This window comes from Streptomyces sp. NPDC031379, from assembly GCF_055569615.1.
On record NZ_JBVIIT010000003.1, the window covers coordinates 1 to 56,668 of the forward strand.

Below are 56,668 nucleotides of genomic sequence, written 5' to 3' on the forward strand. Positions count from 1 at the left end.
ACGAGATCGGCATGGGCGACAACATCTGGCTCGGCGACCGCGACGCCGTACGCACCCCGATGCAGTGGACCCCCGACCGCAACGCGGGCTTCTCGACGTGCGATCCGGGACGCCTGTCCCTGCCCACGATCATGGACCCGGTCTACGGCTACCAGGTCACCAACGTGGAGGCCTCCATGTCCTCCCCGTCCAGCCTGCTGCACTGGACACGCCGCATGATCGAGATCCGCAAGCAGAATCCCGCCTTCGGGCTCGGCTCGTACACGGAACTGCAGTCCTCCAACCCGGCGGTCCTGGCGTTCCTGCGCGAGTACGGCGACGACCTGGTGCTGTGCGTGAACAACTTCTCCCGCTTCGCGCAGCCCACCGAACTCGACCTGCGGGCCTATGACGGACGGCATCCGGTCGAGCTGATCGGCGGTGTCCGCTTCCCCGCCATCGGTGAACTTCCCTACCTGCTCACCCTGCAAGGCCACGGCTTCTACTGGTTCCGGCTCGCCCGAGTCGCATCCCGCATCGGCCGCCGCCGCTGACCTCCCGGCGCCGAGGAAAGGACGCGTCACCATGCCGAAGACCATCACTCCCCGACCGAGAGCCGCCGTCGGCGTCGACGGCCCCCTGGCCTCGCTCGGCGCGCTGTTGCGTGAGTGGTTGCCGCGGCAACGCTGGTTCGCCGGCAAGGACCGGCCCGTCACCGATCTGTCGGTGCTGTCCGTGACCGAGCTGTTCCCGGGATGTATGCACCTGCTGGTGCACGCCTCGCACGCGCCCGTGCCCACGCCCGGCGGCACTCCCCCGCCCGGGGACTGCTACCAGCTGCTGCTGGGGCTGCGCGAGCACCTGGCGCCGCGGCTCGAGCGGGCGTTCATCGGGCGGGCGAGCGAGGGCCCGCTGGCCGGGCTCGCGGTCTACGACGCGCTGCACGACCCGCGCTCGGCCCATCTGCTGCTGGAGCGGCTGCGGCAGCCCGGCGCGGCGGGGCCGCTGCGCTTCGAGGCGGATCCGGCCGCACACCTGCCAGGGGGGCTGCCGCCGCGCCTGCTGGACGCCGAGCAGTCCAACTCGTCGATCGTGTACGGGGACGCGTACATCCTGAAGGTCTTCCGCCGCATCCAGCCGGGCGTCAACCCGGACCTGGAGGTGTCGGCCGCGCTGGCGGCGCAGGGCTGCACCCGGGTGCCCGCGCCGGTGGCCTGGTTCGGGACGACCGCGCCGCAGCCCGCCACGCTCGGCGTGCTCCAGCCGTTCCTGCCGGACGCCACCGACGGCTGGACGCTGGCGCTCGGGGCGCTCGCCGCCGGTGACGACTTCACCGTCGAGGCCCACGAGCTGGGACGGGCCATGGCCGAGGTGCACCTCTCCCTGGCCGAGGCGTTCGCGCCGGCCGGGCCGGGCGAGAACGGCCGCACGGCCGAGGCGATGTGCGCGCGGCTGGACGCCGCCGCGCACGCCGTACCCGGGCTGCGGCCCTTCGTGCCCGGGCTGCGGGCCGCGTTCGGAGCGCTCGCCACGTGCGACACCGGGCCGCCCGCCCAGCGCATCCACGGCGATCTGCACCTCGGGCAGGTGCTGCGGGCCGGCCGTGACTGGTTCGTCATCGACTTCGAGGGGGAACCGTCCCGGCCGCTCGCCGAGCGGCGGGCCCCGCAGTCCCCGGTGCGCGACGTGGCCGGGATGCTGCGCTCCTTCGACTACGCGGCCCGGCAGCGCCGCCCCTGGCGACCCGAGTGGGCGCGCCGCTGCCGGGAGGCGTTCTGCGCGGGCTACGCGGCCCGCGCCGGTTGGGATCCACGCAAGAAGCACGCGCTGCTGCGCGCGCACGAGACGGACAGGGCGGTCTACGAGGTGCTGTACGAGGCGAGACACCGACCGGACTGGCTGCCGGTACCGATGGCGGCGATCAAGCGACTCGCCGTGTGGGGAGGCTGAGTCATGGCACTGCGCGACACCACGCGCCCCGAGGCCGCGGGGCCCAAGGCACCCGCCGCCCCTCCCCCGGACTCCGTCCCGGGGAATCCCCCTCTCGCCGTGCTCGACCCAGCCGACCGCGGCCGGCTGCTGGGCGGCGCGCACCACGATCCGCACGCCCTGCTGGGCGCCCACCCGGTCGAGGGCGGCACCCTGTTCCGGGCGCTGCGCCCGAACGCCCGCGCGGTGAGCGTCGTGACCGACGGCACGCGGCACCGGCTCGAGTCGGAGGGCGACGGTCTCTTCGCGGCCGTCCTCCCCTGCTCGCAGATCCCGTCGTACACGCTGCTGGTGGCGTACGACGACGGCGAGCAGGAGGTGCACGATCCGTACCGGTTCCTGCCCTCCCTCGGCGAGCTGGACCTGCATCTGATCCGGGAGGGCCGGCACGAGCAGCTGTGGCAGGCGCTCGGCGCGGAGCCGATGACCCATCAGGGTGTGACCGGCACCCGCTTCACCGTGTGGGCGCCCAACGCCCAGGGGGTCCGGGTCGCCGGGGAGTTCACGTACTGGGACGGCACCCAGTACCCGATGCGCTCGCTCGGCGCATCCGGGGTGTGGGAGCTGTTCCTGCCCGGGATCGGCGAGGGCGCCCGGTACAAGTTCGAGATCACCTCCCGCTACGGCCATCGTTTCCTCAAGGCCGACCCGATGGCGCGGAGCACCGAGGTGCCGCCGGACACGGCGTCGATCGTGACGGCCTCGCGGTACGAGTGGGGTGACGCGGAGTGGATGGCGCACCGCGGTGACACGCCCGTGCACGAGGCGCCGTTCTCGGTGTACGAGGTGCATCTGCCGTCCTGGCGGCCCGGCTCGACGTACCGTCGGCTGGCCGACGAACTGCCCGCGTACGTCAAGGAGATGGGCTTCACGCACGTCGAGCTGATGCCGGTCGCCGGGCATCCGTTCAGCGGCTCCTGGGGCTACCAGGTCACGTCCTACTACGCGCCGACGCCCCGGCTCGGCTCGCCGGACGACTTCCGGTACCTGGTGGACGCGCTGCACCGGGCCGGCATCGGCGTGATCATGGACTGGGTGCCGGCGCACTTCCCGAAGGACGACTGGGCGCTGGCCCGGTTCGACGGGGATCCGCTGTACGAGCCCGGGGACTGGCGGCGGGCCGAGCATCCGGACTGGGGGACGTACGAGTTCGACTACGGGCGGACCGAGGTGCGCAACTTCCTCGTCGCCAACGCGGTGTACTGGTGCCAGGAGTTCCACATCGACGGGCTGCGCGTGGACGCCGTCGCCTCCATGCTCTACCTCGACTACTCGCGGGACTCCGGCCAGTGGGAGCCGAACGTCTTCGGGGGGCGGGAGGACCTGGACGCGGTGGCCTTCCTGCAGGAGATGAACGCCACCGTCTACCGGCGCTGCCCCGGCGTGGTCACCATCGCCGAGGAGTCCACCGCGTGGGACGGGGTGACCCGGCCGACGGACAGCGGCGGGCTCGGCTTCGGGCTGAAGTGGAACATGGGCTGGATGCACGACTCGCTGGAGTACGTCCAGAAGGAGCCGGTGCACCGCAAGTACCACCACAACGAGATGACCTTCGCGATGGTGTACGCCTACAGCGAGAACTACGTGCTGCCCATCTCGCACGACGAGGTAGTGCACGGCAAGCAGGCACTGGTGTCGAAGATGCCGGGCGACTGGTGGCAGCGGCGCGCCAACCACCGTGCCTACCTCGGCTTCATGTGGGCCCACCCGGGCAAGCAGCTCCTCTTCATGGGGCAGGAGTTCGCCCAGGGCGCCGAGTGGTCCGAGGCGCACGGTCCGGAGTGGTGGCTGCTCGGCGACGACTACCACTCCGCCGGCGATCACCGGGGGGTCCAGCGGCTGGTGCGGGACCTGAACGAGCGGTACCGGGCGACGCCCGCGCTGTGGCAGCGGGACACCGACCCGGGCGGCTTCCGGTGGGTGCTGTGCGACGCGGCGGACGACAACGTCTTCGCGTTCCTGCGCTTCGGCGCGCAGGGGTCCCCGCTGCTGGCGGTGTCGAACTTCTCCCCCGTCGTCCGGCACGACTACCGGCTGTGGGTGCCGGGCGAGGTGCCGGCCTGGCAGCAGGAGCTGAACACGGACGACGTCCGCTACGGCGGCAGCGGGGTCGGCACGGAGGGGCCGCTGAAACCGTCGGACGGTTTCCTGAACCTCACGCTCCCGCCGCTCGCCACGGTCTGGCTGACGCCGGAGCGCTGAAAGCCGCAGGTGTCGGCGGCGGTCCCAGGGGCAGTCGGGGGCTACGGACCCGCGACTGCCTCTCGGGGCACGTACAGAAGGGCGGCACCACGTGCGCACCGTCGGAGTGGAGGAGGAACTCCTTCTGGTCGATCCCTACAGCGGCGACCCGAAAGCGCTGGCGGCGGCCGTGCTCGCCCGTGCCGCACACGACGATCCCGGCCACGACGTGTTCGAGAAGGAGCTGTTCGGGCAGATGCTGGAGTTCGCCACGCATCCGCAGTCGGACATGGCGGCCCTGGGGGCGGAGATCGTGCGCTGCCGCAAGGAGGCGGCCCGGCACGCCGGGGAGATCGGCTGCGCGGTCGCCGCGCTCGCCACCTCTCCGCTGCCGGTCAGTCCCTCCCTCACTGTCAACGAGCGCTACGAGTGGCTGGCCGAGCGCTACGGGGTCGGCACCCGGGACCAACTGGTCTGTGGCTGTCATGTACATGTTTCTGTGGACTCGGACGAGGAGGGGGTCGCGGTCCTCGACCGGATCCGTCCGTGGCTGCCGGTGCTGATCGCGATCAGCGCCAACTCCCCGTTCTGGCAGGGCGGGGACACCGGTTACGCCAGTTACCGCAGCCGGGTGTGGGGGCGCTGGCCGTCGGCCGGGCCGACCGAGCTGTTCGGCTCACCCGAGCGGTACCACCGGCGCGTGGCGGACATGGTGGCCACCGGCGTCATCCTGGACGAGGCGATGGTCTACTTCGACGCCCGTCTGTCCGCCCAGTACCCGACGGTGGAGATCCGGGTGGCGGACGTGTGCCTGTGCGCGGAGACCGCCGTGCTCGTCGCCACGCTGGCCCGTGCGCTGGTGGAGACGGCCGCGCGGGACTGGCGGGCCGGCCGGCCGCCGCTCGACCACAGCGTGAGCCTGCTCAGGATGGCCGCCTGGCAGGCCGCCCGCGAAGGCTTGGAGGGTGAACTGCTCGACCCGGTGACCCTGCGGCCCCGCCCGGCCCCGGAGGTGTTGCACTCCGTGCTGGAGCACACGGGGGCCGCGCTCGACGCCAGCGGCGACGCCGCCCGCGCCGAGCAGGCCGTCGAGAAGCTGCTGCGGACGGGCAACGGCGCACGCCGACAGCGCGGGCTGCTGGAACGCCACGACAGCCTGCGGGACGTGGTCACCGCGTGCGTACGGCACACCCAGGACTGAGTGACCCGGTCAGAGGATCAGCACCAGGGCGTACACCAGGAAGAAGGCCGCGATCAGGGCGACGAGGACGAGGATCAGCGTCAGCGGCGCCTTGGCCCAGCCTTTGGGCGGATTGTGCGTCTCCTGGGGCCCTGCCCCGGGCAGGCTGCTCTCGGCGGGCGGGGTCTCGCCGGGCGGGACGCCGCCTCCGGGCTCCAGCCCGGTGGTGCGCTCGGGCTCCGGATCGGGGTTCACATGGCTCATGTCCTCCGAGTCCCCAGGACACGCCCACATCATCAGCTGATCACGACTTCCCCGTTCCCGGCACCGAACGCGCTCACCTGGGCTACATTCGAGCACCGCCGACACCGAGCCGATCGGCGGAGTGACCCTCCGTACACCACGGGAGCAGCGCATGCGGGACGTCGCCCTCGCTCCAGCCGTTACCCCGCCGCTCACCGGCGGCCTGGCCGACAGCCTCTTCGACACGGCGGACCGGAATCCGACCCTGCCCCTCCTCGCGCGCCGCGCGGACCCCGCTGCCTCCGTGTGGGAGGAGGTGACGGCCCTCGAGGTACGGGACGAGGTGATCGACCTGGCCAAGGGGCTGATCGCCACCGGCATCTCGCCCGGTCACCGGGTGGCGCTGATGACCCGTACCCGCTACGAGTGGACGGTGTTCAGCCACGCGCTGTGGGCCGTCGGCGCCGAGGTCGTGCCGATCCATCCGGCCTCCTCGCGCGACCAGGTCGAGTGGATCCTGCGGGACGCCGGCTGCGTGGCCGTGGTCGTCGAGGACGAGCAGGGCGTGATGACCGTCGGCACCGTGTGCACCAGGCTGCCGCGGCTGCGGCACGTCTGGCAGCTCGACGCGGACGCGCTGCACGAACTCGTCGAACGGGGCGCGGTGGTGCCGTACACCACCGTGGAGTCGCTGCGCCGGATCGTGCTGCCGGACTCCACGGCGGCCATCGTCTACACCTCCGGCACCTCGGGGCGTCCCCTGGGGTGCGCGCTCAGCCACCGCGGCCTCGCCTACCCCTGCGACACCCTGCTGGCCGGCTGGGCCCACACCGCGGCACCACCGGGCGTACAGCCCTCCGTCCTGGCCTTCCTGCCGTTCTCCCACGTCTACGGCATCATGATCATGCTGACGTGCGTGCGCGGCGGTGTGCTGATGGCACACGAGCCGGAGCTGTCCGAGGCGGCGCTGGCGTCGGCTCTGACCACGTTCCGGCCGACGTATCTGTACGGCGTGCCGTCGGTGTTCGAGAAGCTGTACAAGAATTTCTGGCGTGCCGCGGACCGGGCGGGCCGGGGGGCGCTGTTCGAGCGGGCCGCGCAGACCGCGCGGGACTTCGCCGCGGCCGAGGAACGCCGCCGGCTGGGCGGTGGTGCGGGCCCCGGGCTCGATCTCAGACTGCAACACGCCCTGTACGAGCGGACGGTGTACCGCAGATTGCGCGCGGCGCTCGGCGGCCGCGTCCTGCGCGGCACCTCCGGCGGTTCCTCGCTCAGCCGCGAACTGTCCCTGTTCTACGAGGGCATCGGCGTGTACGTCCATGACGGGTACGGGCTCACCGAGTCCTCCGGCGGGATCACCATGCAGCCGCTCGGCCGGGAGAAGTCCGGGACCGTGGGCCGGCCGCTGCCGGGCACCGAGGTCCAGGTGGCCGACGACGGGGAGATCCTGGTGCGCGGGCCGTCGGTGTTCCAGGGCTACGCCGGCGACGAGGCGGCGACGCGGGCCGCGCTGCGCGGCGGCTGGCTGGCCACCGGGGACATCGGGCGGCTGGACGCCGAGGGCTATCTGACGATCACCGGACGCAAGAAGGAGATCATCGTCACCAGCGGCGGCAAGAGCGTCGCCCCGGCCCCGCTGGAGCAGCGGTTGCGGATGCACCCGCTGGTCCATCAGGCGGTGGTGATCGGCGACGACCGGCCCTGCGTCGGCGCCCTGATCACCCTGGATCCGGAGTTCCTCGGACACTGGCGGGCAGCGCTGGCCCTGCAGGGCGACCTCGCGGGCCGGGAGGCCCGCGAGGAGAACGCGCTGCGGGAGGAGATCGCGCGGGCCGTGGCCTCGGCGAACAGCGCCGTCTCCCGCTCGGAGTCCATCAGGGTCTACCGGGTGCTCCAGGAGCCGTTCGCCGCGGACAACGGGCTGCTCACCCCCTCCATGAAGCTGCGCCGGGGGGCCGTCGTGCGGCACTACGCCGCCGAGATCGAGGCGATGTACGAGGCACGCTCCTCGTCCCGGCGGGGACCGCAGGAACCTGCCGACTGGGACGAACCGGACGATGTCTTCCGCTGAGGAGGCGCACCCGCGCGAAGCGACGTCCCGCGGCGGACGGATAGCCTGCCGGGCTGTGGGAACCCGCCACGCAGAGAGAGATCAGCAACTACGACCGTCCTGGTAGAAGGGGTTCGGGAATCCCTCCCCGCCGGGACCGGGGAATGCGAGATGGCGACGGAGCCGCGTTGGGACGACACACCACCCTCGGAGGAGAGGTACGAACGTACGGTCTCCTTCGCCGGTGAGCTGCGCAACGTCACGGAGGCGCGGCTCGCCGCGGAGGACTTCCTGTGCGTGCTGTCGAGGGACGCGCCGCCGGGCGCGCACGAGTACTGGGACGACATTCTGCTGGTGGTGACCGAGCTGGCCGCCAACGTGATCCAGTACGCGCCCGGGCCGTTCGACCTGCGGATGCGCCGCACCTTCGACGGCGTGCACGTGACGATGCGCGACACGAGCACGACCAAACCGGAGCCGCGGCCCTTCCATCCGCGGACGGGCGGTGGCGGGATCGGCTGGCATCTGGTGCACACGCTGTGCACCCAGGTCAGCGTGGTCGTCCACGACCGCGGCAAGGACATTCACGTGTTCCTGCCCTGGTGACGGCGCTCGGATCGGGCGGGCCCGTCACGTGTGCGACGTGTATCCGTGCGCCGACCGGTTACTCCACCGGGAGCGGGGGCATGCTGGTGCCCACGCGTTCGTCTGCCTGCCGCACCCAGCCGGCGGAACGGCTCGGGCCACGGTGGGATCGAAGTTGGCGTACAGCGATCCAGGGCATGCGAACGGCGTCGAGTCGGACCGCCTGGAGCCGCAGAAAGGGATGAACACCGTGACACGACCCAGGATCCTGGTGGTGGGCGCCGGCTTCGCCGGAGTGGATTGCGTCCGCCGCCTGGAGCGGAAACTCGCCCCCGACGAGGCCGACGTCACCCTGGTGACGCCATACGCCTACCAGCTGTATCTGCCTCTGCTGCCCCAGGTCGCCTCCGGCGTGCTCACGCCGCAGTCGATCGCCCTCTCGCTGCGCCGCAGCAAGAAGTACCGCACCCGGATCATCCCCGGCGGCGCGATCGGCGTGGACCTCAAGGCCAAGGTGTGCGTCGTGCGCACCATCACCGACAAGATCGTCAACGAGCCCTACGACTACATCGTGCTGGCACCGGGCAGCGTGACGCGCACCTTCGACATCCCGGGGCTGACCGAGCACGCCTTCGGGATGAAGACGCTCGCCGAAGCCGCCTACATCCGTGACCACGTCATCTCGCAGCTGGACCTCGCGGACGCCAGCGACGACCCGGCCGAACGGGCCGCGCGGCTGCAGTTCGTGGTCGTCGGCGGAGGGTACGCCGGCACCGAGACCGCGGCCTGTCTGCAACGGCTCACGCACGCCGCCGTACAGCGCTATCCGCGCCTGGATCCGGGCCTGATCAAGTGGCACCTGATCGACATCGCGCCCAAGCTGATGCCCGAGCTGGGCGACAAGCTCGGGCGCAGCGCGCAGGAGATCCTCAAGCGGCGGGGCATCGACGTCTCGCTGGGTGTGTCCATCGACAAGGCCGCCGCGGAGGAGGTCACCTTCACCGACGGCCGGGTGGTGCCGACGCACACCCTCATCTGGACGGCGGGCGTGGTCGCCAGCCCGCTGATCGCCACGCTCGGAGCGGAGACGGTCCGCGGCCGGCTGGCGGTCACCGCGGAGATGTGCCTGCCGGGCCACGACGGTGTGTTCGCGCTCGGGGACGCGGCCGCCGTGCCCGACGTGGCCAAGCACCAGGAGGGCGCGGTCTGCCCGCCCACCGCGCAGCACGCCATGCGCCAGGGCAGGAAGGTCGCCGACAACGTCATCGCGACCCTGCGCAACCAGCCGATGAGGCCGTACGTGCACAAGGACCTGGGTCTCGTGGTCGACCTCGGTGGCAAGGACGCCGTGTCCAAGCCGCTGGGCATCGAGCTGCGCGGGGTGCCCGCCCAGGCGGTGGCCCGCGGCTACCACTGGTCGGCGCTGCGCACCAACGTCGCCAAGACCCGGGTGATGACCAACTGGCTGCTGAACGCGGTCGCGGGCGACGACTTCGTCCGCACCGGCTTCCAGGCCCGCAAGCCCGCCCGGCTGAAGGACTTCGAGTTCACCGACTCGTACCTGACGCCGGAACAGGTGCGGGCCCGGGTCGAGGGCAAGGCCGTCGACAGCCCCTGATGTGACGCGGATCACCGAGGGACCGTCGATCATTTCCCACCCGATCGGCGGTCTCACCCGGTGATCGGAGAACGTCACACGGATGGGACACACCGGCATGACCGAGAAGACCGTGAAGGGCCCCGCGAGCTACTTCCCCTCGATCGAGCAGAAGTACGGCCGCCCGATCGGCGAGTGGCAGGAGCTGATCCGTTCCTCGCCGCTGACGAAGCACATGGAGCTGGTGCGCTGGCTGAAGTCCGAGCACGGTCTCGGGCACGGACACGCCAACGCCCTGGTGGCCGCGACGCCGGCCGAAGGGAGGTAGGGCCGGCCCTCGTGCGATGCTGGGTCGGAGATCGATTTCCGGCACGGGAGAGAGCACGGCGGCGTGAGGTCAGCGGGACGGTCGGGACGGGTACGGATGTGGGACCGGCTCGCGGCGTCCGACCCCGGGCTGCTCCGGCTCACCGCGGGGCTGCGCACGGTCACCGCCATCGCCCTCACCCTCGCAGTCCTCGGCGTAGCCCGGGTCCCGGTGCCCCACCTGGTCGCCGGCGCCATGGCGGCGATGGTCTCCACCTTCGCCGTCCGGGAGAAGCAGCGCGCCCAGCAGGCCGTCACGCTCGCCCTCGGCCTGCCGGTGGCGCTGGCCTCGGTCTCGCTGGGCGCGCTGCTGGGCCAACGCCTCCTCGTCGGGGACGTGTTCTTCGTCGTCCTCATCTTCAGCGCCGTCTACGGCCGCCGGTTCGGCGACCGCGGCACGGCGCTGGGGCTGATCGGCTTTCAGATCTACTTCCTCTCGCTGTTCGTGCACGCGACCACCTCCGCGCTGCCCGCGCTCTACGGCGTCGTCTGCGTGGCGTTCGTGTGCAGTGCCGCTGCCCGCTTCGTGCTGCTGCCGCAGACGCCGGCGGGCACCCTGGACCGGCTGCGGCGGGCCTTCCGCGCCCGGCTCGCCCAGTTGATCGCCAGCCAGGTCCAGCTGCTGGACGCCGGTCCCGACGAGGTGGAGAAGGTGCTGGCGGACCTGCGCACCGGGACCGCGCGGCTGCACGAGACGGCGCTGATGATCCAGGGGCGACTGGAGGACGGCACCTCGGACCCCTCGGTGGCCCGGCTGCTGCAGCGCCGGATCGCGGACGCCGAGATCGCCGCGGAGCGGCTCGGACTGCTGTTGCTCACCGCGCGCAGCGCCGAGCGCACCCACACCCTGACCCTGCATCTGCCGGGCGCACCCCTGCCCTCGGGGGGTGGGGCGCCGGTGCGGGACGAGGCGAAGGACACGCTGCGCCGGGACCTGCAGGCGCTGCGGCTGCTGATGCTGCGGCCGGTCGGTGAGGCCTCCGGGACGGCGCTCGCGCAGGTCCGCAACCGGCTGCTCGGCTACCGCGAGGAGGAGAACCTGCCCGCGGCCGCCCCGGCGGTACAGGACGTCTTCCGGGGCCTGGGCGAGGCGGCCCGGGCCGCGCTGGGGCTGCGGCTCGCCCTCGACGGGCCGCAGGACGAGTCGGACGACAGCCCCGCGACCGCCCGCTCGCGCGAGGAGCTGGACGCGGAGGACGCCGCGATCGAGATCAGCGAGGAGAGCGAGCCGGAGGAAGGGAAACCGGCCGGCCTGAAGCGGCCCACCACCCGGGCGGCCGTCCAGGTCGCGGTCGGTTCCCTCCTCGCCATCGCCGGGGGCGAGCTGCTGTCCAGCCAGCGCTGGTACTGGGCGGTGCTGACCTGCTGGATCGTCTTCATCAACACCGCGTCCACCGGGGAGATCCTGGTGAAGGGCTACCGGCGGCTGGTCGGCACGATGCTCGGTGTGGTGGCGGGCATCGTGCTCGCCGGGCTGGTCGGGCACCACACCTGGACGGCGTTCGCGCTGGTGCTGGTGTTCGTGTTCGCCATGTTCTACACGGCGCCCCTGTCGTACACGCTGATGTCGTTCTTCGTCACGGCCGCGCTCGGGCTGCTGTACACGCTGCTCAACACCTACAGCATGGCGGTGCTGGTGCTGCGGGTGGAGGAGACGGCGCTGGGCGCGGCCTGCGGGGTGATCGCGGCGGCCCTGGTGCTGCCGATCCACACCGACCGCCGCACCAACGAACTCCTCGTCGAGGTCCTGGACCGGCTCGCCGCCGTCACCCGGGCCGCCGTCGACCAGTTGAGCGGTGGCGCCGGTGCGGACCTGGTGGAGCAGGCGCGCGACCTGGACCAGGCGCTGGCCGATCTGCGCGGGGCCACCCAGCCGCTGACCCACCCGATCACCCCGCTGCGCTCCCGCCGGGACACCGCCCGGTACGTGGTGGCGCTGCTGGAGACCTGTGCCTACCACGCGCGGTCGCTCGCGGCGACGGCCGAGCTGCTGCCGACGCACCCGGCGATCGCGGCGGACCCCCGGCTGCGCGGGGCGTGCGGCCGGATCGTGCACAACATCGAGGCGATCGCCGCGCACGTCACCGATCCGCGCTCCCCGGCCGGAATCGAGAGCGGCCCCAGCATCGCCTCGATGCTGGAGCCGGGAACCCTGCGCACCCCGCGCTACGGCCGGGTCACCGACCGGGTGCTGCGCCATCTGCAACGGCTGGACGAGGCGGTCTCCGGACTGGCCCGGCCGCTGGACGTCCCCACCGGCGCGGCCGAGCCGAAGAAGTGACACCCCGCGAGGCCGGCCCTCACTCCGGTCCGGTGCCGCCCGGGCGGCCGCCCAGCGCCTCGTCGCGGACCCGGGCGCAACTGCGGCTGATCAGGCGGGAGACGTGCATCTGGGAGATGCCGAGCCGGTCGGCGATACGGCTCTGCGTCATGTCCTCGAAGAAGCGCATGTACAGGATCGCCCGCTCGCGTTCGGGCAGGCGGCGCAGCCCTTCCTTGGCGGCCTCGCGGTCGACGACGACGTCGTAGGAGGCGTCCGTCGCGCCGAGCGTGTCGGCGAGGCTGTAGCCGTCGTCGCCGCCGGCGGAGAGTTCGGCGTCCAGCGACAGGGTGCTGAAGCTCTCCAGCGCCTCCATGCCCGCGGACACCTCCTCCTCGCTGAGCCCGGTGTGCGCGGCGATGCCGGCGACGGTGGGCTCGGGGCTGCCGGGGTTCTGGGTGAGTTCCCGGCGGGCCACCCGGACCCGGTTGCGCAGCTCCTGCACCCTCCGCGGCACCCTCAGCGCCCACATCCGGTCGCGGAAGTGCCGCTTGACCTCTCCGGTGATGGTCGGCACGGCGTAGCTCTCGAAGGCCCCGCGCGACGGGTCGAACCGGTCGATCGCCTTCACCAGCCCGAGCGCGGCCACCTGGCGCAGGTCCTCGACGGACTCGCCGCGGTCGCGGAAGCGGCCGGCGATCCGGTGGGCCATGGGCAGCCAGGCGCTCACGAGTTCGTCGCGTACGGCGTCCCGCTCGGGACCGTCCTCCAGTTCCGCGAGCCGGGTGAACAGCTCCATGGTGTCGGGGGCGTCGTCGTGACTGCGCCGGGCGGGCGCCCCGCCCGCGGCGGTGGTGGCGGGCGCGCCGGGGCGGCCTGTCGACATGTCGGTCAGCATGCGGAATCGCTCCTGAACGTGGTTTCCGGGCAGAGCCGGAACATGGGTTCCGGGTCCTGGCCCGAACGGTGGTGTCAGGGTTCGCCGCGGGTGCACCGCCCGGCCGCCGGTAGGGGGCCCTGGCAGCGGTACTGCTCCCCGCTGGGCGCGCGCCTCCGGTCCGAAGCACGAGATTCCGTCTGCCCCCGGGCCCCGGGGGCAAACACCCGTGGGCGGAACTTCGGCAACCGCTTCAGTTCAGCGGGACGACGGCGGTGATGCGCTTGCCGCCGCATGGCAGCTCCGCCACCGTGACGTCCCGCGCCAGCCGGCAGACGATGGGCCAGCCGCGGCCGCCCGGCCGGAAGCGGCCGCGCTCGTCCACGGGCGCGACGGCCACCGGCACGTCGTCGCTGCGGTCGCTCACCGACACCTGGACGCCGCCGGAGTCGACGTCGACGTCGAAGCCGGTGATCCCGCCGCCGTGCAGGATGGCGTTGGTGGCGAGTTCCGAGGTGACCAGCAGGGCGTCCTCCATGGCCTCGGGCGCGCACGACAGGGCGCGGGCCCGGCACCGCTCGGCCACCACGCGCTGCACCGTTCTGCGGGCGTCGGCGGGCCGGCACGGCGGTCGGCGGCATGGGTCCCGCAGGGTCGCGGAGGAGCTGGTCCGGTGCTTGTCGAGCATCCTTCCTCCCTGTGCGCTGCCCGGATTGACAGGGTTTCCCTTTTCGGCTGACCCCTGGACGCGCCGTCAAACGCCCTCGGCACGGATGCCATCACGACGGGCCGGCCGGGTACCCGGCCGGTATGACCGATGTCGTGGACGCGGACGAGTTGTTGCGGCGGATCCGGCGGGGCAGGGAGCGCGCGGCCGCGGAGGAGCGGGCCTGGCGGGAGCGCGCGCAGCACCTGACGGCGACCGATCCGGAGGGCGCGCGGGAGGCGGCGGGGCGGGCACGGGCGTACGAGGCGGTGCTGCGCGTGCTGGAGGAGATCGTGAGCCCGGGCGGGTCACCGGTGACGGCGGAGGGAGTGAAACGGGTCACCTGAAGCAGCTTCCGATTACACGTACGTGCACGAGATGGTTTATCGTTCATACATACGTGATGCCGGAGTGGAGCGGAACCGTCCTTCCCCCCTCCCCGCGTCACCGCATACGGCCCTGGCTGGTCTCCCCCGTCCAGCCAGGGCTTTTTGCTGCCCGCAAGCGGCCGGAACACCGAAGTCCGGGCTCTTCGAGGTGCTCGGGGCGGCAGCAGCGGCTGAAATGGGGTTGAGCACAGCACCCGGACCGCACCGCCGCCGAGGAGCCCGCGCCATGACCAAAGCGATCAAACTTCTCACCGCTCTGCCCCAGGCACAGCGCGAGCGCCTGATGGAGCTGGCCAAGGAGATCTCCTTCCCCGAGGACAGCCGCATCTTCGAGGCGGGCGGCACGGCCGACCGGTTCTGGGTGATCCGCTCGGGCGCGGTCCATCTGGACCAGCAGGTCACCTCCCGGCAGCGGGTGACCGTGGCCACGCTCGGCGCGGGCGACCTGCTGGGCTGGTCGTGGCTGTTCCCGCCGTACGAGTGGGACTTCGGCGCCGTGGCCTTCAGCAACGTACGGGCCTACGAGTTCGACGGACCCGCGGTGCTCGCGTTGTGCGTGGAGGACCCGCTGCTCGGCCTCTCCCTGGTCCGGACGGTGGCCGAGGTCCTGGCGGGCCGGCTGGAGGCGACCCGCGGCAAGCTGATGGACCAGTACGCGATCCGGCGGCGCGGCGGCCCGTTCTAGGGGCCCCTCGTTCAGCTTCCCGTCGTCGCCCCGCGGAGGCGGCCGCGCGGAGGGCGGCCCCGCGAGGAACAGGGCATGGGCCTGCCGTCCGGTGCATGCCGACGGCGCGCGGCCCCGGCCGTCAGATCCGGTAGCGGCGCAGCGCCGGGACTGCGAAGGCCAGGGTCAGCATCACCACGACGACCAGGGCGCCGCCGCCCGCCACGGCGGCCCGGGGGCCGAAGGCCGAGCCGGCGGTGCCGTGCAGCACGTCGGCCAGGCGCGGGCCGCCCGCGACGACGACGGTGAACACGCCCTGCATCCGTCCGCGCATCTCGTCGGTCGCGGCCGACAGCAGGATCGCGCCCCGGAACACCATCGAGACCATGTCCGCGACACCGGCCGCGGCGAGGAAGGCCATCGCGATCCAGAGGCTGCCGCTCAGCCCGAACCCGGCGATGGCCACGCCCCAGCCGACGACCGCCCAGACAACCATCCATCCGTGCCGGCGGGCCCGCGAGAACACGCCGGAGAACAGGCCGCCGAGCACCGCGCCGACCGGGATGCCGGCGAACAGCACGCCGAGCGCGAGGCCTTCGCCGTAGGAGTCGTACGTCTGAGCGGCGAGCTGCGGGAACAGGGCGCGGGGCATGCCGAGCACCATGGCGACGATGTCGGCGAGGAAGGACAGCAGCAGGACCTTGTGCCGGGAGATGTAGCGGAAGCCGGCCGCGATCTCGCGTATCCCGGCCCGGCGGGTCGCCGCCCCGCCGAGCGGCGGCAGCGCGGGCAGCCGGAAGACGGCCCACACGGTCGCGCACAGCGCCACGGCGTCGACGAGGTACAGCTCGGGCAGCCCGATGACCGGGATGAGCGCCCCGGCCAGGAGCGGGCCCGCCACCAGGCCCATCTGCGTCACCGTGGAGCCGAGCGCGTTGGCGGCGGCCAGCTGGCCGGCGGGGACCAGACGGGCGATGGAGGCGTTGCGGGCCGGGGAGTTGAGGCCGAAGAACGCCTGCTGCAGAGCGAGCAGGACCATCAGGACGACGACGGAGCCGAGGCCGGTGACCGCCTGCGCCCAGAACAGCAGCGAGGTCGCCGCGATACCGCTGTTGGTGACCAGCAGCAGCTTGCGGCGGTCCACGGTGTCGGCGACCGCCCCGCCCCACAGCGCGAACGCCACCATGGGCACGAGTCCCGCCAGGCTCGCGTAGCCGACCCAGGCCGACGAGTGCGTGATGTCGAAGATCTGTTTGGGTACGGCGACGGCGGTGAGCTGGCTGCCGACGGCGGTGACGATGGTCGACGACCACAGGCGCCGGTAGGCCGGGATGCGCAGGGGGCGGGTGTCCATCGCCCAGTGGCGCCAGCCGCGCCGGGGCGGGGCCTCGGCCGCCGGCGCGCCGGTGCCGGTGTCGGTGCTGCTCTCGCTCGTGTCCACGGGTGTCCTGGTTGCTCGTTACATCTTTTCTCTTCGAGAGCCTAACCATTCCAGGACCGCCTGTGCGCACCGGACGGGTCCGCCTCAGGATCCGGCGACGAGCATGCCTCCGAGCGCCAGCATGGTGAGGGCGACCAGGCCGTCCAGGAACCGCCAGGCGGCGGGCCGGGCCAGGAACCGGCCGAGCAGCCGGGCGCCGAAGCCGAGCGCTGCGAACCAGCACAGACTGGCGAGCGCGGCGCCGAGCCCGAAGGTCCAGCGCAGCGGCCCCCGGTCGGCGGCGAGGGAGCCGAGCAGGAACACGGTGTCCAGATAGACGTGCGGGTTGAGCCAGGTCATCGCCAGGCAGGTGAGCACCGCCCGTCTGCGGGAACCGGCGGCCTCCCCCTCCGCGCGCAGCCCGGTGCCCGGCCTGAGGACACGGCGGGCGGCGAGGGCGCCGTAGCAGAGGAGGAAGGCGCCGCCGACGATCCCGACCGCCCGGAGCGCGCCCGGCCAGGCCACCACGACCGCCCCCACCCCGCCCACGCCGAGCGTGATGAGCAGCGCGTCGGACAGGGCGCAGATGCCGACCACGGCGAGCACGGAGTCCCTGCGCACCCCCTGCCGCAGGACGAAGGCGTTCTGGGCGCCGATGGCGACGATCAGGGAGAGGCCGGTGCCGAATCCGGCGACCGCGGCGGTCAGGGCGTGGTTCATGCGTTCGACGCTAGACAGCGGACCGAGTCAAGTACAGCTAAAGATATTTACGTAGCATTAGCTTTCGTGATGACGGAGCTTCCCCTGGAACAGGTGCGCACCCTGCTCGCCGTGGTCGACGAAGGCACCTTCGACGCGGCGGCCGCGGCCCTGCACGTGACGCCGTCGGCGGTCAGTCAGCGGGTCAAGGCCCTCGAGCAGCGCACCGGCCGCGTGCTGCTGCAGCGCACCAAGCCGGTGCGGCCCACGGAGTCCGGCGCGGTGCTGGTGCGGTTCGCCCGGCAACTCGCCCGGCTCGAGCGGGACGCGTGGGGCGAGCTGGGGCTGAGCGGCGCCGGTGAGCCGACGCGCGTGTCGGTCGCGGTGAACGCCGACTCGCTGGCGACCTGGTTCCTGCCGGCCCTGACCCGGGTGGCGGGGCTCTGCTTCGAGTTGCACCGGGAGGACGAGGACCACACGGCGGCCCTGTTGCGCGAGGGACTGGTGATGGCGGCCGTGACCTCCTCGGCGGACCCGGTGCCCGGCTGCACGGTCCGGCCGCTCGGCCGGATGCGCTATCTGCCGGTCGCCGCACCGGAGTTCACCCGGATCCATCTGGACGGGCGGCCCGTGGCGGAGGTGCTCTCCCGGGCGCCCGTCGTGCTCTTCGACCGCAAGGACGACTTCCAGGACGGCTTCGTCCGCCGGCTGGGCCGCGGACCCGCCGGCCCGCTGCGGCACTACGTGCCCACCTCGGAGGGTTTCGTGGACGCGGTCGCCGCGGGGCTCGGCTGGGGCATGGTCCCGGAGGCCCAGGCCCGTCCGCTGCTCGACGCGGGACGGCTGACCCTGCTCGCCCCCGGCGAGTGGGTGGACGTCACGCTGCACTGGCAGCAGTGGAAGCTCGACTCCCCCGCGCTCGCGGCACTGGCCGACGCGGTGACGGCGACGGCGGCGCAGGCGCTGCGCCGCTGACCGCCCACCACCGACCACCCACCACCGAACCGACCACCGACCACCGACCGCCCACCACGTACGGCTCCCGCGGAGCCTGCGCGCACGCGTGACCGGAACACGGCCGTCGCCCGATCCCCTGCGGTTGCGTCGTTTCACACCGTCCCGACCGGTCACCCGATGCCGGAGCACGCAATCGACAGGACACGGACGACTTCGATCCGACTCCGGGAGACTTCCATGGACAACTGGCGCGACCACGCCGCGTGCCGCCACGAGGACCCCGATCTGTTCTTCCCCATCGGCACCACCGGACCCTCGCAGGTGCAGGCCCAGCAGGCGAAGGCGGTGTGCGGGCGCTGCCCCGTCCGGGAGCAGTGCCTCGACTGGGCACTGGACACGGGCCAGAGCATCGGCATCTGGGGCGGCACGACCGAGCCGGAACGCCGCGCGCTGCGGCGCCGCGCGCGCTCCCGGCCGCGCTCGGGCTGATCCGGCGGCGGGAAGGGGGCTCAGCGGCCACCTCGGCGCAGGGTCCCCCACGCCCGCTCCTGCCGGGCCACCTCCGTCCTCGCCGCGTCGATCACGCCGTCGGCGATCCAGCACAACGGCTCCACGTCGGCCACCAGTGGCTCGTTGTCGGGGCCCCGGCCCGTCTCCCGGCCCTCGAGGACCCAGGGGCGCACGCCGGGGCCCTTGTCGTGCGGCAGATGCGCGTAGTCGTGCAGACGGCGCGCCACCCACAGTTCCAAGGACCGGTCCTCCCACCAGTCCTCGACGCCGAGCGGGTTGGCCGACAGGCCCGGCATGGGCACGCCGGTGAGTTCGTCGGTGCTGGACACGTCGTCGAGGTCGGTGCCGGGTCCCGCGGACCAGCGCACGTACAGATCCGGGTGCCGTGCCACCAGGCCGGCCAGCTCGGCGAGGGTGGACACGACCGGCAGGTCCTCCGCTGTGCTCATGGCATGGCCTCCCTCGACGGTGCCGCGCCACCGGAGTACCCCCGGCGCACACCCGGAACCGGCCCCGGTGCCGTACCGCCTCAGGACGCGTCGCGCGGCTGTCGGCCGGCCGGCAGCCGCAGGGTGAAGACGGCGCCCGCGCCGGGCTCGCTCGCCGCCTCCGCCGTACCGCCGTGGGCCGCGACCAGGTGGCGGACGATCGGCAGACCGAGGCCGCTGCCCCCGGTGCGGCGGCTGCGGGACTTCTCCGCGCGCCAGAACCGGTCGAACACGTGCGGCAGGTCCTCGGGCGCGATGCCCGCACCGGTGTCGGTGACGGTGAGGACCACGTCGTCCCCGTCCCGGCGGGCGGTGAGCGTGACGGTGCCGTCGGCCGGGGTGTGCCGCAGCGCGTTGGAGACCAGGTTCCCGAGGACCTGCCGCATCCGTACCGGATCCGCGTCCAGCCAGGCGGCGGGGTCGGTTCCGATGCCGAGGGCGACCCCGGCGGCGTCGGCGGCGACGCGGTGGGCCGCGGCCACCTGGTCCAGCAGGTCACCGGCGCGCAGCGGCTCGCGGTGCAGGCGCAGGGTGCCCGCGTCGACGGCGGCCAGATCCTGCAGGTCGTCGATGATGCGCTGGAGGACGAGCGCCTCCTCGTGCAGGGAGTCCAGCAGCGCCGGGTCGGGGTCGACGACGCCGTCCCGGACGACCTCGAGCCAGCCGCGGATGTTGGTCAGCGGGCTGCGCAGCTCGTGCGCGATGTCGCTGACCATCGCCTTGCGCTGGGCCTCCAGGCGCTCGCGGCGCTCGGTCAGGTCGTTGAAGGCCTCGGCGAGGATGCCGGTCTCGTCCCGGGTGGTCACCGGCACCCGGACATGCAGCTCGGGCGGGGCGCCCGCGGCCTCGGTCAGCGCGCGCAGGGGCCGGACCAGCCGGATGGCGAAGACGGCGGTCACGAGGACGGTGACGGCGAGGACCAGGCCGGCCGTGCCGACCACCTTGGCCTTGTTGGCCGGGGACATGTCGAAGCGGGAGGGGTTCTGGTCGCCGATGCCGAGGAACAGCTCGGCGGCCGGGGCGACGTACGGTTCGAGCTGGGTGCGGCGGGCGCCGAGGACGCACCGTTCCGTCCGTGCGATCGCGTCCTTGCCCAGCTTGGCGTACTTCAGGACCAGGTGGCCGCTGCCGAAGGGATCCTTGCCGCTGGGGTCGAAGGGGACGAGCATCGGTCGGCCGCGGTTCAGGCCCTCGCGCTCCAGGCAGGGGCGGGCCAGCTCGGAAAGGCGGTTCAGTGCCTTCTGTTCCGTCGGAGTGGGGGTGTAGAGCTGCCCGTCCGCGCACTCCTCCGCGCCGTAGGAGGGAGCCGCCCCCTCCGACCCGCTGAGCACGGGGCGTCCGCTCGGGGTGCGCACGACCGTGGTCTCGATGCCGAACCGCTGGTAGCACTGCTTGCGCTTGGCGGCCAGTGCGTCCAGCTTGGCGCGCTCCTGGGCCGGGACCCGGTACGGGCCCGCCGCGCGAGGGTCGATACCGCTGAGCTGGGCCCCGCTCTCGGTGTAGGTGTCGGTGCGCAGGGGGTCGACGGCGGCGGCGGGCCGGGGTGGCAGCGGGGTGCCGGGCGGCGCGGAGTCGGCGATCAGGCCTCGGTCGACGGTGGTGAGGGCGATGCGCCGCCCGGTCCGGGCGGCCAGGTCACGGACGGTCCGCTGGACGTCCGCCCATGCGGCATGGGTGGCGGCGTAGCCGCTGAGCTGGGCGAGGATGCTGTTGTCGGCGGCCAGGTCCTGGCCCTGCTCCTCCTTCAGCGCGCTGGTGGTGGTGGTCACGGCGAGCCAGGAGGTGGCCGCCACCGAGCACACGGCGATCAGGGCGGAGGCGAACAGCAGGCGGACGAGAAGCCGTTTGCGCAGCGGTATCCGGCGCTTCACGGCCGCGCCCCGCTCAGCTTGTAGCCGACGCCGAACACGGTCAGCAGCCGTGCCGGACGGCGCGGGTCGTCCTCGATCTTGCGGCGCAGGTTCATGATGTGCACGTCGACGGCCCGCTCGGTGGAGGCCCGGTCGATGCCGCGTGTGCAGTGGAGCAGCTGCCGCCGGGTGAACACCCGGTCCGGCTCCCCGGCCATGGCCAGCAGGATCTGGAACTCGGCCGGCGTGCACTCCACCGGCACGCCGTCGCGGCGCACCTCGTGCCGTACCGAGTCGACGCTGATCCCGGCCGCCTGTACGACGAGGTCGTCGTCCCGCGCGCCGGCGCCCCGCCCGCTGCGCCGCAGGACGGTGCGGATACGGGCCATCAGCTCGCGCGGGCTGTACGGCTTGGTCATGTAGTCGTCGGCGCCCAGTTCGAGGCCGAGCAGCACGTCGTCCTCGGCGGAGCGGGCGGTGAGCATCACCACGGGGATGTCGGGGTCCTCGCCGCGGCGCAGCACCCGGCACACGCCGAAGCCGTCGACGACCGGGAGCATCAGGTCCAGGACGACGAGGTCGGGCCGCAGCCGGCGGGCCGCGTCGAGCGCCGCCGCGCCGTCGTGCACCACCGTGGCGGTGTGCCCCTCGGCCAGCAGGGAGCGGCGGATCAGTTCGGCCTGCTTCTCGTCGTCCTCGGCGACCAGTACATGTGCGCACACGAGTTCGGATCCTAGGCCGCTCAGACGGCGAGCCAGTCGGCGAACCCCATGACGACGACCGGGTGCCGGTCCGGCTCGAGGGTGCGCAGCAGGTGCTTCATGTGGGCCTTGGCGACGCTGACGCAGCCGTGCGTGGGCCCGCCGTGGTCGACGTGCAGCCAGACTCCGCCGCCCCGGCCGAGGCCGAGCGGACGGGTCCAGTCGAGGGGCGAGGTGCCGGGCCTGCGGTTGTAGTCGATGGCGATGACGTAGTCGAAGGACCCCTCGAGCGGTTCGCCCTCGAAGCCGGTGCCCGGTGAGCGGAAACCGCGGGAGTGGTGGTACGGGAGCCTGCTGCCGGGGTCCGGGAGCAGTCCTCCGGCGTCGGAGAGGGTGTAGACGCCGAGCGGGGAGCGCAGGTCGCCGGAGAGGTGGTGGGCGCTCCAGCCGCGCAGCGCGTTGTGGGCGGGCCAGGCGGGGCCCGCCTGCCAGCCGGTGGCGGTGCGCTCGTGCAGGACCACCGTGCAGAGCGGGGAGTTCCCGCCCCGTCCGGTGACGACGACGGCCTGCTCGCAGCGCTCCGGTATCGCCGCCGACCGCTTCGGCCCGAGACCGGGTATGCCCTGCGGTGCCTGCTCCGCCACGATCTCGGGGGTGCGGACGGCGGTGGGCGCCGGCCGGCGGGCGGGCCTCTGTCGCTCGGTCGCCTCGGCTCCGCCGCCGCAGCCGGTGAGCAGCAGCGGGGAGGCGAGGAGTGCGACAGCGGTTCTGCGACGGATCATGGGTCGAACCCTGGCCGACAGTTGTTTGGAACCGGTCAGGGTTCAGGCGCGGTTCGGCTTTCCCGCCGTGTACAGCCAGGTGTGGAACAGGCCGGCCAGGCGTTTGCCCGACGTCTGCTCGGCCAGCCTCACGAACTGTGCCGTCGTCCCGTGCCCGCCGCGGTGGCCGTCCGCCCAGGCGCGCAGGACCCGGAAGAAGGTCCTGTCGCCGACGGCGGTGCGCAGCTCGTGCAGGGTCATGGCGCCGCGCGCGTAGACGGGCGCGCCGAACAGGTTCCGGCCGCTGCCCGGGTCGCCGGGCGGGTAGGCCCACAACGCGTCGCTCGCGGGGCGGGCGTAGAGGGCGTCGAAGCTCTTCTGGGCGCTGTCGCCGCCGTGCTGCTCGGCGTAGAGCCACTCGGCGTAGGTGGCGAAGCCCTCGTTGAGCCAGATGTCCTTCCAGGCGGTGAGCGAGACGGAGTCGCCGAACCACTGGTGGGCGCTCTCGTGCACGAGGGTGCTCAGGTCCGGCGCGGAGTCGTAGACCGGCCGGGTCTGGGTCTCCAGGGCGTAGCCGACGCTGGGGGCGTGGTCGACGATCGCGCCGGCGGCCCGGAACGGGTACGGCCCGAACAGTTTGCTCTCCCAGGCCAGGACGGAGGGCAGCTTCTTCAGCACCGGCGCGGCGGCGCGCGCCTCCCGCGCGTCGACGGCGTTGTAGACCTGGATGCCGTCGCGGGTGGTGTACCGCTCCACGTCGAACTCACCGATGGTGGCGGTGGCCAGATAGGCGGCCATGGGCCGGGTCTCGCGCCAGCGGAAGGTGGTGCGCCCGTGCGCGGTGCGCTGTCCGAGCAGCACGCCGTTGGCGACGGCGGTGTGCCCCTCGGGCACGGTGAGGGTGAAGTCGTACGACGACTTGTCCTTGGGGTGGCTGTTCGCCGGGAACCAGGTCATCGCGCCCTGCGGCTCGCCCGCGACGAAGGCGCCGTCGTCGGTGGGGATCCAGCCGTCCGGCGAGCCGTCGGGGTCGGTGACCGGCTTCGGGGTGCCGTGGTAGGCGACGGTGACTCGGAACTCCTGGCCTGCGCGCAGGGCGTGGCGCGGGGTGACGACGAGTTCCTGGCCGGCGCGCCGGAAGGCCGCCGCGCCGCGGTCGACGGTGACCGCGGTGACCTTCAGGCCCGAGAGGTCGAGGTCGAAGCGGGTGAGTTTCCGGGTGGCGCGTGCGGTGAGGACGGCCTTGCCGTCGAGGTGGCGGCCGGCGGTGTCGTAACGGAGGGTCAGGTCGTAGTGGCCGACGTGGTATCCGCCGTTGCCGCTGAGCGGGAAGTAGGGGTCGCCGGCGCCGGACGCGCCGGTGGTGCCCGCCGCCGCGGGTCCCGCGGCGGCGAGGAGCGCCGCCAGCGCGACGGGCACGGTGGCGAGGACCGCCTCGCGGCGGAGGACGGAGGTACGGCGTGGTGCGGGCTGTCTGCGGGGTGGCGTCACAGGCGCTCCTCAGGGGTGGCGGGTGATCGGCTGGCCGACAGACTAGGGGCGGCGAGGGCCCGGCTTCCCCCTTGTTCAGGTCAAGTCACGCCGCGTCGCCGCACGGTGGGCCGGGACGGCCGCAGTAGGCTCGTAGATCCGTCCGCGACCCGAGAGGGGCCCGACCGTGAGCGTGCGCGTGCGCCGGATCTACGAACCGCCCGAGCCCGACGACGGCCTGCGCGTCCTGGTGGACCGGCTCTGGCCGCGCGGCCTCGCCAAGGACGAGGCGCACGTGGACGAGTGGCCCAAGGGGCTCACGCCCTCGACCGAGCTGCGCCAGTGGTACCACGGCGGCGAGGGCTCCTACGAGGAGTTCCGCCGCCGCTACGAGGCGGAACTGGACGCTCCTGAGACCGTCGAGCTGCTCGACGGTCTCAGGAGCGCGGCCCGCAAGAGGAGCGTGACCCTGCTGACGGCGTCCAAGAGGCCGCAGGAGAGCCACGCTCAAGTGCTGGCGGAGCTGCTGAAGGGCTGAGGTCAGCTGGTCCCGCGGGCCGCGTGCCGGCCCGCGGCGCGTCCGGAGAACAGGCAGCCGCCGAGGAAGGTGCCCTCGAGGGCGTTGTAGCCGTGGACCCCGCCACCGCCGAAGCCGGCCACCTCGCCGGCCGCGTACAGCCCGTCGATCGGCGAGCCGTCCGCGCCGAGGGCGCGGGAGTCGAGGTCGGTCTGGATGCCGCCGAGCGTCTTGCGGGTCAGCACCCGCAGCCGCACGCCGATCAGCGGGCCCGCGGCCGGATCCAGGATGCGGTGCGGGGTGGCCACCCGGCCGAGGCGGTCGCCGATGTAACGGCGGGCGTTGCGGATGCCCTGGACCTGGGAGTCCTTGCTGTACGGGTTGGTGATCTGCAGGTCGCGGGCCTCGATCTGACGGCGTACCACGGCCTCGTCGAGCAGCGGCTTGCCGGTCAGGTCGTTCATCTTCCGGACCAGCTGCTCCAGGGTGTTCGCGGTGACGAAGTCGGCGCCGTTGTCGAGGAAGGCCTGCACGGGCGCGGGGGCGCCCTTGCCGAGCAGCCGGTCGCGCAGCACGGCCTTGCGGTCCTTGGCGGTGATGTCGGGGTTCTGCTCGGAGCCGGAGAGCGCGAACTCCTTCTCGATGATCTTCCGGGTGAGGATGAACCAGGAGTGGTCGTGGTCGGCGATGTCCTCCGTGGTGCGCAGGTACTTGAGCGTGTTCAGCGTGTCGTAGCCGGGCAGGCAGGGGTCGGGCAGGCGGCGGCCGAGCGCGTCGAGCCAGACGGAGGACGGGCCGGGCAGGATGCGGATGCCGTGGCCGGGCCAGACGGAGTTCCAGTTCTGCAGGCCCTCGGTGTAGTGCCACATGCGGTCGCGGTTGACCAGCCGTACGCCCGCCCCGGCGCTGATGTCGAGCATGCGGCCGTCGACGTAGGCGGGGACGCCGGTGACCATCTCCGCGGGGGGCGTACCGAGCCGTGCGGGCCAGTGGCGGCGGACGATGTCGTGGTCGGCACCGATGCCGCCGGTCGTGACGATCACGGCCTGGGCGGTGAGTTCGAAGGCGCCGATCGGGTCGCGCGTGGAGGCGACACCGCGTGCCGAGTCGTCGGGAGCGAGGACGGTGCCGCGCACCCCGCGTGCCGTGCCGTCCTCGATGACCAGCTCGTCCACCCGGTGGCGGTGGTGGAAGGTCAGCAGTCCGTCCCGGGCGGCCTGCCGGGCGTACCGGACGAAGGGTTCGACGACTCCGGTGCCGGTGCCCCAGGCGATGTGGAAGCGCGGTACGGAGTTGCCGTGCCCGTCCGCCCTCAGATCGCCGCGCTCGGCCCAGCCGACCGTCGGCAGCAGCTCGATGCCGTGCCCCTGGAGCCAGGACCGCTTCTCCCCGGCCGCGAACGCGACGTAGGCGCGGGCCCAGCGCACCGCCCAGGAGTCCTCGTCCTCGAGCCGGTCGAACTGTGCGCTGCCGCGCCAGTCGTTCCAGGCGAGGTCGAAGGAGTCCTTGATGCCGAGCCGGCGCTGCTCCGGGGAGTCGACGAGGAAGAGCCCGCCGAAGGACCAGAACGCCTGGCCGCCGAGGTTGGCGGCGTTCTCCTGGTCGACGAGGGCCACCCGGCGGCCCCGGCTGGTGAGTTCGTGCGCGGCGACCAGGCCGGCGAGACCGGCTCCGACGACGATGACGTCCGCGTCCATGGCGACTGTGTCCTTCCTGAGGGTGCTCGGAGCCGGTCGGCGCCGGTGCTCATGCGGGGGTGCGGCTGCCGTCCGTCAGCAGCGCGGTGAGCAGCTGCTTGAGCCAGGCCCGGGCGGCCTCGATGTCCTTGTCCAGCAGCAGTTGGGTGGTGACCCCGTCGTACGCGGCGACCACGGCGTGCGCGGCGCCGTCCACGTCGCCGAGCACGGCGGGCAGTTCGGTGTGCCCCCGGGCCCGGGTGAGCCGGTCGGCGACGGCCTCCCGCAGCCGGGCGCGGTGGTCGAGGAGGGCCCGGGCGACGTCCGGGTCGCGGGCCGCGTGCACCAGGAAGTCGGTCTTCACCAGCAGCCAGTCCACGTCGAGCAGCAGCACCTCGGTGACCCGGTCCACGGAGGCGGCCACGTCGAGGTCGGGGCCGTCCTGGGCGAGGGCGTCGGCCACCTGGGAGGCGATGAGGTCGGCGCGCTCCTGGTAGAGCGCGAAGAACAGCTCGTCCAGGGTGGCGAAGTTCGAGTAGAAGGCGCCCCGGCTGTAGCCGGCGGCCTCGCAGACCTCCTCGATGGAGACGCGGCCGAAGCCCTTCGCGGCGAACACCGCGAACGCGGCGTCGAGCAGGGTGGCCCGGGTCCGGGCCCGCCGCCTGGTGACCCGCCGGGTGGTGTCCTCCGCCGTCATCGTGGGTCCTCCCGCTCTTTCGATACATCAATGTATCCGATACACCAATGTATCGAAAGAGCCGATACGCCGGTGCATCGAGAGGCCCTCTTCCGGGCCACCCATGGGAACGTATTTTCGATTAGGGAGTACGCTGGACTCATGTCCACGCACCTCCAGGGCTCCCTGTTCGACCAGACCGACGAGCTGCGGCTCGGCCCGCTGGACGCCCTGCGCCGCACCGAGCTGGGCTCCGGCGCCTGGATCGACGTCCTGCCCGGCTGGCTGACCGGCGCCGACGCCCTGTTCGAGAAGCTCGCGGCGGAGGTCCCGTGGCGGGCGGAGCGCCGGAAGATGTACGACAACGTGGTGGCCGTCCCCCGCCTGCTCGCCTTCTACAAGGCGCACGACCCGCTGCCCGACCCGGTGCTGGACGAAGCCCGCGCGGCCCTGTCCCGGCACTACGCCGAGGAGCTGGGCGAGCCGTTCACCACCGCCGGGCTGTGCTTCTACCGCGACGGCCGGGACAGCGTGGCCTGGCACGGGGACCGGATCGGACGCGGTGCCCGCGAGGACACCATGGTCGCGATCCTCTCCGTCGGCGCCCCCCGAGATCTGCTGCTGCGCCCGGCCGGCGGGGGCGGCACGACGGTCCGGCGACCGCTCGGCCACGGCGACCTGATCGTGATGGGCGGCTCCTGCCAGCGCACCTGGGAACACTGCGTCCCCAAGACCACCCGCGCCGCGGGCCCCCGCGTCAGCATCCAGTTCCGGCCGCACGGGGTGCACTGACCCGTCCGTCCGCGCGCGCACCGACCCGCCGCGCCGCCCTCTTACGCGGGTGACCGCCGTATCTGGTTGGCTGTCCTCGACGATCAGCCGTTCAGGGGCCCGGAGAGATCATGACCGCGGACGTACGCCAAGTCGCCGACGACACCTATCTGGTGCACGGCCACAACACCAACTGGGTCATCCTCAAGGACGGTGACGCCGTCACACTGGTCGACACCGGGTACCCCGGGGACCGGCAGGGGGTGCTGGAATCGCTCGCGGCGGTCGGCAGTTCGCCCGAGGCGGTCGCCGCCGTGCTGATCACGCACGCGCACAACGACCACCTGGGCTCCGCCGAGTACCTGCGCGCCACGCACGGCACCCCCGTCTATCTGCACCCCGCGGAAGTCCCGCACGCCCGCCGGGAGTTCCTGCAGCAGGCCACCATCGCCGACGTGGTCCGCAACGCCTGGCGGCCGGGCGTGCTGCCCTGGGCGGTACACGTGATCCAGGTGGGCGGCACCGAGAACCATCCCGTGACCTCGCCCGCGCCGTTCCCGGCCGAGGGCCCGCTCGACCTGCCGGGCCGGCCGGTCCCCGTGCACACGCCCGGCCACACGGACGGCCACTGCGTCTTCCACCTGCCCGCGGCAGGGATCGTGATCTCCGGGGACGCCCTGGTCAGCGGGCACGCGACCTCGCGGGCCAAGGGCCCGCAACTGCTGCTGGACTTCTTCCACCACGAGCGCGGGCGGGCGCTGGCCTCCCTGGAGCTGATCGCCGCGCTCGACGGCGACACCCTGCTGCCCGGACACGGGCCGGTCCACCGGGGGCCGGTGCGCGCGGCGGCCGAGCTGGCCCGGGAACGCGCCTCCTAGAACACCCGCGCGGGGCCGTAAGGTTCTGGCCATGGCCTTGCAGATCAACGCCACGAACCCGGAACATCCCGCACTCCTGCTCGCCCTGCCCTGGGACGTGCCCCTGGAGGAGTGGCCCGAGGAGTACCTCGTGCCGCTCCCCCGCGGCATCTCCCGGCACGTCGTCCGCTACGCGCGCGCCGGCGACGAGGTGATCGCCGTCAAGGAGCTGGCCGAACGGCCCGCGCTGCGCGAGTACGAGCTGCTGCGCGACCTGGACCGGCTCGGCATCCCCGCCGTCGACCCGCTCGCCGTGGTCACGGGCCGCGCCGACGGCTCGGGCACCCCGCTGGAGCCGGTGCTGATCACCCGGCACCTGCGCGGCTCGATGCCGTACCGGTCGATGTTCGAGACGACCATGCGCCCGGCGACCATGCACCGCCTGATGGACGCCCTCGCCGTGCTGCTGGTGCGGCTGCACCTGGCCGGGTTCGCCTGGGGCGACTGCTCGCTGTCCAACACCCTCTTCCGGCGGGACGCCGGCGCCTACGCGGCCTACCTGGTCGACGCCGAGACCGGCGACCTGCACCCGCGGCTGAGCCCCGGGCAGCGGGAGTACGACCTGGATCTGGCCCGTGTGAACATCAGCGGCGAGCTGCTGGACCTGGAGGCCTCGGGCGCGCTGCACCCGTCCGTCGACCCGATCGAGTTCGGCCATGAGATCTGCACCCGCTACTCCGGGCTGTGGCAGGAGCTGACCCGCACCTCGGTGTACCCGGCGGGCAAGTACCACTACATCGAGCGCCGCATCCGCCGCCTGAACGAGATGGGCTTCGACGTGGCCGAGATGCAGATCGAGCACTCCTCCAACGGTGACACCGTGACCTTCGTGCCGAAGGTCGTCGACGCCGGCCACCACCAGCGGCAACTGCTGCGGCTGACCGGCCTGGACACCGAGGAGAACCAGGCGCGGCGCCTGCTGAACGACCTGGAGAGCTGGATGGCCACCCAGGACGACTACGCCCCGGGCGACCCCCTCGCCGCCCGCCCCGAGGTGCTCGCCCACCGCTGGGTGCGGGACGTGTTCCGGCCGACCGTGCGGGCGGTGCCGCTCGAGCTGCGCGGCTCCATGGACGCCGCCGAGATCTACCACGAGCTGCTGGAACACCGCTGGTACCTGTCCGAGCGCGCCCAGCACGACATAGGGCTGGACACCGCCGTCGCGGACTACATCGCGAATGTGCTGCCGAGGGCCCGAGCCACGCTGGAGCCGACCACCCCCGACTAGCGCCGGGTCACTCGTGCGGGACCACCGCCACCGGGCAGCCGGCGTGGTGCAGCACCCCGTGGGCGACCGAGCCGATCCGGGCGCCGACCGCCGTCCGGCGCGCCCGGCGGCCGACGACCATCAGCTGGGCCCCGCCGGACACCGACAGCAGCACCTGGCCCGCGCTGCCCATCTCGACGTGCTCGGCCACGGGCACGTCGGGGAACCGCTCCCGCCACGGCTGGAGCGCCTCGGCCAGCGCCTGCTTCTCGTACGGCTCGAGACCGCCCGCGTCGTCCAGGAGCTTGAGCGAGCCGGGGCTGTACGCGAACACGGGCGGCAGGGTCCAGGCCCGTACCGCCCGCACGGTCGCGCCCCGGGCCGCCGCCGTCTCGAACGCGAACCGCAGCGCCGCCGCGCTGTCCTCGGGACCGCCGTGCTGGCCGACCACGACCTCCCGGCCGGCGGCCTCCGCCGTCGGCCGGTCGCCGGCCCGCACCAGGACCACGGGCCGGGTCGTCTCCGCGACCACCTGCTGGCCGACCGAGCCCAGCAGGAACCCGACGACCGGGCCGTGCCCTCGGGAACCCAGCACCAGCATCTCGGCCTCCGCCGCCGCACCGGCCAGCGCCTGCGCGGCCCCGCCCTCGACGACGTCGACGCTCACCTCGACCTCCGGATGCCGCTCCGAGACGGTGCGCACGGCCTGCGCCACCCCTTCCGACACCCACCCGTGCTGGGTGTCCCGGTCGGCGGTGGCCAGCGCCTCGGCGTAGCTCCACGCGTGCACCACACGCAGGGGCAGGCCCCGGCGGACGGCCTCCCGGGCCGCCCAGTCCAGTGCGGCCAGACTCTCCTCCGTACCGTCCACCCCTGCCGTGATCGGGCGTGCCATGCGTGGGCCTCCTCGTCGTCGCGTCCTCGTGCTGCCGGTGCCCACTATCGGGCACCGGAGCGCACCGTCACGATGATCTCGTCCACGAGCCGCCGCACGACACCGGGGGCCGGGAGGAGGCGGCGCGGTACCCCGGGGCGAACCCGGACGATCGAACATACGATGGGCTTCGAACCGGTGCGGTGGTCTCCACGACGCCGACCCGTGTGATCCGACGCTCGGGGTGGGAGACGTATGGCACAGGCCGCGGACACAGCGCGGACCGTCATCCTGACCGTGGACGACGACCCGGGGGTCTCCCGTGCCGTCGCCCGCGATCTCAGGCGGCGCTACGGCGAGTCGTACCGGATCGTGCGCGCGGAGTCCGGCGAGTCCGCGCTGGAGGCGCTGCGCGAGCTGAAGCTGCGCGGGGACCTGGTGGCGGTGATCCTGGCCGACTACCGCATGCCGCAGATGAACGGCATCGAGTTCCTGGAGCAGGCCCTGGACGTGTACCCGGGGGCGCGCCGGGTGCTGCTGACCGCGTACGCGGACACCAACGCGGCGATCGACGCGATCAACGTGGTCGATCTGGACCACTATCTGCTCAAGCCCTGGGACCCGCCGGAGGAGAAGCTCTATCCGGTGCTGGACGACCTCCTGGAGGCCTGGCGCACCAGCGCCTACAGGCCCGTGCCCAGCACCAAGGTCGTCGGGCACCGCTGGTCGGCGCGCTCCTCGGACGTGCGCGAGTTCCTGGCCCGCAACCAGGTGCCCTACCGCTGGTACTCGGTGGAGGAGCCGGAGGGACAGCGGCTGCTGGCGGCCGCCGGGCAGGACGGGCAGCGGCTGCCGCTGGTGGTCACCCCCGACGGCACCGCCCTGGTCGAGCCCGAGGCGCCGGAGCTGGCGGCGCGGGTGGGCCTGGCGACGACACCGACGGCCGACTTCTACGACCTGGTCGTCATCGGCGGCGGGCCGGCCGGGCTCGGGGCCGCCGTGTACGGGGCCTCGGAGGGTCTGCGGACCGTGCTGGTGGAGCGGTCGGCGACCGGCGGACAGGCCGGGCAGAGTTCGCGGATCGAGAACTACCTCGGCTTCCCCGACGGCGTCTCCGGCGCCCAGCTCACCGACCGGGCGCGCCGGCAGGCCGCCAAGTTCGGCGCCGAGATCCTCACCGCGCGCGAGGTGTCGGGGCTGGAGGTGACCGGCGCCGCCCGCGTCGTACGGTTCGCGGACGGCTCGTCCATCGCCGCGCACAGCGTGATCCTCGCGACCGGGGTGCAGTACCGGCAGCTGGAGGCGGCGGGCTGCGTCGATCTCACCGGCTGCGGGGTGTTCTACGGCTCGGCGCTGACGGAGGCGAGCGCCTGCCAGGGGCAGGACATCTACATCGTCGGCGGCGCCAACTCGGCGGGCCAGGCGGCGATGTACCTGGCCCGGGGCGCGAAGTCGGTGACCCTGCTGGTGCGCGGCCCGGATCTGTCGGCGTCGATGTCCTACTACCTGATCCAGCAGATCAACGAGGCGCCGAACATCTCGGTGCGCTCCCACACGGTGGTCGACGCGGCCCACGGCTCGGACCACCTGGAGCGGCTGACGCTGCGGCACACGGTGACCGGGGAGACCGAACAGGTCGACGCCCAGTGGATGTTCGTGTTCATCGGTGCCGCCCCGCTGACGGACTGGCTGGGCGACACGGTGCTGCGCGACGAGCGCGGGTTCATCCTGGCCGGGCCCGACCTGACCGCCGACGGGCGGCCACCGGCCGGCTGGGAGCTGGACCGGCCGCCGTACCACCTGGAGACCAGCATTCCCGGCGTGTTCGTGGCGGGCGACGCGCGCGCCGAGTCCGCCAAGCGCGTCGCGTCCGCCGTCGGAGAGGGAGCCATGGCCGTGATGCTCGTCCACCGGTACCTGGAGCAGTCATGAGCGGGCAGCTGATGCCGTGCAACCCACGGGAGATCAGCTCCCTGTTCCTCTTCGAGAAGCTGAGCCCCGAGCAGCTGGGGCGGCTGTGCAGCGAGGGACGGGTGGAGCTGTTCCAGCCCGGACCGGTGTACACCGAGGGCGACCCCGCCACCTGCTTCTTCGTGATGATCGAGGGCACGGTCGTGCTGTCCCGCCGGGTCGGCGGCGACGACGTGGAGGTCAACCGGACCTCGCAGCGGGGGGTGTACGCGGGCGCGATGCAGGCGTACCTCGGCGACCGGGTGCGGCAGGTGTACACCAACTCGATGCGGGTCACCGAGCCGACGCGCTTCTTCGTGCTGCCGGCCGACCTCTTCGCGGACATCATGCGCGAGTGGTTCCCGATGGCCGCGCATCTGCTGGAGGGCCTGTTCTTCGGGTCGAAGAACACCCAGGCCATGATCGGGCAGCGGGAACGGCTGCTGGCACTGGGCTCGTTGTCGGCGGGACTCACCCACGAGCTGAACAACCCGGCGGCGGCGGCGGTCCGGGCCACCGCCACCCTGCGGGAACGGGTCGCGAAGATGCGGCGCAAACTCGGTCTGATCGCCGAAGGGCCGTTCTCCCGGGACGCGTTGGCGCATCTGGTCGAGGTCCAGGAGCGCACCGCCGAGCGGGTCGCGAAGGCCCCGGCGCTCAGCCCGCTGGAGGCGTCCGACCGGGAGGACATGCTCACCGACTGGCTGGAGGACCACGGCATCGATCACGGCTGGCAGCTGTCCCCCACCTTCGTGCAGGCCGGACTCGACGTCGACTGGCTGGAACAGGTCGCCGCGGCCGTGGAGGAGGAGATCCTGCCCGGCGCGATCGGCTGGCTCAACTACACCGTCGAGACCGAGCTGTTGATGAACGAGATCGAGGACTCCACCACCCGCATCTCGCACCTCGTCGACGCGGCCAAGCAGTACTCGCAGCTGGACCGGGCGCCTTACCGGGTGGTGGACGTGCACGAACTCCTCGACAGCACCCTGCTGATGCTGTCGGGCAAGAGAGGCCCCGGCGTCAAGGTCGTCAAGGACTACGACCGCACCCTCCCGCCGGTGCCCGCCTATCCGGCGGAGCTGAACCAGGTGTGGACCAACCTCGTCGACAACGCGGTCTCCGCCATCCACAGCGCCGGCGGCGAGGGCACGCTGACGGTCCGGACCGCGCTCGACCACGAGCAGGTGCTGGTGGAGTTCCGGGACACCGGGCCCGGCGTCCCGCCCGAGATCAAGGGACGGATCTTCGACCCGTTCTTCACCACCAAGCCGGTCGGCGAGGGCACGGGCCTCGGCCTGGACATCTCCTGGCGGATCGTCGTCAACAAGCACCACGGCACGCTGCGGGTCGAGTCGGTGCCCGGCGACACCCGCTTCCAGGTGCTGCTTCCCCTGACCGCCGAGCCGCCCACCGAGGACGCGGAGGAACCCGTATGAGCGCCGACGGAATCGACCCGAGCGTCCCGCCGAGCGGCACCGGCTGCGTGGAGTGCGAGGAGGCGGGCGGCTGGTGGTTCCATCTGCGCCGCTGCGCGCAGTGCGGGCACATCGGCTGTTGCGACGACTCGCCCGCCAAGCACGCCACGGCCCACTACCGGGAGACGGGGCACCCGGTCATCCGGAGCTTCGAGCCGGGCGAGGCCTGGTTCTGGAACTACGCCACCGACGAGTTGTACGGCTCCGGACCCGAACTCGCTCCCCCGCAGGGCCGTCCCGCGGACCAGCCGGCGCCGGGCCCGGCGGGGCGGGTGCCGGCCGACTGGGCGCAGACGCTGCGCTGAGGCCGGACCGGGCAGCGGGCCCGGCGGCCCTGGATGAGCCGCAGGTCACGGGCCCGCTGTCGGTGGCCCGTGTCAGGATGGGGGCGTGTCGCAGATCGCCTTCACCACACCGCCGCTGATCGGCCGGGACGAGGAACTGGCCCGGCTGACGGGCCTGCTGGAGCGTGCCCGGGGCGGTGAGGCGCGGGCGGTGCTGATCGCCGGGGATGCGGGGGTCGGCAAGACGCGTCTGCTGGACGAGGTCGCGGGACGTGCGGCGCGGGCGGGGGCGACCGTGCTCACCGGGCACTGTGTGGACCTCGGGGACGTCGGTCTGCCCTACCTGCCGTTCACCGAGATTCTCGGTGTGCTCGCCGCCGACGAGCGGTTCACGGCCGTGCTGGGCTCGCATCCGGCGGTGGACCGGCTGCTCGGTGCGGGCACGGACGCAGTCCGGGACCCGGACGGGCGGCTCAGGCTCTTCGAGGACGTCGCCGGGCTGCTGGCCGACCTGGCCGCCGTGGCGCCGCTGGTGCTCGTGCTGGAGGACCTGCACTGGGCCGACCAGTCCTCCCGCGACCTGCTGCGCTTCCTGCTCAGCCGAGGTGTGCTGCACCGGCCGGGCGGCGGTGCCCCGGACCGGCGGCTCGCCGTGCTCGCCTCCTACCGCGCCGACGATCTGCACCGCCGCCACCCGCTGCGCCCCCTGCTCGCCGAACTGGTCCGGCTGCCGGCCGTGGAGCGGCTGGAGCTGCGGCCGCTGCCCGATCCGGAGGTCGCCCGCCTGGTGCGGGCCCTCGGGGCGGGCCCGCTGCCCGAGGCGGTCGTCCACGGCATCGTGGCCCGCGCCGAGGGCAACGCGTTCTACGCCGAAGAGCTGTTCGCGGCGGCCGACGCGGACACCGACGGAGTGCCCAGCGGACTCGCCGACCTGCTCCTCATCCGGGTCGAGCAGGTGTCCGAGACGGCCCAGCAGGTGCTGCGGACCGCCGCCGTGGCCGGGCGCCGGGTGGAGCACGACCTGCTGCGCGAGGCGGCCGGACTGCCCGAGGACGAGCTGGAGCGGGCGCTGCGGGACGCCGTCGGACGCCAGCTGCTCGTCCCCGGGGCCAAAGACACCTACGCCTTCCGGCACGCCCTCACGCGCGAGGCGGTCTACGCCGATCTGCTGCCCGGTGAGCGGTCCCGGCTGCACGGCGCGTACGCCCGGCTGCTCGCCGCCCGGGGCCGGGCCCCGGAGACCGCCGCCGAGCGCGCCCATCACTACCACGAGAGCCACGATCTGCCGGAGGCTCTCGCCGCCTGTCTGGAGGCGGCCGACCACGCCCGGCGGCTCGGCGCCCCCGCCGAGGAGCTGCGGCACCTGGAGACCGCCCTGGACCTGTGGCCGTCGGTGCCGGCGTCCGCCCGGCCCGCCGTCGAGGGGGACCTGGACCGGGTGACCCTGACCCTGCGCGCCTCGGCCGCGGCCGCGCACGCCGGGGAGTCCCATCGCGCGGTCTCGCTGACCCGCGCGGCGCTCGCCGGGGTCGACCAGGACACCGACTTCGAGCTGGCCGCCCGGGTCCGGTACACGCTCGCCGGGAACCTGCTGACCGTGGACAGCCTGACCGCGGCACACCGCTACAGCAGCGAGGCGCTGGCGATGATCCCCGCCGAGCCGCCGTCGCGGACATGGGTGTGGGCGGCGGCCACCCATGTGGCGACGGCCCGTCAGGTCGGCGAGGACGAGACCGCGTTGCGGGTGGGGCGGCGGGCGCTGCGCGTCGCCGAGGAGCTGGGCATGTCCGCGGCCCAGGCCGATCTGCTGATCTCTCTGGCCAACGTCGAGGGCGGCGGCCGGAGTTCCCGGGCGGGCCGGGAACGGCTGCGCCGGGCCCGGGAGCTGGCCCGCACCGCGGGGAACGGGCCCGTGGAGATGCGCGCGCTGTACCACCTGGCCGTGGCCGCGTTCGAGGCCGGTGCCCTCGCCGAGTGTCCGCCCCTGCTGGCCGACGCTCTCGACCAGGCCCGCCGGGCCGGGCTGCTGTCCTCGCCGTATCCGATGGAGATGCGCTATCTGCAACTGCTGGTGATGTACACGCTGGGCAGCTGGGAGGAGTGTGCGCGCACCGCGTCGCAGGCGGCGGCCGCGCTGCCGGCGGCGAGCGGTGGGGGCGTGACGGGCCCCGCCCTGTACGTGGCGCTGGCCCGCGGCGACGAGACGGCCGCCGACCGGGCCCGCGCGCTGCTGGCGGGCCCTTTCGACTGGATGGGCACGCTCGTCGCCGGGATCGTCCTCACCGACGCCGCCGCGCAGCGGGGCGCCCCGGAGGAGGCCGTCGAGCGGACGCGGTCGGCGATCGCGGCCCTGGGGGACGGTACGACACGCCGGCCGGGGGTCGCGGTCCGGCTCGCCGCGCTGTGTCTGGGCGCGATGGCGGACCGGGCCGCCGAGCCGCGCGGCAGCGGCGGCGACCCGGATCTCGCCCGCTGGACGGAGACCGCGGCCGAGCTGGTGGAGCTGGCGCGCGGCACGGCCGGAGCCGACGAGGAGGGCCGTGAGCAGGGCCCGGAGGGGCAGGCCTGGCTGGCCCGCGCGGAGGCGGAGTGGGCGACGGTCGCCTCCGGACCGGACCCGGCGGCCTGGGAGAAGGCGGTCGCGGCGTTCGGGTACGGCGACGTGTACGAGCAGGCGCGGTGCCGACTGCGGTACGCGCGGGCGCTGCTGGCGGCCGAGCGGCGCGCGGAGGCGGCGGAGCAGGCGCGGCTGGCCCGCGAGACGGCGGCCGGGCTGGGCGCGGCGCCGCTGCTGGAGCGGATCGACACGCTGACCGGACGCGGCGGTCTCACGGCCACGCCGCAGGCCGCGGGCCGTGCGACACCGCTCACCGCACGCGAGCGGGACGTGCTGCGGCTCCTGGCGCGGGGCCGCAGCAACCGGCAGATCGGCGAGGAGCTGTTCATCAGCGGCAAGACGGCCAGCGTGCACGTGTCCAACATCCTCGCCAAGCTCGGCGCCGCGAGCCGTACGGAAGCGGTGGCGATCGCCTACCGCCAGGGTCTGGCGGCGCCGGAGCCGACCGGGTCGGGGTGACCCGGCCGGCGCGTCCTTCAGCGCGTGCAGTCCAGGCTCCCCGGGTCGACGGCGTCGGCCATGGCCTGCATGCCCTTGTCGCCCGGGTGCAGATGGTCGCCGCCGTCGAAGAACGGCAGGATCCGCTCGGGGTCGTACGGGCTGCGCAGGATGCGGTCGAAGTCGGTGACGGCGTCGAAGTCCCCGCTGGTGCGCAGGAACTGGTTGACTTCCTGGCGGAGGGCCTCGGCGGCCGGATCCCACTCGTACCAGCCCTTGAACGGCCCGACGGTGGCGGCGACCACGCACTTCCCGGCCGCGTGCGCCCGCCGCGCGATGTCCCGGTAGCCGGCGATCAGGTCGGCCGCGGTGACGCCGGTGTGCGCCTTGATGTCGTTGACGCCCTCGAAGAGGAACACGGTGCGTACGCCGGGCTGGGAGAGGACGTCCCGGTCCAGCCGGTACACGGCGCTCTGCCCGGCTCCGTCCGCGAGGACCTTGTTGCCCGAGATACCCGCGTTGCCGACACCCTTGACCGGCGTTCCGATGCCGGCGAGGCGCCGGGCGAGGTAGTCGGGCCAGCGGCGGTTGAGATCGAGGGAGGACTGCCAGCCGTCGGTGATGGAGTCACCGAGCGCGACCACGGCGGCCGCTCCCGCGCCGGACGGTCGTACGGAGACGGCGTCCAGGTACCACCAGGCGCCGGTGGTCTGTGCCCAGTTGGCGCCGCTCTCCTCGGCGGTGTGGTCGCCCTGGCCGGTGTACGAGGTCTGCATCGCCATCCAGTGGCCGGAGGCCGGGCCGGCCGCGTCCGGGGTGCGGAAGCTGATGACGAGGTCGGTCCCGGCGGGGATCCTGCCCGGCAGCGGATCGCTCCAGGCGGCGGCGCCGGCCGGCACGCTGACCGTGCGCGCTCCGCCGAAGCTCAGCGGCCGGCTGGTGCCCGGACGCAGCGCGGCCCCTTGGTCCCGCAGGCCGGCGTGGACACCGTCCAGGGTCAGCGGCCGGTCACCGAAGGCGTTCGTGAAGCGGACCCGCAGGTCGCTGCCGCCGACGCTGGTGCGGACGATCAGCCGGTAGCCCTGGCCGGCCGAGCCCTCGCCCATGCGGTCGGCGCTGGCCGCCCAGGTGACGACACCGGTTGCCCGGGTGGCGGACTCGGGCAGCGGGCCGGCCGCCCGTGCGGGCCCGGTCTGGCAGGCAAGGGCCGTCAGCAGCGCGGCGAGGATGCGGCAGCCGCGTCCGAAGCGGCCGCTCACCGGGCGAAGTCCCGGATCGTGACGGACCCGCCTGGCTGTATGCGGACCGTCCGGGACGAGCCTGCGTACCCCACGGAGGTCATGGTCCCGCCGATGCTGCGGATCCGCACCTCGTCCGGCTTTCCGTCCCGCCAGCTCAGGTCGACGAGGAAGCCGCCGCGGGCCCCGGCACCGGTCAGTGTGCCGGAGGCGGCCCAGGCCTCCGGCAGGGCCGGCAGCAGCTCCAGGTGTCCGGGGCGCGAGTACAGCAGCATCTCGGTGACGGCGGCCGGGGTGCCGAAGTTGGCGTCGATCTGGAAGATGCCCCGGCCCTGCTCGACCTGGTAGATGTCGAAGAGGTTGGGGGCGGTGCCGTTGCCGCCGCCGCTGGAGGGGCGCAGGTTGTTGACGATGAGCTGGTAGGCCTTGCCGGCGTTCTTCAGCCGGGCCCAGCACAGGGCGCGCCAGGCGTTGGCCCAGCCGAAGCTTTCCGTGCCGCGTGCGGTGAGCAGGGCGGTGGCGCCTGCGACGATGTCGGCGGGGGTGGAGCCGTCGGGCCGGATGCGGTCGCCGGGGAAGAGGCCGACGAGCGGGGACAGATGCCGGTGGGTGGTCTCGCCGAGGTTGTCCGGGGACATCCACTCCTCCAGCCAGCCGGTCTTCGGGCTCACCTCAGGGAGGTGCAGCCGCTCGCGCAGGGCGCCGACGGTGGCGGCGTACTCGGCGTCCCTGTCCAGCTCCGCCGCCGCCGTGCGGTAGTTGCCGAACAGGGCCCACACCAGTTCCTGCGCGTAGGTGATGCCCTTGGCGTCCAGCGGTCCGTGCTCCGGCGACCAGTCGCTGTCGGCGATCAGTACTTCCCGCGAGGTTCCCGGCAGGGTGTGCGCGAGCAGCCGGGCCTCCCAGAACTCGCAGGCGCCCTTGAGGAGTGGGTAGATCTTCTTCAGGTGGGCGCGCGACGCGGTGAACTCGTAGTGTTCGAACAGGGAGTTGCACAGCCAGGCGTTGCCCGCCGGGTGCCACCACCAGCCCCCGCCGCCGAAGGGGTTGGTGGAGATGGCGACCGTCCAGCCGGCCTGCTTGCCGCTGGAGTTGCGGTAGCGGTTGCGCGGGTCGCCGAAGAGCCTCCTGGTGAGGTCCGTCCAGGAGGGGAGCTGGGCCACGCAGTAGTCGGTGAACGCGTCGAAGCAGGACGCGAGGCCCGCCCGGTCGGCCATCCAGTAGTTCATCTGGATGTTGATGTCGGTGTGGTAGTCACCCATCCAGTCGGGATCGTTGCCGTCGAGCCAGAGTCCCTGGAGGCCGAGCGGCAGGCTGCCCCGGGACCCGGCGATCATCAGGTACCGGCCGAACTGGACGTAGGCGGCCTCCAGTTCGGGGTCGGGCGCGCCGTCATCGGCGCGGGCCTGGATCCGCTCCCAGGTGTCCAGGGAGCGCTGCTCGGGGGACGAGGTGCCGAGCCAGAGACCGAACCGGTCGAACAGGGCGCGATGGTCGGCGACATGCGTGCGCAGCAGGGTGTCCGCGGAGTGCCGGGAGGCGGTGCGGACCTTGGTGCGGGCCAGCGCCCGGGGGTCGAGGGAGGGGTCCCGGTAGTGGGCGGAGGCGTCGGGGGCGTAGTCGGTGCCGCCGCTGAGCACCACGGTCAGCTCACGGCAGCCGGAGAAGGCGATCTGCGTGCCGCGCACGTGCACGCTGCCGCCGCTTCCTTGTGCGGCGATCGCGGCCCCGTAGCGCAGGCCGCCGGGGAAGGACCCGGCGAAGGAGTCCGCTTCCGCGTGTTCGCCGTGCGTGCCCTCGAGGGTGATGGTGCCGGTGTACCGGCCGCCGCCGCTCTGGCCGAAGTGCAGGACGATCACGTCGTCGGGACGGCTGGCGAAGAGCCGGCGCCGGTAGGTGACGCCGGAGCGGACGTAGGAGGTGGTCACCACGCCCTGCGCCAGGTCGAGGGTGCGGCGGTAGCCGGTGACGGCGGACAGGGCGTGGTCGGGGAGGTCGACGGTGAGCCGGGCGAGGAGGGTGAGCGAGCCGAAGTCGCCGCGGCCATAGGGGAACTGGCCGTCGGAGTCGAGGGTGTCGTTGAGGCCGCCGGTCCACATCGTGGCGTCGGTGACGAGGAGGAGTTCCCGGCCGGGGTCGTTGGTGGCGAGGGCGCCGAGGCGGCCGTTGCCGACGGGCAGGCCCTGCTGGATCAGCGAGTGCTCGTCGGCGGGTGCCCGCCACCACAGCTGGTGGCGGGCATCGGTGGCGGGAAGCGCGGCGGGCCGCGGCGGGGCGGCGGTGGCGGTGAAGGCGGGCAGTGCGGTGAGGGCTCCGGTGGCCGCGGCGAGGGCGAGGAAGCCGCGTCTGCTGGGGGATACGGGGTCCATGGCAAGCTCCGGGATTCATCGAGGATCGGTGCGTACAGCGCCCGTCGCGGGGCGCGGGGAACCGCAGCCGGCCACAGCGGCCCCGCGGTTCCCGTACGGTGCCCGGCGGAGCGTCAGCGGGGGGAGTCCGGGACTTCGATCCGGTCGATGTCGGGCGCGTAGTCCGAACCGCTGTCGAAGGTGACGGTGTTGGTGCCGGCCTTCAGGGTGACGGGGACACTGACCGTCTCGGCGGTCCCCCAGTCGCCGGTGGAGGGGAACCTGTGGCGGGTGCCGGCGCCGGAGCCGGCGGAGATGTTCACGGTGCGGGCGTCGCCGCTGACGTAGGCCACCTTGATCAGATAGGTGCCGGGCCGGTCCACGACGATGTCCTCGAAGCGGAGCGTGCCGCCGAGGTAGAGGTTGCCGACCTTCTTGCCGCCGGAGCAGGCGGAGCAGTCGGCGACGGAGGCGTTGCCGCCGAGCGTGTTGGCGCCGGCCTCGGCCTCGTAGCCGGTGGTGGTGAGGGCGCTGCCGTGCGGGGTGACGGTGAACAGGCGGGAGCCGTGGGCGGGCAGGGCCTCGGTGATCCGGTTCCGGTACGAGCCGAGGTCCTCGTGGTTCCACAGGTCACGGACGGCCGCCTTGCCGGTGAAGCCGAGGGAGGAGAAGTCGGCCGTGACGGCGGCGGGGGCGTCGGCGAGGTTGAACAGGGCGACGGTGTAGGTGCCGTTCGGGTTCTTGGCGGCCCAGACCTGCTGGGGGTCGGAGGGGGTGACCGGCCGGGCGGGCGGGGCGTCGCCCTGGTCGACGGCGATGACCTCGCGGTTGGTGAGGAGCCGCACGCCGTAGTCGTCGAGCCTGGTCAGGTCGTCGCCGGTGTAGAGCGGTGACTTGGCGATGGCCCACAGGGTGGCGTAGGTCTGGCGTTCGGCCTTGGTCAGGCCGTCCATGGCGCCGTTGCCTACGTCGAGGGAGTCGAGGTCGTTCCAGCCACCGGGGCCGGCGTGCTTCGTCCAGCCGGGGGTGTCGCCGAAGCGGTCGTCGACGGAGTTCTCCCAGCTGACGAGGGTGTTGCAGTAGCACTCGACATCGGTGTCGACGCGCCAGCCATTGGAGTGCTTCTTCCAGTCGGCGGCGTGCCCGATGTCCAGCGACCAGGACAGCTCCAGGTGAATGGGGCGGCCGGTGGCGGCGATCGCCTTCTGCCAGGCGGCGACGTCGGCAACGTTGTCGTAGTTGTCGCCGCTCTTGAAGGAGCCGGGCCCGACGCCGTCGAGCTTGAGGAAGTCGTAGCCCCAGGAGGCGATCGCCTCGGCCTGGGAGTCGATGTACTTCTGGGCGCACGGCTTGCCGAAGTCGAGTTTGTAGGCGCTGTCCCAGCCGTTGGTGGTGCGCAGGTCGCCGTAGACGATGTCGGCCGTGGTGCAGCCGTCGGCGTCCCGGACGGGCACCTTGCCGTCGCCGTACGCCTCCTTCTCCAGGCCGACGGGCAGGTAGATGCCGGCCTTCAGCCCGAGCGCGTGGATGTGGTCGGCGACCGGCTTCATGCCGCGCGGGAAGCGGACGGGGTCGGCCTGCTGGCGTCCGTAGGCGTCGAAGCCGGGCTGCCAGCTCTTGTCCCGCCACCAGCCGGAGTCGATGTTGACGTACTCGTAGCCGTAGCGCTTGAGCTTGGCGGCCAGGGCGTCGGCCTGCTTGAGGACGTTCGCCTCGGTCAGCCAGCTGTAGTCGCCGTCCGGGTTGAGGCCCGGGTACTTGGACGACTGCATGCTCCAGCTGGACCAGCCCATGAAGGGTTTCGCGGCCACCGCGGGCGCGGTGTCGGCCTGTGCGGTGGCCGGGACGGCCGTGGCGAGGCCCGCGGTGAGGGCCAGGACGACGGCGGCTCTGAGCCCGCGTACGGGCAGGACGGAGTACGAGGGTGACCGCATGGGCCGTACCTCCTGGGTGGGTTCGGGTCGGGCGGCTCAGCCCGTTCCGGTGGTGGGAGCCTGGGTGATGAAGGACTGGATCGCGGTCGCCGCCGCGCCGCGCGCCCACTCCTCGAAGGGCAGCGGGCGGGTCTGTACGTCGCACCGGGCGGCGGAGCCGAAGGCGGCGGCGGTGAACGCCTCCCGGATCTGCTCGGCGAAGAGGTCGTAGGCGGCGAGCCCTTCACCGGAGATGATCACGCGTTCGGGGCCGAACAGGTTGGCCACGGTGGCGATGCCGCGGCCGATGGCCTCCCCGGCCCGCGCGTACACCTCGCGGGCCCCGGGGACCCCCTGGTGCGCGAGGGCCACCGCCGCCGAGCCGTCGGCCACCTGACGGCCTGTCACCTCTCGTGTGCGGGCGAGGATCGCCGCGTCTCCGGCGATCGCCTCGACGCAGCCTCGGTTGCCGCAGTGGCACGGGGGTCCGGCGGGGTCGATGACGATGTGCCCGATCTCGCCGGCCACGCCGTGCGCGCCGGAGATCACCCGGCCGTGCACCACGAGTCCGCAGCCGATGCCCGCGCCGACGGTCACCACGGCGAAGTCGCTGAGTCCGGCGCCGGCGCCGAACCACTGCTCGGCGACCGTCAGCGCGCGCACGTCGTTGTCGACGACCACCGGCAGTCCGCCGGCCGTGGCGGCGAGTTCGGCGAGCGGCACGTCCCGCCAGTCCAGGAACGGCGAGTAGCGTACGACGCCCTCGGCGCGGTCGACGTCGCCGGAGACGGCGATGCCGAGGCCGGCCACCGGCGCAGCCGACTCGGCGGCGTGGGTGAGGAGTTCGTGGACGACGTCCGTGAGCGCGGTCAGCACGGGGCCGGGCGCCCGGCCCGGCAGGCGGGTGCGGCGGGCGAGCCGGATCCGGCAGCACAGGTCGGTCAGAACGGCGATCAGCTCGTCGCCGGTCACCTTCACGCCGATGAACAGGGCCCGTCCCCCGTTGACCCGGACCAGGCCGGCGGGCCGGCCGAGGGCGGGCCGGGCCTCCTCGGCGGCGTCCTCCGCCAGGTATCCGGCGGCCAGCAGGGGGCGTACGGCCTTGGTCACGGCGGCCGGGGACAGCCCGGCCCGGCGGCCCGCCTCCAGGCGCGTCAGGGGGCCGTGGGACAGGACCGTCGTGAACACCTGCGAGGCGGCCGGCGTGTGTGCCGGGAACGTCTCGGCGTGCGGGGTCGAGCGCATGGCCGGGAACCTAGGGCCCTTATTTTCCGCTGTCAATAAAAGAAACAACCGCTGTTACGAAGCCCGACGGAAGCCCTGGTGGCGGGCCGGACATGCGGATGCCCCGCGCGGGGCGGGGCATCCGGTGGTGCGGGTGTGTGCGCCGTACGTCAGTGCGCGCGGGGCGTGTTGGCCGCGGTGACGTTGACCGCGGACCACGACTTGTCCACGGTCTTGTACTCGGTGCTGTTCGCGCCGTACAGGTCCTTGGCCGCCTTCAGGGTCGCGGTGCGCGCCTGGTGGAAGTCGGTCGTGGAGACCATGTAGCGGGTGAGCGCACGGTAGTAGATGGCCGTGGCCTTGGTCCGGCCGATGCCCTTGACCGTGACGTTGCGGTAGGTCGGCGAGTTGTAGGTGACGCTGCCGATCTTCTTCTTGCCACTGCCCTCGGCGAGGAGGTAGTAGGCGTGCGAGGAGACACCGGAACCGGCGTGGACCTCGGTGTAGTAGGTGTCCGGCGACCAGTAGTCGATGGTGCCCTCGAGCTTGTCCAGCGACGGGTGGTCGAGGCGGCGCAGGAACTTCTGGTCCAGGCCCAGCTTCTCGCCGACCAGGTAGTCCGGGGTGTCCTTGGCGTTCTTGGCGTAGAACTCGACGTTCGAGCCGAAGATGTCCGCGAGCGACTCGTTCAGCGAGCCCGGCTCGCCGTACTGGTTGCCGTCGGAGTCGACGAAGGTCGGCTGCAGGTTGGCGGTCGCCTCCACCACGCCGTGGGTCAGCTCGTGACCGGTGACGTCGAGGACGACGAGCGGCTTCTTGAACATCTGGCCGTCGCCGTCGCCGTACAGCATGCAGTTGCAGGTCGGGTCCCAGAAGGCGTTGGCGACCTTCTTGCCCCAGTGGACCATCGCCTGCGCGGGCTTGCTGTTGTTGGCGATGCCCTTGCGCTTGAAGGTGCTCTTGTAGAAGTCGAGCGTCTTGGTGATGCCGTACTGGGCGTCGGCGGCGGCGCTGGCACGGCTGGTGGTCTTGCCGTTGCCCCACACGTTGGTCGTGTTGGTGAACTTCGTGCCGGCGCTGAACTTCTCCGTGTACGAGCCCTTGGCGTCCCGCGTCTCGGTGCCGTACCGGTTCGGGTCCTTGAGCTGGTAGTGGCCGCGCGAGGTCTGCGTGGTGGTGAGCCCGACGTTGCCGACGAAGAGGGTCTTGCCGGTGCCCTTCGCGGCGGACGGGTAGCGCGTGGCGCCGGAGACGCCCGAGCCGAGCAGACCCGCCGGGGCGGGAGCGCCGACACCGGTCTCCGGGGCGGCGCTCTCGCCGCGCTCGCGCAGGGTGTCGAGGAGCTTCGGGGACAGGAACTCGTCACTGTCGGGCGTGTTGCTGCGCACCTTGCCGGTGACGGCGTCGACGACGACGGTGTGCGAGCCGGCCTGGCCGGTCACCGTCACCTGGTAGGCGAGGGCGCTGGCGCCGCCGCGGGCGTCGAGGACCAGCTGCGCACCGCTCGCGTCACCCTTGGCGGCCTTGGCGGCCTTGGCGGCGGCCTGCTGCGCGGTCAGCTTGGCCTCGGTGGCGGCCGGCTTGACGGTGTGGCCGGCCGCACGGGTCACGCCCGTGTAGGCCAGCTTGCGGTCGAGGTGGACGATGAGGTCGGCGCCGAGCACCGGGAGGTCGCCGTGCGTCCGGACGAAACGGACGTGCCGGGCGCCCTCGGGGTCGATCATGACGTCCTGGGCCTGGAGTTCGTCACCCTTGGAGACGCCGGTCGCCGAGGCGTGGGCGAAGGCCGCGGTGCGCGCCGCCTCCACCACCGTCGTGGCGTTCGTGGTGGCGGACGCGGCGGTCCGCTCCACCCCCGTCGTGGAGGGACCCGCGAAGGCCGTGCCGGCCAGGCCTGTGGCAGCCGTCGTCACCGCGACGGCGACCGCCACGGAGCGTATGTGCGGTCTACGCAATCTGATCAGGGTTCCTTCGTGCGAAGGCGGCCGGGGTCACCAACCGCCTTGAGACGTGGCGCAGTTCGGCACCACGGGGACTGGTCGGGCCCCGGGCATCACCCTTGCGGATCAGTCATGGGCACGTAAAGCCGGAATGATCCATTTCGCGGATTTCTATGGCAATCCTTTACGAATGGGGCGCCACAGAGTGATCACGAGTCCACCGACTGTGTGTCGACTGTGGAGACGCTGTCTCGATCCCCTAGGTTCCAAGGCCGGAATGTGACCGACATCGCATCACGACACGTACGGATGGGAGTGGATGCCGGATGGTCTCAGCGACGGTGGGCCGGGGTGCGGTCCTCGGAGCGGTCGCGCTCTGTCTGCTCGCGGTCCCGGCGCGGGCCGCGACCGCGGAGCCCGACACCCCCGCGGCAGCGGCGCTTTCGGCGCCCGACACCACGGGCCTTGCCACGGTGCTGCGCTCGGCCCTGGACCAGGGCGCACCAGGAGCGCTCGCCCGGATCGACGACCACGGCGAGACGTACCGGGTGGCCAAGGGCGTGGCCGACCGCGGCACCCGGCGCTCCCTCTCCGCCGGCGACCGGTTCCGCGTCGGCAGCGTCACCAAGACCTTCTCGGCCGTGGTCCTGCTGCAACTCGCCGACGAACACCGGCTCTCGCTCGACGCGCCGGTCGACCGCTACCTGCCGGGGCTGCTGCCCGACGACCGGATCACCGTCCGGCACGTGCTCGGCCACCGCAGCGGGCTGTACGACTACACCGACGACATGTTCGCCCAGAGCGTGTCCGGCTTCGAGGCGGTGCGCAAAAAGGTCTTCACCTACCGGCAGCTGGTCGCGCTCTCCCTGAAGAAGCCCCGTACCAACGCGCCCGGCGCCGCGTACTCCTACTCGAACACCAACTTCGTCGTCGCCGGCCTGCTCATCGAGAAGCTCACGGGCCAGTCCGTGAAGACCGCGTACGAGAACCGCGTCTTCAAACCGCTGAAGCTGCGCGACACGTTCTACGTCCACCCGGACACCGCCATCCCCGGCCGGTACGCCCGCGGCTACCTCACTCCGGACACGGCCGGCGCCGAGCTGGTCGACGCGACCGCGCAGACGGTCTCCTGGGCGCAGAGCGCCGGTGCCATCATCTCCAGCGCCGAGGACCTGAACACGTTCTACTCCGCGCTGCTCGGCGGCAGGCTGCTGTCCCCGGCGCGGCTGGCCGACATGGAGCGCTTCGAGCGGGTGGACAGCACGACGGCCTACGGGCTCGGGCTGCGCCGTCGCACCCTGTCCTGCGGGGTCTCGGTGTACGGCCACACGGGTGCGGTACAGGGGTACTACACGTACGCCTTCGCGACGAAGGACGGCAAGCGCAGTCTCACGGCGGTCACGAACACCTCGAACAACGGGAAGGTGCTGAAGACGCTGGCAAAGGCGCTGGAGCCGGCGTTCTGCGGGAAGCCGAAGGCGTTGCCCGGCGGGGACGGTGCAGCCGTGGAGGAGCAGGCGGAGGAGTAGGCGGAACCAACCGGCACGGGCCCGGCGTTGTACGGAGCAGAGCCATGGGTGGGCCTCTGCCGGGTGGTGTCATGGGTGAGTTGGTCGCCGGGGGGAACGTGACCCTCCCGGAGGGTGCGGTGCGGTTGCGGGTGGCCGGGGCCTTCGATGTGTGTGCCCTCGTCACCGGTGCGGACGGGAAGGTCGGCGGGGACGCCGACTTCGTGTTCTACAACCAGCCGGCGGCCCCCGGCGTCCGGCTGCGCGGTGACACCCTGGACGTCGAACCGGCCCGGCTGCGCACCGGCGCGTGCCGGGTCACCGTCGCGGTCGGCGCGGCCTTGCCCGGCACGCCGCTCGGCCGGCTGCCCGCTCCCCGGCTCGACGTGACCGACCGCGCGGGCCGTACGGTGGCCCGGTTCACGCCGCCGCGCCCCGGCCCGGAGACCGTGCTGCTGCTCGCCGAGCTGTATCCGCGTCCGGGCACCGGCTGGAAGCTGCGGGCGATCGGGCAGGGGTACGCCGACGGACTGGCCGGACTCGCGCGGGACTTCGGCGTGGACGTCGTGGACGACGACGGCGGCGCGCAGGCCTCCGCAGCCGTCCCCGACCCCGGCCGGCGGTCCGGGGCCGTCCCGCCGGCCGCCCGCACCGACGCCTTCCTCACCCCGGTGAACTCCGCTCGCGCTCGCGCCGGTTCTCCACCCGTCACGCCGGAGCCGAGTCTCCTCGTTGCCGCGCAGGGCCACGCGCGGGCCATGGCCGACGCCGGGCGGCTGGGCACCGAGGGCCGCGACGGCGTCTCGGTGCACCAGCGGATCACGGCCGCCGGATACGCGTACGTCACCGTCGGCGAGCACCTGGTCTCCGGCCCGCGCACACCGGCCGAGTTCGTCGCGTACTGCCTGGAATCGGGGCAGGCCCGGCGCACCCTGCTCGACCCGTCCTTCCGGCATGCCGCACTGGCCCATGCCGACGCGGGCGACCGGTACTGGACCGCACTGTGGGCCGCTCCCCTCACCCCGGACGGACTGTCGCGCGCGGCCGCCGAGGTGGTCGCACTGACCAACGCCGAGCGCGGCCGGGCCGGTCTCCGCCCGCTGGCGGTCGATCCGCCGCTGACGGCCGCCGCGCAGGCGCACTGCGCGGACATGGTGGCCCGCGACTTCTACTCCCACACCTCCCCCGACGGCGGCCGGCCCTGGGACCGGGCCGCCGCCGCGGGCTGTCGCCGGCGCACGATCGGCGAGAACATCGCCTGCGGTCAGCGCTCTCCCGCCGAGGTCGTGGAGGGCTGGATGAACAGCCCCGGCCACCGGGCCAACATCCTCACGCGCGGCTTCACGCACATCGGCATCGGCTTCTCGGGCGGCGGCCGGGCGGGCACGTACTGGACGCAGCTGTTCGGTGGCTGAACCGACACATTCCGTGATCTTGGCGGAACGAACCCCTCCGGGACACCATGCCCCGCATGAAGGGTGATCTCTTTTCCAGTCAGCACGTCGTGCAGCCGGCCGTGGAGCCGGGCATGTCCGTCGAGAACGCCAAGTGCATCAAGTACGCGGTGAACGGCGAGATGTACGCCCGCCAGGGCGCGATGGTCGCCTACCGCGGCGACCTGAAGTTCGAGCGCAAGGGGCAGGGCGTCGGCGGCATGCTCAAGCGTGCGGTCACCGGTGAGGGACTGCCGCTCATGGCGGTGCGCGGACGGGGCGAGGCCTGGTTCGCGCACGAGGCGCAGAACTGTTTCATCGTCGAGGTCGAACCCGGCGACCAGTTCACCGTCAACGGCCGCAACGTGCTGTGTTTCGACGCCTCGCTGGCGTACGAGATCAAGACGGTGAAGGGGTCCGGCATCGCCGGCGGCGGCCTGTTCAACAGCGTCTTCTCCGGGCAGGGCCGGCTCGGCCTGGTCTGCGAGGGCAACCCGCTGGTCATACCGGTCTCGGCGCAGGCCCCCGTCTACGTCGACACGGACGCCGTGGTGGGCTGGACCGCGCATCTGCAGACCTCGCTGCACCGCTCGCAGTCCATCGGCTCGATGCTGCGCGGCGGCTCCGGCGAGGCCGTGCAGCTGATGCTCCAGGGCGAGGGACACGTCGTCGTGCGGCCGAGCGAACTGACGCCCCAGAAGACGCAGCAGCACTGAACCTTCACAAGTGAGCCGCGCCGTGCGGGCAACCCCCGCCGTCGTGCCGGCGTCTTGATCGACAACAGACCGAGCCCCGGCCCCTCGGGCCGGGGCATGTTTTCCGAGACGCTATACACGTCATGTATACACATCGTGTATAGAAGGGTACGCATGTACGGCAAGGCTTTCGCCCCTGAGTACCAGGGCGCCCTGACCACCCTGTCCGTCAACTCCTCGCTGGTCGACGTGCTGGCCGAGGGCACCGAGCGGCTGCGCGAGGCCGAGCGGTCCGGGCGTCACGGCGAGGCGGCCCGCTGCGGGCTGGCCGTCGCCGAGGCCCATCGGCGGCTCGGCCAGGTGAGTGACGCGGACCGGGCCTGGAAGGCGAGTTACCGCGCGGCCCGGGAGGCCGGGGACACGGCGGCCATGGCCTGGGCGCTGTGGAGCGGCGGCACCCTGGCCCGGCAGCGCGGGGCGTTCCCGCTGGCCTGGCGGCTGCTGGGGCTCGCGGCCGAACTGGGCGAGCGCGGCGGGGACGTCGTGGTCCGCGGGTACTCGCTGGCCGGACTCGCGGAGACCGGCCGTATCCAGGGCGACTACGAGGCGGTCGGCCGGCTGCACGAGCAGTTGCTGGCCGAGGCCCGCAAGCGCGGAGAGGCCAGGCACACGGTGTGGGCCCTGGAGGGCATCGCGCAGATGCACCGCAACACCGGGGACCACGACACGGCGTACGCCCTGTTCGAGGAAGCCGCGGAGATAGCCGGGCGGGCCGAGGACCGGCGCGGGCACGCCTGGGCGCTGCGCGGGCTCGCCGACGTCCTCTCGGTCCGTGACGGCGACACCGAGCGGGCGCTGGAGCTGCTGTCCGAGGCGGAGGCCACCTGCCGCGCCATGAACCTCTCCAGCGCGCTCGCCTACAACCACAAGATGCGCGGCAACGTCTTCTACCGGGCCGGGCGTTACACCGAGGCCCGCGACCTGTACGAGCTGGCGCTGGAGGAGTTCCGCGCGATGAGCGAGCCCCGGGGCGAGGCGCTGGCCCGTCTCGGCCTGGCCAAGTCGCTGGCCCGCCTCGGCCGGGACCGCGCGGAGACGGCTGCCGAACTCGCGGATCTGGCCCGGGTGTTGGAGCGCAGCGGGCTGAAGCACGCGCGGGAGATGGTGACCCGGGCCCAGCGGGAGTTCGGCCTCGGCACGGAGGTCGTACGGTGACCGCGCTCCCCACGGCGGTACGGGCGCCCCTCGCCGGATCCGAGACCCTCGCCCGTTGCCGGGAGCTGGTGCGGCCGACGCTGACGGAGGCGGTCGGGCGGCTGCACCCCTGGGTCGCCGAGATGGCCGCGTACTCCTTCGGCTGGTGCGACGTCGGCGGGGCACCCGCCGCGGCGCCGGGCGGCAAGGGCGTACGGCAGGCTCTGGCGGTGCTCGGCGCCGAGGCGGCGGGCGCCGACGCGGGGGCCGGCATCCCGGCCGCGGTCGCGGTGGAGCTGGTGCACGCCTTCTCGCTGCTGCACGACGACATCATGGACGGCGACGCGACCCGGCGACGCCGGCCCGCCGTGTGGAAGGCGTACGGCACCGGTCCGGCGGTGCTCGCCGGGGACGCCCTGTTCGCGCTGGCGGTGGAGACGCTCGCCGCCGTGCCGCAGGGGCCCGGCGCCGTGCGGCTGCTCTCGGCGGCGCTCACCGATCTGGTGCACGGGCAGGCCGACGACCTGCTGTTCGCCGCCCGGCCGTGCACCGGTCCGGAGCGGGTGACGCCCGAGGAGTACCGGGCGATGGCGGAGGGCAAGACCGGCGCGCTGCTGGGCTGCGCCGCCGCGCTGGGTGCCACGCTCGGCGGGGCGCCCGAGGCCACGGTGACCGCGCTGGACCGGGCGGGGCGGCATCTGGGTGTCGCCTTCCAGCTGGTCGACGACGTGCTGGGCATCTGGGGCGACCCGGCCGTCACCGGCAAGCCCGTGGGCGGGGATATACGGGAGGGCAAGAAGACCTTCCCGGTGCTGGTGGCGCTCGGCTCCCCGGCGGCCCGGCGGCTGCTCGCGCTGCTCGGCTCGCCCGGCCGGGCCGCGGAGGCGGCCGAGTTGATCGAGGAGGCGGGCGGCCGTACGGCGGCCCTGGCCGAGGCCCGTACGCACACGGCCGCCGCACGGGCACTGCTCGCGGACGCGCCCCTGGCCGCCGGCACCGCCGAGGAGCTGCGCCGACTGCTGGACCTCCTGATGCACCGCGTGCTGTAGTCATGATCCGAAACGGCGTTGACCTCGGCCGTCCCGGCAGGTGAAGGTGCGAGAGGCGCGGTCCTCAGCCCCGCGCCGGAAGGGTGGAGCACTGTGATCGGCATCTCGGACATCGAAGCCGCGGCCCGGCAGATCGCCGGACACGTCGTGCGGACGCCGACCGTGGCGAGCCCCGGCCTGACCGCGCTGCTCGGCGTCCCGGTCACCGCCAAGCTCGAACTGCTCCAGCGCACCGGCTCGTTCAAGGCCCGCGGGGCCACGGCGAAGCTGCTGTCGCTGAGCGAGGCCGAGCGGGCAGCGGGGGTGGTCGCGGTCAGCGGCGGCAACCACGGGATCGCGCTCGCGGTGATGGCGGCGGCCCTCGATGTGAAGGCGACCGTGGTGATGCCGCGTACCGCGCCCGCGCGCTCCATCGGGCTCGCGGAGGAGGCCGGGGCGTCGGTGCGGCTGACCGACGGCATGGACAGCGCGTTCCAGCTGGTGACACGGCTGCGGGACGAGGGACTGACGCTGGTCCATCCGTTCGACGACCCGGTCGTGATCGCCGGGCAGGGCACCGTGGGCCTGGAGTTGGCTCAGGACGCCCCCGAGCTGACGGACGTCGTCGTCAGCATCGGTGGCGGGGGCCTGATCGCCGGGATCGCGGCGGCCCTGCGCGCCAAGCGGCCCGGGGTGCGCGTGTGGGGCGTGGAGACCGAGGGCGCCGAGGCCATGTCCGCCGCACTCGCGGCCGGCGCACCGCTGCCGGTGCCGCTGTCGTCCGTGGTCACCACGCTCAGCGCGCCCTCGGTGTCGCAGCTGACCTATGATCACGTCTCCGCGCTGGTCGAGGAGGTCCTGGTGGTCCCGGACCGGGACGCCGTGCAGGGCTGCCTGGACCTCGCCGAGCACGCCAAGGTGTGGGCGGAGCCGGCCGCGGGCTGCCTGCTGCCGGCGGCCCGTCAGGTGATCGCACGCGTCGGCGGGCGCGCCCGACTCGGGCTCGTGGTGTGCGGAGGCAACACGACCCCCCGGGAACTCACCGGGTGGGCCGACCGCTTCGGTCTGACGTGACACCTGTCGTGAGCCGGGGCGGCGCGCCCGCGCCTACCGTCGGTTACCCGCAGGTCGAGAAACCGACGGGAGAGGTCGACCCAAACCCGCAAGCCCTTTCCCGCTGTTGAATAAAAGGCAAGAACGGGCCCGGGTTGAGGATTCTTTGAACGCACCCCCGCGCACCCCGCGTACCTCTGGGAAATACCAGGCAGGGGTTGCAGCGAGGGATGACCATGGCCAAGGCGCACGTCTCCGCACACGAGTTGGTGGCCGGGCGGTACCGGCTGCTGGAGGTATTCGCCCGCGAGACGAACCGCCTGTGGTGGTACGCCGAGGACGTGACGGCGCAGCAGCCCCGGCTGGTGGCGCAGACCGCCCTTCCGGAGCCCTCCGCCGACGACACCGCGCGCCGGGTGACGGCCCGGATCATCCGGGCCTCCGAGACCATGCGGCTGCTGCGCCCCGGCCGGGTCGCCACCGTCGTCGACGCCGTGGTGGAGGCCGGCACCCTGTGGACGGTCACCGAGTGGATCGACGGCACGCTCCTGAGCGAACTCCTCGATCGCGAGGGCTCCTTCAACGCCGTACGCGCGGCGCGGGTCGGCCTGGATCTGCTCGATGTGCTCGGGGCCGCCCACGACGAGGGCATCACCCACGGCGAGCTGAGCCCGGCCCAGCTGTTCGTAAGGGAGGACGGCCCTGTCGTCGTCACCGGGTTCGGGCTGGCGGGGTCGACCCTCGTCCCCCGGCTCACGGCGCCGTCGTACGCCTCGCCGGAGCAGGCCCGCGACGAGCGCATCGGCCCGGCCGCCGACCTGTGGGCGCTCGGCGCGCTGCTGTACACGATGGTCGAGGGCCGCCCGCCGTTCCGTGATCGCGGCCGGCCGGACGCCACGCTCAAGGCCGTGGACCGGCTGCCGCTGCGCACCCCGCTGCGGGCGGGCCCGCTGACCCAGCCGGTCCAGGGGCTGCTGCGCAAGAACTCGGTCGAGCGGCTGACCCGGCCGGTGGTCCACGAGGCCCTCACCCGGGCCCTGACCGAGGACCCGGACGCGGACCGGGAGCCGGCCCCCGTGCCGCGGGTGCGCGGCGCGTACCGGGGCGTGCGCCTGGCCGGACCGGGGCGGGGCAGAAGAGCGCTGATCGCGGGCACCGTGCTGGCCACGGTGACCGTCACGGCCGCCGTCCTGGCGGCGACCCACCTGCTGCCCGGCACCGACACGGCGGCGGAGCGACCGCCCCGGACCACCGCCTCGCCCACCCCCGCCGACCGGCCCACCGGTGACGACACTCCCGCGGCCACCCCCGCACCGACCGCCACGACCACCAAGCCCACCTCCGTCCTGCCGGCCGGCTACCGGCGCTACACCGCTCCGGAAGGCTTCTCCGTGGCGCTCCCCGACGGCTGGAAACGGCTGACCACCACCCGCGCGACCGACGGCGCCTACCGCGTCACGTTCGGCGGCGGCGACTCCCCCACCCTCGCCGTCACGTACACCGAGCGGGTCGACGCGGACCCGGTCACCGTCTGGCGCGACGACGTGGAGCCGGAGCTGAAGAAGCTCCCGGGCTACGAACGCGTCGGCGAGGTCCGGGCCGCCACCTACCAGGGCCACAGGGCCGCCGACCTCGAGTGGCTGGCGGGGGCCGGGGACGCGCGGGTGCGCACCTTCGGGCGGGGATTCCTCCTGGGCGACCGGCGCGGGTTCTCCCTGCGCTTCACCACCCAGGCCGCCACCTGGGACGACGCGGCCAACCGGCGGGCGCTGAAGACGTTCCTGCAGACGTTCCGTACGGCGGAGGACTGACCCGCGCGCCCGGCCGTTTCCCCCCGGCCGACCCGGGGACTCGCCCCTTATGGTGCAAATCGGATACACGATGATGACCGAGCAGGCCGGCCCCCGGGACCTGGTGGACCACGTGGTGCGGGCCGAGGAGTCCGGGTTCGACTTCTCCGTGATCTCGGACCACTACTTCCCGTGGCTGCGTTCCCAGGGGCACTCCTCGTACGCGTGGAGCGTGCTGGGCGCCGCCGCCCAGGCCACCTCGCGCATCCCCCTGATGACCTACGTCACCTGCCCCGTCCTGCGCTACCACCCGGCGATCGTGGCGCAGAAGGCGGCGACGGTGCAGCTGCTGTCCCAGGGCAGGTTCCGGCTCGGCCTCGGCGCCGGCGAGAACCTGAACGAGCACGTCGTGGGCGGCGGCTGGCCGCCCGTGGACGTACGCCACGAGATGCTCGAAGAGGCGGTGGAGATCATCCGCGCGCTGTTCGAGGGCGGCCATGTCACCCACCACGGGCAGCACTACGACGTGGAGTCGGCCCGCCTGTGGGACCTGCCGCAGGACGCCCCGCCGATCGGCATCGCCGTCTCGGGCGAGCAGTCCTGCAAGCTCGCCGGCCACCTCGCCGACCTGGTCATCGCGACCGAGCCCGAGGCGGGCCTGCTGGAGGCCTTCGACCGGCACGGCGGGACCGGCAAGCCCCGGGTCGGCCAGCTGCCGGTGTGCTACGACACCGACCGGGACACGGCGATCAAGCGCGCCCACTCCCAGTTCCGCTGGTTCGGACTGGGCTGGAAGGTGAACGCCGAACTGCCGCATCCGGACTCCTTCGAGGCCGCGACGCAGTTCGTGACCGAGGACGACGTCGCCTCCGCCATCCCGTGCGGCGACGACCCGGACGCCTTCGTGGAGGCCGTACGGCCCTACGCGGAGGCCGGGTTCGGGGAGGTAGCCCTCGTGCAGATCGGCGGTGACACACAGCAGGAGTACCTGGACTGGTCGGCGAAGACCCTGCTGCCCGCGCTGCGGGAGGCGTACGGCTGACACCTCCCGCCCTCCCGGGCATGGCCCGTGAGCCGATCGGGAGGGCCCGGAGGGCAGGCCCGCCAAAGCATGCCAATCGGCCCATATAGGCTTTCCTGTCTGCACCCGGCTCCGGGTGCGGTTCCGATCATGCCCGCAGGAGAGTCATCCGTGACCCTGGTCATCGAGCCGTCGCCCGAGACGTCCGCCCCGGCCGCGCCGCCGCTGTCCGACCTGGTGGCGCGCGACGCCCGCGAGTTCGGCGTGTACGCGCGCACCGGAGGCTGGGCCTTCGCGCTGATGGTGGCCCGCAGTGTGCGTCCGGGCGGGCAGGCCGCCGGTGAGACGCCGAAGGTGTCGGCGAAGGAGTTCGCCGAGCTGGCCGGCTGCTCCCCGGAACGGGTCATGCGCTACTACAAGGCCTGGGACCGGGCGGCCGACGACGGACTCGTCCCGCACTTCGAGGCCCTCCGGCCGGGCCAGGAGGCCGACCTCCCGGACGCCGACGCGTGGCTCGGCTACTACGTCTCCCGCAACAGCGCCACCTCCGAACGCGGCACCGCCATCGCCCAGGCCGCCGAGGCCGAGGGCATCCGCCCCACCAAGGCGCTGGAGGTCGCCGAGAACCCGACCGCGCTGCGCGCCGCGATCCTCGCCGACCCCTCCACCGCCCGCGCGGCCCGCGCCGCCCTGCTGGACCGGCTCAGGGAGGACCCCGACCTGCAGGCCGAGCTGGCCCGTGACGTCGTACGCACCGACGACCTGAAGAAGGCCGTCGCGACCGAGAGCCGCGCGGCCGACCGGATCGGCTACGTCCGCCAGATCGCCGAGTCCGGGCAGATCAGGACCCCCGCCGGGCAGACCGTGCAGGCACCCGGTGAGCTGCGCGAGGAGGCCGAGCGGCATCTGTCGCTGATCGACGAGCTGGAGGACGACGAGGACACCGGCGAGTGGGC

Annotated in this window: 48 protein-coding genes (1 of these 48 cut by a window edge); 30 read left to right on the plus strand and 18 right to left on the minus strand. The window is 73.0% G+C overall.

The window, feature by feature from the left end; genetic code table 11:
• The 4 genes from ACZ5CW_RS04875 to ACZ5CW_RS04890 form a co-directional block, all read left to right on the plus strand.
• Positions 1–533, plus strand: a 533-nt coding sequence (locus ACZ5CW_RS04875; protein ID WP_468598412.1) for an alpha-glucosidase C-terminal domain-containing protein, incomplete at its 5' end; no start/stop codon positions are given.
• Positions 534–564: 31 nt separating this feature from the next.
• A complete protein-coding gene (locus tag ACZ5CW_RS04880; RefSeq protein ID WP_468598414.1) occupies positions 565–1,929 on the plus strand; it encodes a maltokinase N-terminal cap-like domain-containing protein in 1,365 nt (454 codons plus the stop codon).
• Positions 1,930–1,932: 3 nt separating this feature from the next.
• A complete protein-coding gene (gene glgB / locus ACZ5CW_RS04885) occupies positions 1,933–4,170 on the plus strand; it encodes a 1,4-alpha-glucan branching enzyme (RefSeq protein ID WP_468598416.1) in 2,238 nt (745 codons plus the stop codon).
• Between the two features lie 91 nt (positions 4,171–4,261).
• A complete protein-coding gene (locus ACZ5CW_RS04890; RefSeq protein ID WP_468598417.1) occupies positions 4,262–5,350 on the plus strand; it encodes a glutamate--cysteine ligase 2 in 1,089 nt (362 codons plus the stop codon).
• 9 nt (positions 5,351–5,359) lie between these two features.
• Here the strand turns inward: ACZ5CW_RS04890 and ACZ5CW_RS04895 are convergent, their stop codons facing one another.
• The gene (locus ACZ5CW_RS04895) at positions 5,360–5,593 is read right to left on the minus strand and encodes a DUF6480 family protein (RefSeq protein ID WP_468598418.1); all 234 of its coding nucleotides are present in this window, start codon (positions 5,591–5,593) and stop codon (positions 5,360–5,362) included.
• Positions 5,594–5,744: 151 nt separating this feature from the next.
• Here ACZ5CW_RS04895 and ACZ5CW_RS04900 point away from each other — a divergent pair, with 151 nt between their 5' ends.
• The 5 genes from ACZ5CW_RS04900 (at position 5,745) to ACZ5CW_RS04920 (ending at position 12,451) form a co-directional block, all read left to right on the plus strand.
• Entirely contained in the window at positions 5,745–7,643 is a 1,899-nt protein-coding gene (locus ACZ5CW_RS04900) for an AMP-dependent synthetase/ligase (protein WP_468598420.1), read from the plus strand.
• Between the two features lie 150 nt (positions 7,644–7,793).
• The gene (locus ACZ5CW_RS04905; protein WP_468598421.1) at positions 7,794–8,228 is read left to right on the plus strand and encodes an ATP-binding protein; all 435 of its coding nucleotides are present in this window, start codon (positions 7,794–7,796) and stop codon (positions 8,226–8,228) included.
• Positions 8,229–8,448: 220 nt separating this feature from the next.
• Positions 8,449–9,825 (plus strand): NAD(P)/FAD-dependent oxidoreductase, encoded by a 1,377-nt coding sequence (locus tag ACZ5CW_RS04910; protein WP_468598423.1) that lies wholly within the window; start codon positions 8,449–8,451, stop codon positions 9,823–9,825.
• Positions 9,826–9,922: 97 nt separating this feature from the next.
• Positions 9,923–10,132: a DUF4287 domain-containing protein gene (locus tag ACZ5CW_RS04915; protein WP_468598424.1), complete on the plus strand. Its 210-nt coding sequence runs from the start codon at positions 9,923–9,925 to the stop codon at positions 10,130–10,132.
• Between the two features lie 96 nt (positions 10,133–10,228).
• On the plus strand, positions 10,229–12,451 hold the full coding sequence (locus ACZ5CW_RS04920; RefSeq protein WP_468598426.1) for an FUSC family protein: 2,223 nt from the start codon (positions 10,229–10,231) through the stop codon (positions 12,449–12,451).
• A gap of 19 nt (positions 12,452–12,470) precedes the next feature.
• Here the strand turns inward: ACZ5CW_RS04920 and ACZ5CW_RS04925 are convergent, their stop codons facing one another.
• Positions 12,471–13,328 carry an RNA polymerase sigma factor SigF gene (locus ACZ5CW_RS04925; protein WP_468598428.1) on the minus strand — a complete coding sequence of 286 codons (858 nt, stop codon included), beginning with the start codon at positions 13,326–13,328 and terminating at the stop codon, positions 12,471–12,473.
• A gap of 232 nt (positions 13,329–13,560) precedes the next feature.
• A complete protein-coding gene (locus tag ACZ5CW_RS04930) occupies positions 13,561–13,995 on the minus strand; it encodes an ATP-binding protein (protein ID WP_468598430.1) in 435 nt (144 codons plus the stop codon).
• Positions 13,996–14,117: 122 nt separating this feature from the next.
• On the opposite strand from ACZ5CW_RS04930, the gene ACZ5CW_RS04935 reads away from it, so the two are divergent.
• The gene (locus ACZ5CW_RS04935; protein WP_468598432.1) at positions 14,118–14,360 is read left to right on the plus strand and encodes a hypothetical protein; all 243 of its coding nucleotides are present in this window, start codon (positions 14,118–14,120) and stop codon (positions 14,358–14,360) included.
• Between the two features lie 268 nt (positions 14,361–14,628).
• Complete coding sequence (locus ACZ5CW_RS04940) at positions 14,629–15,087, plus strand: cyclic nucleotide-binding domain-containing protein (protein ID WP_468598434.1); 459 nt, start codon at positions 14,629–14,631, stop codon at positions 15,085–15,087.
• Positions 15,088–15,208: 121 nt separating this feature from the next.
• Here the strand turns inward: ACZ5CW_RS04940 and ACZ5CW_RS04945 are convergent, their stop codons facing one another.
• On the minus strand, positions 15,209–16,507 hold the full coding sequence (locus ACZ5CW_RS04945) for an MFS transporter (protein ID WP_468598436.1): 1,299 nt from the start codon (positions 16,505–16,507) through the stop codon (positions 15,209–15,211).
• 84 nt (positions 16,508–16,591) lie between these two features.
• Positions 16,592–17,206, minus strand: a complete 615-nt coding sequence (locus tag ACZ5CW_RS04950; RefSeq protein WP_468598438.1) for a LysE/ArgO family amino acid transporter — start codon at positions 17,204–17,206, stop codon at positions 16,592–16,594.
• Between the two features lie 66 nt (positions 17,207–17,272).
• On the opposite strand from ACZ5CW_RS04950, the gene ACZ5CW_RS04955 reads away from it, so the two are divergent.
• Together ACZ5CW_RS04955 and ACZ5CW_RS04960 are read left to right on the plus strand one after the other, a co-directional pair.
• Positions 17,273–18,160 carry a LysR family transcriptional regulator ArgP gene (locus tag ACZ5CW_RS04955; RefSeq protein ID WP_468598440.1) on the plus strand — a complete coding sequence of 296 codons (888 nt, stop codon included), beginning with the start codon at positions 17,273–17,275 and terminating at the stop codon, positions 18,158–18,160.
• A gap of 219 nt (positions 18,161–18,379) precedes the next feature.
• Positions 18,380–18,631, plus strand: a complete 252-nt coding sequence (locus ACZ5CW_RS04960; protein ID WP_468598441.1) for a WhiB family transcriptional regulator — start codon at positions 18,380–18,382, stop codon at positions 18,629–18,631.
• 20 nt (positions 18,632–18,651) lie between these two features.
• Here ACZ5CW_RS04960 and ACZ5CW_RS04965 read toward each other — a convergent pair whose 3' ends face one another.
• From ACZ5CW_RS04965 to ACZ5CW_RS04985, 5 genes are all read right to left on the minus strand, one after another.
• Positions 18,652–19,101 (minus strand): DUF6098 family protein, encoded by a 450-nt coding sequence (locus ACZ5CW_RS04965; RefSeq protein ID WP_468598443.1) that lies wholly within the window; start codon positions 19,099–19,101, stop codon positions 18,652–18,654.
• A gap of 80 nt (positions 19,102–19,181) precedes the next feature.
• The gene (locus ACZ5CW_RS04970; RefSeq protein ID WP_468598445.1) at positions 19,182–21,011 is read right to left on the minus strand and encodes a sensor histidine kinase; all 1,830 of its coding nucleotides are present in this window, start codon (positions 21,009–21,011) and stop codon (positions 19,182–19,184) included.
• Positions 21,008–21,712 (minus strand): response regulator, encoded by a 705-nt coding sequence (locus ACZ5CW_RS04975; RefSeq protein ID WP_468598446.1) that lies wholly within the window; start codon positions 21,710–21,712, stop codon positions 21,008–21,010. Before ACZ5CW_RS04975 ends, ACZ5CW_RS04970 begins: the two co-directional genes overlap by 4 nt.
• A 20-nt stretch (positions 21,713–21,732) precedes the next feature.
• Positions 21,733–22,473, minus strand: coding sequence for a L,D-transpeptidase family protein (locus ACZ5CW_RS04980; protein ID WP_468598448.1), 741 nt, complete (start codon positions 22,471–22,473; stop codon positions 21,733–21,735).
• Between the two features lie 42 nt (positions 22,474–22,515).
• Complete coding sequence (locus ACZ5CW_RS04985; RefSeq protein ID WP_468598449.1) at positions 22,516–23,943, minus strand: M1 family metallopeptidase; 1,428 nt, start codon at positions 23,941–23,943, stop codon at positions 22,516–22,518.
• 166 nt (positions 23,944–24,109) lie between these two features.
• Here ACZ5CW_RS04985 and ACZ5CW_RS04990 point away from each other — a divergent pair, with 166 nt between their 5' ends.
• Positions 24,110–24,460: a DUF488 domain-containing protein gene (locus tag ACZ5CW_RS04990; protein WP_468598450.1), complete on the plus strand. Its 351-nt coding sequence runs from the start codon at positions 24,110–24,112 to the stop codon at positions 24,458–24,460.
• 2 nt (positions 24,461–24,462) lie between these two features.
• Here ACZ5CW_RS04990 and ACZ5CW_RS04995 read toward each other — a convergent pair whose 3' ends face one another.
• The gene (locus tag ACZ5CW_RS04995; RefSeq protein WP_468598451.1) at positions 24,463–26,136 is read right to left on the minus strand and encodes an FAD-binding dehydrogenase; all 1,674 of its coding nucleotides are present in this window, start codon (positions 26,134–26,136) and stop codon (positions 24,463–24,465) included.
• A 49-nt stretch (positions 26,137–26,185) separates the two neighbouring features.
• The gene (locus ACZ5CW_RS05000; protein WP_468598453.1) at positions 26,186–26,812 is read right to left on the minus strand and encodes a TetR/AcrR family transcriptional regulator; all 627 of its coding nucleotides are present in this window, start codon (positions 26,810–26,812) and stop codon (positions 26,186–26,188) included.
• Between the two features lie 141 nt (positions 26,813–26,953).
• Here ACZ5CW_RS05000 and ACZ5CW_RS05005 point away from each other — a divergent pair, with 141 nt between their 5' ends.
• The 3 genes from ACZ5CW_RS05005 to ACZ5CW_RS05015 all read left to right on the plus strand — a co-directional run bounded on the left by ACZ5CW_RS05005 (position 26,954) and on the right by ACZ5CW_RS05015 (position 29,707).
• Entirely contained in the window at positions 26,954–27,583 is a 630-nt protein-coding gene (locus tag ACZ5CW_RS05005) for an alpha-ketoglutarate-dependent dioxygenase AlkB (RefSeq protein ID WP_468598455.1), read from the plus strand.
• Between the two features lie 110 nt (positions 27,584–27,693).
• Positions 27,694–28,440 carry an MBL fold metallo-hydrolase gene (locus tag ACZ5CW_RS05010; protein WP_468598457.1) on the plus strand — a complete coding sequence of 249 codons (747 nt, stop codon included), beginning with the start codon at positions 27,694–27,696 and terminating at the stop codon, positions 28,438–28,440.
• Positions 28,441–28,471: 31 nt separating this feature from the next.
• On the plus strand, positions 28,472–29,707 hold the full coding sequence (locus tag ACZ5CW_RS05015) for a DUF4032 domain-containing protein (protein WP_468598459.1): 1,236 nt from the start codon (positions 28,472–28,474) through the stop codon (positions 29,705–29,707).
• 7 nt (positions 29,708–29,714) lie between these two features.
• Here ACZ5CW_RS05015 and ACZ5CW_RS05020 read toward each other — a convergent pair whose 3' ends face one another.
• Positions 29,715–30,581 carry a universal stress protein gene (locus tag ACZ5CW_RS05020; protein WP_468598460.1) on the minus strand — a complete coding sequence of 289 codons (867 nt, stop codon included), beginning with the start codon at positions 30,579–30,581 and terminating at the stop codon, positions 29,715–29,717.
• A gap of 234 nt (positions 30,582–30,815) precedes the next feature.
• On the opposite strand from ACZ5CW_RS05020, the gene ACZ5CW_RS05025 reads away from it, so the two are divergent.
• From ACZ5CW_RS05025 to ACZ5CW_RS05040, 4 genes are all read left to right on the plus strand, one after another.
• The gene (locus ACZ5CW_RS05025; RefSeq protein ID WP_468598461.1) at positions 30,816–32,492 is read left to right on the plus strand and encodes an NAD(P)/FAD-dependent oxidoreductase; all 1,677 of its coding nucleotides are present in this window, start codon (positions 30,816–30,818) and stop codon (positions 32,490–32,492) included.
• Positions 32,489–33,949 carry an ATP-binding protein gene (locus ACZ5CW_RS05030; RefSeq protein ID WP_468598463.1) on the plus strand — a complete coding sequence of 487 codons (1,461 nt, stop codon included), beginning with the start codon at positions 32,489–32,491 and terminating at the stop codon, positions 33,947–33,949. The genes ACZ5CW_RS05025 and ACZ5CW_RS05030 overlap by 4 nt, the downstream gene beginning before the upstream one ends.
• A complete protein-coding gene (locus ACZ5CW_RS05035; protein ID WP_468598464.1) occupies positions 33,946–34,293 on the plus strand; it encodes a UBP-type zinc finger domain-containing protein in 348 nt (115 codons plus the stop codon). Before ACZ5CW_RS05030 ends, ACZ5CW_RS05035 begins: the two co-directional genes overlap by 4 nt.
• 85 nt (positions 34,294–34,378) lie before the next feature.
• Positions 34,379–37,348, plus strand: a complete 2,970-nt coding sequence (locus tag ACZ5CW_RS05040) for an ATP-binding protein (protein ID WP_468598465.1) — start codon at positions 34,379–34,381, stop codon at positions 37,346–37,348.
• A 17-nt stretch (positions 37,349–37,365) separates the two neighbouring features.
• On the opposite strand, the gene ACZ5CW_RS05045 is transcribed toward ACZ5CW_RS05040, so the two are convergent.
• The 5 genes from ACZ5CW_RS05045 to ACZ5CW_RS05065 form a co-directional block, all read right to left on the minus strand.
• On the minus strand, positions 37,366–38,586 hold the full coding sequence (locus ACZ5CW_RS05045; RefSeq protein ID WP_468598467.1) for an SGNH/GDSL hydrolase family protein: 1,221 nt from the start codon (positions 38,584–38,586) through the stop codon (positions 37,366–37,368).
• Positions 38,583–40,934 (minus strand): glycosyl hydrolase family 95 catalytic domain-containing protein, encoded by a 2,352-nt coding sequence (locus tag ACZ5CW_RS05050; protein WP_468598469.1) that lies wholly within the window; start codon positions 40,932–40,934, stop codon positions 38,583–38,585. The genes ACZ5CW_RS05045 and ACZ5CW_RS05050 overlap by 4 nt, the downstream gene beginning before the upstream one ends.
• Before the next feature lie 113 nt (positions 40,935–41,047).
• Positions 41,048–42,847, minus strand: coding sequence for an alpha-galactosidase D (locus tag ACZ5CW_RS05055; protein ID WP_468598470.1), 1,800 nt, complete (start codon positions 42,845–42,847; stop codon positions 41,048–41,050).
• A gap of 36 nt (positions 42,848–42,883) precedes the next feature.
• Positions 42,884–44,071: an ROK family protein gene (locus tag ACZ5CW_RS05060; RefSeq protein ID WP_468598472.1), complete on the minus strand. Its 1,188-nt coding sequence runs from the start codon at positions 44,069–44,071 to the stop codon at positions 42,884–42,886.
• A 149-nt stretch (positions 44,072–44,220) separates the two neighbouring features.
• On the minus strand, positions 44,221–45,981 hold the full coding sequence (locus tag ACZ5CW_RS05065; protein WP_468598474.1) for a M4 family metallopeptidase: 1,761 nt from the start codon (positions 45,979–45,981) through the stop codon (positions 44,221–44,223).
• A gap of 335 nt (positions 45,982–46,316) precedes the next feature.
• Here ACZ5CW_RS05065 and ACZ5CW_RS05070 point away from each other — a divergent pair, with 335 nt between their 5' ends.
• From ACZ5CW_RS05070 to ACZ5CW_RS05110, 9 genes are all read left to right on the plus strand, one after another.
• Positions 46,317–47,519, plus strand: coding sequence for a serine hydrolase domain-containing protein (locus ACZ5CW_RS05070; protein ID WP_468598477.1), 1,203 nt, complete (start codon positions 46,317–46,319; stop codon positions 47,517–47,519).
• Between the two features lie 71 nt (positions 47,520–47,590).
• Positions 47,591–48,913, plus strand: coding sequence for a CAP domain-containing protein (locus ACZ5CW_RS05075; protein WP_468598479.1), 1,323 nt, complete (start codon positions 47,591–47,593; stop codon positions 48,911–48,913).
• 56 nt (positions 48,914–48,969) lie between these two features.
• Positions 48,970–49,647, plus strand: a complete 678-nt coding sequence (locus tag ACZ5CW_RS05080) for an AIM24 family protein (protein WP_468598480.1) — start codon at positions 48,970–48,972, stop codon at positions 49,645–49,647.
• Between the two features lie 153 nt (positions 49,648–49,800).
• A complete protein-coding gene (locus ACZ5CW_RS05085; RefSeq protein ID WP_468598482.1) occupies positions 49,801–50,841 on the plus strand; it encodes a tetratricopeptide repeat protein in 1,041 nt (346 codons plus the stop codon).
• On the plus strand, positions 50,838–51,869 hold the full coding sequence (locus ACZ5CW_RS05090) for a polyprenyl synthetase family protein (RefSeq protein WP_468598484.1): 1,032 nt from the start codon (positions 50,838–50,840) through the stop codon (positions 51,867–51,869). The genes ACZ5CW_RS05085 and ACZ5CW_RS05090 overlap by 4 nt, the downstream gene beginning before the upstream one ends.
• A gap of 93 nt (positions 51,870–51,962) precedes the next feature.
• Positions 51,963–52,922, plus strand: coding sequence for a pyridoxal-phosphate dependent enzyme (locus ACZ5CW_RS05095; RefSeq protein WP_468598485.1), 960 nt, complete (start codon positions 51,963–51,965; stop codon positions 52,920–52,922).
• A 209-nt stretch (positions 52,923–53,131) separates the two neighbouring features.
• On the plus strand, positions 53,132–54,712 hold the full coding sequence (locus ACZ5CW_RS05100) for a serine/threonine protein kinase (RefSeq protein WP_468598486.1): 1,581 nt from the start codon (positions 53,132–53,134) through the stop codon (positions 54,710–54,712).
• A 49-nt stretch (positions 54,713–54,761) separates the two neighbouring features.
• A complete protein-coding gene (locus ACZ5CW_RS05105; RefSeq protein WP_468598488.1) occupies positions 54,762–55,733 on the plus strand; it encodes an LLM class F420-dependent oxidoreductase in 972 nt (323 codons plus the stop codon).
• A 150-nt stretch (positions 55,734–55,883) separates the two neighbouring features.
• A protein-coding gene (locus ACZ5CW_RS05110; protein WP_468598490.1) for a hypothetical protein crosses the window boundary here: on the plus strand, positions 55,884–56,668 show its 5' portion. The gene runs 259 nt beyond the window's last position; only the first 785 of its 1,044 coding nucleotides appear in the window; its start codon is at positions 55,884–55,886; its stop codon lies beyond the right edge, outside the window.

Excerpts from the sequence above, each read along its gene's own strand:
- ACZ5CW_RS04915 (WP_468598424.1), top strand. The coding sequence starts at position 9,923 with ATGACCGAGAAGACCGTGAAGGGCCCCGCGAGCTACTTCCCCTCGATC.
- ACZ5CW_RS05100 (WP_468598486.1), top strand. The coding sequence starts at position 53,132 with ATGACCATGGCCAAGGCGCACGTCTCCGCACACGAGTTGGTGGCCGGG.
- ACZ5CW_RS05005 (WP_468598455.1), top strand. The coding sequence starts at position 26,954 with ATGTCCACGCACCTCCAGGGCTCCCTGTTCGACCAGACCGACGAGCTG.
- ACZ5CW_RS05030 (WP_468598463.1), top strand. The coding sequence starts at position 32,489 with ATGAGCGGGCAGCTGATGCCGTGCAACCCACGGGAGATCAGCTCCCTG.
- ACZ5CW_RS04905 (WP_468598421.1), top strand. The coding sequence starts at position 7,794 with ATGGCGACGGAGCCGCGTTGGGACGACACACCACCCTCGGAGGAGAGG.
- ACZ5CW_RS04940 (WP_468598434.1), top strand. The coding sequence starts at position 14,629 with ATGACCAAAGCGATCAAACTTCTCACCGCTCTGCCCCAGGCACAGCGC.
- ACZ5CW_RS04950 (WP_468598438.1), bottom strand. The coding sequence starts at position 17,206 with ATGAACCACGCCCTGACCGCCGCGGTCGCCGGATTCGGCACCGGCCTC.
- ACZ5CW_RS05055 (WP_468598470.1), bottom strand. The coding sequence starts at position 42,847 with ATGCGGTCACCCTCGTACTCCGTCCTGCCCGTACGCGGGCTCAGAGCC.
- ACZ5CW_RS04935 (WP_468598432.1), top strand. The coding sequence starts at position 14,118 with ATGACCGATGTCGTGGACGCGGACGAGTTGTTGCGGCGGATCCGGCGG.
- ACZ5CW_RS05025 (WP_468598461.1), top strand. The coding sequence starts at position 30,816 with ATGGCACAGGCCGCGGACACAGCGCGGACCGTCATCCTGACCGTGGAC.
- ACZ5CW_RS04980 (WP_468598448.1), bottom strand. The coding sequence starts at position 22,473 with ATGATCCGTCGCAGAACCGCTGTCGCACTCCTCGCCTCCCCGCTGCTG.
- ACZ5CW_RS05080 (WP_468598480.1), top strand. The coding sequence starts at position 48,970 with ATGAAGGGTGATCTCTTTTCCAGTCAGCACGTCGTGCAGCCGGCCGTG.
- ACZ5CW_RS05060 (WP_468598472.1), bottom strand. The coding sequence starts at position 44,071 with ATGCGCTCGACCCCGCACGCCGAGACGTTCCCGGCACACACGCCGGCC.
- ACZ5CW_RS05070 (WP_468598477.1), top strand. The coding sequence starts at position 46,317 with ATGGTCTCAGCGACGGTGGGCCGGGGTGCGGTCCTCGGAGCGGTCGCG.
- ACZ5CW_RS05050 (WP_468598469.1), bottom strand. The coding sequence starts at position 40,934 with ATGGACCCCGTATCCCCCAGCAGACGCGGCTTCCTCGCCCTCGCCGCG.
- ACZ5CW_RS05020 (WP_468598460.1), bottom strand. The coding sequence starts at position 30,581 with ATGGCACGCCCGATCACGGCAGGGGTGGACGGTACGGAGGAGAGTCTG.
- ACZ5CW_RS04880 (WP_468598414.1), top strand. The coding sequence starts at position 565 with ATGCCGAAGACCATCACTCCCCGACCGAGAGCCGCCGTCGGCGTCGAC.
- ACZ5CW_RS04930 (WP_468598430.1), bottom strand. The coding sequence starts at position 13,995 with ATGCTCGACAAGCACCGGACCAGCTCCTCCGCGACCCTGCGGGACCCA.
- ACZ5CW_RS05015 (WP_468598459.1), top strand. The coding sequence starts at position 28,472 with ATGGCCTTGCAGATCAACGCCACGAACCCGGAACATCCCGCACTCCTG.
- ACZ5CW_RS04920 (WP_468598426.1), top strand. The coding sequence starts at position 10,229 with ATGTGGGACCGGCTCGCGGCGTCCGACCCCGGGCTGCTCCGGCTCACC.
- ACZ5CW_RS04895 (WP_468598418.1), bottom strand. The coding sequence starts at position 5,593 with ATGAGCCATGTGAACCCCGATCCGGAGCCCGAGCGCACCACCGGGCTG.
- ACZ5CW_RS05075 (WP_468598479.1), top strand. The coding sequence starts at position 47,591 with ATGGGTGAGTTGGTCGCCGGGGGGAACGTGACCCTCCCGGAGGGTGCG.
- ACZ5CW_RS04965 (WP_468598443.1), bottom strand. The coding sequence starts at position 19,101 with ATGAGCACAGCGGAGGACCTGCCGGTCGTGTCCACCCTCGCCGAGCTG.
- ACZ5CW_RS04910 (WP_468598423.1), top strand. The coding sequence starts at position 8,449 with ATGAACACCGTGACACGACCCAGGATCCTGGTGGTGGGCGCCGGCTTC.
- ACZ5CW_RS05105 (WP_468598488.1), top strand. The coding sequence starts at position 54,762 with ATGGTGCAAATCGGATACACGATGATGACCGAGCAGGCCGGCCCCCGG.
- ACZ5CW_RS04995 (WP_468598451.1), bottom strand. The coding sequence starts at position 26,136 with ATGGACGCGGACGTCATCGTCGTCGGAGCCGGTCTCGCCGGCCTGGTC.
- ACZ5CW_RS05000 (WP_468598453.1), bottom strand. The coding sequence starts at position 26,812 with ATGACGGCGGAGGACACCACCCGGCGGGTCACCAGGCGGCGGGCCCGG.
- ACZ5CW_RS04925 (WP_468598428.1), bottom strand. The coding sequence starts at position 13,328 with ATGCTGACCGACATGTCGACAGGCCGCCCCGGCGCGCCCGCCACCACC.
- ACZ5CW_RS04900 (WP_468598420.1), top strand. The coding sequence starts at position 5,745 with ATGCGGGACGTCGCCCTCGCTCCAGCCGTTACCCCGCCGCTCACCGGC.
- glgB (WP_468598416.1), top strand. The coding sequence starts at position 1,933 with ATGGCACTGCGCGACACCACGCGCCCCGAGGCCGCGGGGCCCAAGGCA.
- ACZ5CW_RS04960 (WP_468598441.1), top strand. The coding sequence starts at position 18,380 with ATGGACAACTGGCGCGACCACGCCGCGTGCCGCCACGAGGACCCCGAT.
- ACZ5CW_RS05010 (WP_468598457.1), top strand. The coding sequence starts at position 27,694 with ATGACCGCGGACGTACGCCAAGTCGCCGACGACACCTATCTGGTGCAC.
- ACZ5CW_RS05035 (WP_468598464.1), top strand. The coding sequence starts at position 33,946 with ATGAGCGCCGACGGAATCGACCCGAGCGTCCCGCCGAGCGGCACCGGC.
- ACZ5CW_RS05085 (WP_468598482.1), top strand. The coding sequence starts at position 49,801 with ATGTACGGCAAGGCTTTCGCCCCTGAGTACCAGGGCGCCCTGACCACC.